The organism is Pseudomonas sp. CH235 (assembly GCF_004368175.1).
Classification (GTDB): Bacteria; Pseudomonadota; Gammaproteobacteria; order Pseudomonadales; family Pseudomonadaceae; genus Aquipseudomonas; species Aquipseudomonas paraglycinae.
The window spans coordinates 1-56,904 of the sequence record NZ_RRZJ01000014.1; the positions used below are offsets into that span (position 1 = coordinate 1).

Genomic DNA, 56,904 nt, shown 5'->3' on the forward strand with positions numbered 1-56,904 from the left:
CGGCGCGGCCAACCTGGTCCTGAGCGGGGCCAACAACTTCCTCGGCGGCGTCACCCTCAACGCCGGCACCCTGACCGCCGGCAGCAACGGCGCTCTCGGTCTGGGCAACCTGACCGTGGCGGGCGCCTCGGCGCTGGACAGCAACACCTCGGTGTCGCTGGGCAACAACGTGGTGCTCAACGCTAACCTGACCAACACCGGCACCAGCAACGTAGCGCTCGGCGGCGTGGTCAGCGGCACCGGCGGCCTGATCAAGGACGGCGCCTCCAACCTGACCCTCAACGGCATCAACACCTACAGCGGCGGCACCACGCTGAACGCAGGCACCGTGACCCTCGGCACCGCGGCGAGCCTGGGTTCCGGCGCGGTGACCGTGGCGGGCGCGTCGACCCTCGACACCACGGCGCCGCTGGTGCTGGCCAACAACGTCAACGTCAATGCCAACCTGAGCGTGGCCGGCAACAACAACCTGACGCTTGGCGGCGTGATCGCCGGGGCGGGTACCCTGACCAAGAACGGTCTGGCCGACCTGACGCTGTCCGGCAACAACACCTTCAGCGGCACCTTCGACGTGCAGTCCGGCAGCCTGACCACCCTGGGCAACTCGGCACTGGGCAGCAACGCCGGAGTCAATCTCGGCGCTGCGGCGACCCTCAATCTCGGCGGCTCCGGCAGCCTCGCCAGCCTGACCGGCAGCGGCACCGCACTGATCGGCGGCGGCAACACGCTGAGCATCGGCGGCAACAACGCCAGCAGCATTTTCGATGGCGTGCTCACCGGTACCGGCGAGTTGAGCAAACTCGGCACCGGCACGCTGACCCTGACCGGCCTCAACAGCCTGACCGGCAACACCACGGTCAACGCCGGCACCTTGAACGTCAGCGGCTCGCTGGACAGCGCCAGCGTGCTGGTCAACAGCGGCGGCACCCTGACCGGCGGCGGTTCGCTCGGCGGGGCCGTGACCGTGGCGGATGGCGGTCATCTGGCCGGCGCCACCGGCAGCACGCTGTCGGTGAATTCGCTGGTGTTCAACGCCAATTCCAACTTCGATGTCGGCCTCGGCACACCGGTCTCCGGTGGCGGCAACGCGCTGGTCAACGTCGGCGGCAACCTGACCCTGGACGGCACCCTCAACGTCAGCGACATCGGCGGTTTCGGCAGCGGCGTGTACCGGTTGATCAACTACACCGGTGGCCTGACCGACAACGGCATGCTGATCGGCACCGTGCCGGGCAGCGTCACTCCGGGCGACCTGACCCTGCAAACCGCACTGGCCAACCAGATCAACCTGCTGGTCACCGCACCGGGCGTCACCGTGCAGTTCTGGGACGGCAACCAACTGGTCGCCAACGGTTCGGTGGATGGCGGCAGCGGCACCTGGGGCACCGGCACCACCAACTGGACCGACGTCAACGGCACCACCAATCAGGCCTGGACCAACAGCTTCGCGGTGTTCCAGGGCACGGCGGGCACCGTGACCGTCAACGGCGCGCAAACCATCACCGGCATGCAGTTCGTCACCGATGGCTACAGCCTGCAGAACGGCACGGCCGGTTCGCTGAATCTGGTCAACGGGTCGCTGGGCAATGCCACCGTGCGGGTCGATCCGAACGTCACCGCCACCGTGGGCGTGGCGCTCAACGGCGCCGGCACACTGGGCAAATACGACACCGGCACCCTGGTGCTCAACGCCGCCAACGGCTACACCGGCGGCACCGCGCTCAATGGCGGCAAAATCGTGGTCGGCAACAACTCAGCCCTCGGCACCGGCGTGTTGACCGCCGCCAACGGCACGGCGCTGGACAGCAACGCAGCGGTCAGTCTGGCCAACGCCGTGGTGCTCAACGGCGGACTCACCGTCGCCGGCTCCAACGCATTGACCCTCGACGGTGTCGTCAGCGGCAGCGGCAGTCTGATCAAGACCGGCGCCTCAAGCCTGACTCTCAACGGCAGCAACACTTACAGCGGCGGTACCCAGCTCTCGGGTGGCTCGCTGATCCTGGGCAACAACAGCGCGATCAGCAGCGGCGTCCTCAGCGTGCTGGGCAACGGCACCCTCGACAGTACCTCTGCGCTGCAACTGGCCAATGCCATCAACCTCGGTGCGGAATTGACCCTGGCCGGCAACCAGAACACCACGCTGCTCGGTGCAATCACCGGCAGCGGCAGTCTGGTGAAAAACGGCAGTGGCGACCTCGTCCTTAGCGGTGCCAATACCTACAGCGGCGGTACGACGCTGAACGGCGGCAGCACCCGTGGCGACACCAGCAGCCTGCAAGGCGCCATCGCCAACAACGCGACGCTGACCTTCGAGCAGAACAGCGACGGCAGCTACACCGGCAATCTGACGGGCGCCGGCACTCTGAACAAAACCGGCACCGGCGCCTTGCTGCTGACCGGCAACAACACCTTCACCGGCAACACTGCGGTGCAGGCCGGTGCGCTGAACGTCAACGGTGTGCTCAACAGTGCCAACGTCAACGTGGCCAGCGGGGCGAAGGTCGGCGGCAGCGGCGTGTTCGCAGGCGCCGTGCAACTGGCCAGCGGTGCGACGCTGACGGGCGGCGGCGCTGCAACGCCGTTGTCGGTCGGTTCGCTGGCGTTGTCGTCGGGCACTAACCTGGACTTCACCCTCGGCTCGGCCGCCAGTTCCACAACCGTGGTCAACGTCGCCGGCAACCTGACCCTCGACGGCACGCTGAACATCAGCAATGCCGGCGGCTTCGGCACCGGGGTCTATCAACTGTTCAGCTACGGCGGCAGCCTGACCGACAACGGTCTGGTCTACGGCAGCCTGCCGGTGTCGGCGGCCAACCTGACCCTGCAGACCGCGCTGGCCAATCAGGTCAACCTGCTGGTGCAGAACACCCCGGGTGAAGTGCAGTTCTGGAACGGCGGCACCACCAACCCGGACGGCAGCATCGGTGGCGGCAGCGGCGTGTGGGGGCCGGGCACCAACTGGACCGATCCGAGCGGTACTCAGGCGTTGGCGTCGAACGGTCAGTTCGCCGTGTTCGGCGGGCAGAGCGGCACAGTCACGGTGCAAGGCAATCAGAACTTTACCGGGTTGCAGTTCCTCTCCAGCGGTTACAGCCTGGTTCCAGGTGCTGGCGGTACGCTGACACCGGTCAACGGCCCGGGCGGCAGCCTCGCGCCGGTGCGGGTGAATGCCGGTGGCAGTGCGGAAATCTCCGCACCGCTGGTGGGTAGTGGCGGTATCGAGAAACTGGATTCCGGCACTCTGGTCCTCAGCGGCGCCAACACCTACAGCGGCGGGACCACGGTCAGCGGCGGTACGCTGATCGGCAATACCACCAGCCTGCAAGGCAACATCCACAACAACGCCTCGCTGGTGTTCCAGCAGAACGCCAACGGCCAGTTCAACGGTCGCCTCAGCGGTATCGGCGCCTTGGCCAAACGCGGTGCCGCGCGCTTGCTGCTGACCGGTGATCAACCCTTCAGCGGCACCGTGGCGGTGGATCAGGGCGTACTGCAAGTCGGCAGCCGCGCGGCGCGGGCGTCCCTCGCCGGGCAGGTCACCGTGGCCAATGGCGCGGGCCTGAGCGGTAATGGCAGCGTCGGTTCGGTGGTCAACCATGGCGTGGTGGCTTCCGGTGGCGAGGACGGCACCTTGAGTGTCGCCGGCAACCTGACCAACGCCGCCGACGGTGTGCTGGCCCTGACTGTCAGCTCGCCGACCGCCACTCCGCTGGCCGTCGGTGGTACCGCGACTCTGAGCGGTGGTCTGCAGGTCAACAGCCTGGCACCGTTCACCGGCAATACCGTGTACTCGCTGATCACCGCCGGTGGCGGAGTGACCGGAACCTTCAGCGCCGCCGACCTGCCGCAATACGCGTTCCTCAATACTGCGCTGGTGTATGACCCGAACGCGGTGAACCTGGTGGTCAGCCGCAACGGCAACTCGTTCGTCGACGTCGCCGCCACCGGCAACCAGCGCAACACCGCTTCGGCGTTGATGCGCAACGGCGCGGCGGGTAGTGCGTTGCAGAACGAAATCGTCAACCTCAGCGTGGCCGGGGCACGTAACGCCTTCGACAGCCTGTCGGGGGAAATCCATGCCAGTACCGCCAGCGCAGTTCTCGAGGATTCGCGCTACGTGCGGGATGCGGTCAACGACCGTATGCGCCAGCCGTCGTGCAGCGCGCCGGACGATCCACGCCGCGCCCTGGCCCCGAGCGACAACCAGCTGAGCAGCAACGGCTGCCACGGCGAAATGGTCGGCTGGGCCCGCGCACTCGGCGCCTGGGGCGAGTCGGATGGCGACAGCAACAGTGCGAAGCTGGATCGCAACCTGAGCGGCTTCATGCTCGGCACCGACAAACAGATCGACGACCAATGGCGCGTCGGCATGGCCGCCGGTTACACCCGCAGCGATCTGGATGCTCATGATCGTCGCTCGAATGCCACGGTCGAGAGCTACCACCTGGCGGCGTACCTCAACTCGCAATTCGATGCCCTGGCGGTGCGCCTTGGCGCGGCGTACAGCTGGCACGATATCGAAACCAAGCGCGACGTCAGCGTCGGCGCCTACAATGATCGGTTGAAGGCCAATTACGACGCCCGCAGCGTCCAAGTGTTCGGTGAAGTCGGTTATGCCATCGAAGCGGCCGGGATTGCCCTGGAACCGTTCGCCGGCCTGGCGTACGTCAACTACGACAGCGACAAGGCCAAGGAGAAAGGAGGAGTAGGGCGCCTGCGCGCCGAGTCCGATCAGGACATCACCTTCTCGACCCTGGGCGTGCGCGCCGGCAAGGTCATCACCCTGGCCAACGGTGGGCAGTTTACCCCGCGCGCGGCCCTCGGCTGGCGGCATGCCTTCGGCGACACCAAACCTGACGCTGACCTGACCTTCATCGACGGCGGCGCCTCGTTCAACACCCAGGGCGTACCGATTGCCAAGGACAGCGCGGTGGTCGAAGCAGGCGTGGACTTCCAGATCAGCCCGACCGGCAAGCTCGGTATCGGCTATTCGGGGCAGCTGTCGAACGAGAGCAACGACCATGCGATGACCATCAGCTTCAGCCTCGGGTTCTGATTCAGGAGCGAAGCACTTCAGCCGCCCGCAAGGGCGGCTTTTTTTTGCCCGCCGACCCCTCTGCTAAAATCCCCCCCACTGCCTCCCGGAGACTGCCCCATGACCGAGCCCATCCGTCTGACCCAATACAGCCACGGCGCCGGCTGTGGCTGCAAGATTTCGCCCAAGGTGCTGGAGGTGATTCTGGCCGGCAGCGGGGCGCAGAACCTTGATCCGAAACTGTGGGTCGGCAACGCGTCGCGCGATGATGCGGCGGTGTATGAGATCGATGCCGAGCGCGGGGTGGTGTCGACCACGGATTTCTTCATGCCGATCGTCGACGACCCGTTCGACTTCGGCCGCATCGCCGCCACCAACGCCATCAGTGACATCTACGCCATGGGCGGCGATCCGTTGATGGCGATTGCGATCCTCGGCTGGCCGGTCAACGTGCTGGCGCCGGAAGTGGCGCGAGACGTGATTCGTGGCGGGCGCGCGGTGTGCGATGCGGCGGGGATTCCACTGGCCGGCGGGCATTCGATCGATGCGCCGGAGCCGATCTTCGGTCTGGCCGTCACGGGGCTGGTGGAGAAGCGCTTCATGAAACGCAACGACACCGCCACCGCCGGTTGCCTGCTGTACCTGACCAAACCGTTGGGCATCGGCATCCTCACCACCGCCGAAAAGAAGGGCAAGCTGCGCCCCGACGACATCGGCGTGGCCCGGGACTGGATGTGTACGCTGAACAAGCCCGGCAGCCGTTTCGGCAAGCTGGCCGGGGTCACCGCCATGACCGACGTCACCGGGTTCGGGCTGCTCGGGCATCTGGTGGAAATGGCCGACGGCAGTCACCTGACGGCGCGGGTTTTCTATGACCGGGTGCCGCGTCTTTCGAGCATCGAGTATTACCTCGAACAGGGCTGCGTGCCCGGTGGCACCTTGCGCAATTTCGACAGCTATTCGAGCCGCGTCGGGCGGGTGCAGGAATTGCACAAGCGAGTGCTGTGCGACCCGCAGACCAGCGGCGGATTGCTGGTGGCCGTGACCCCCGAAGGCAATGCCGAATTCCTCGCCGTCGCTGCCGAACTCGGCCTCGCGCTTGAGCCGATCGGTGAGTTGATCGGGCGACAGAGCCACGCGGTCGAGGTGAATTGATGTCCATCGACGTCACCGACTACCGCGACATCTTCCTCAACGATCGGCCGCTGATGGACGCCCGTGCGCCGGTCGAATTTCACAAGGGCGCGTTTCCCGGGGCGGTCAATCTGCCGCTGATGAACGACATCGAGCGGCAGCGGGTCGGCACTTGCTACAAGCATCACGGTCAGCAGGCCGCCATCGAACTGGGCCATCAACTGGTGTCCGGCGCGGTGAAGGCCGAGCGCCTCCAGGCCTGGGCGGCGTTTGCCAGGACGCATCCCGAGGGTTATCTGTATTGCTTTCGTGGCGGCTTGCGTTCGCAGATTGTCCAGCAGTGGCTCAAGACCGAAGCCGGCATCGACTACCCGCGTATCGGCGGTGGCTACAAGGCGCTGCGGGGTTTTCTGATCGACACGCTCGAATCGGCCCAGGCCGACTGTGATTTCGTGCTGCTGGGTGGCATGACCGGCACCGGCAAGACCGAAGTGCTGGTGCAACTGCGCAACAGCGTGGATCTGGAAGGCCATGCCAATCACCGGGGCTCCAGTTTCGGCAAACGCGCCACCGGTCAGCCGTCGAACATCGATTTCGAGAACCGGCTGGCCATCGACTTCCTGAAAAAACGTGCCGCCGGCATCGATCAGTTTGTGCTGGAGGATGAGAGTCGGGTGGTGGGGAGCTGCGCGCTGCCGCTGTCGCTGTATCAGGGCATGCAGCAATACCCGATGGTCTGGCTGGAAGATCGTTTCGAGCAGCGCGTCGAGCGGATCCTGCGCGATTACGTGGTGGATTTGTCCGCCGAATTTCAGGCAGTGCATGGGGACGAGGGTTTCGGGCGGTTTTCCGAGCGCTTGCTGGACAGCCTCGACAACGTGCACAAACGCCTGGGCGGCGAACGGCATCGACGGATGCGGGAGTTGATGGAGGAGGCGCTGGCGGAGCAGGGCCGCAGCGGGGCGGTGGATTTGCATCGCGCGTGGATCGAGGGCTTGCTGCGCGAGTATTACGACCCGATGTATGTGTTCCAGCGCGAGAAGAAGGGCGGGCGGATCGAGTTTGCCGGGGAGCGGCAGGCCGTTATCGAGTACTTGCGTCAACGCGATAAACCCAAGGCCTGACGGGGCCCGAGCGGGCCCCGGGCAAACTCAGGTCGGACAGCTTTCCTGGCCGTTATCCAGCCCCTGTTTGTAGCTGTGGCTCTGAAGGCTGGCCTTGCCGTTGTGCCAGGTCAGGGTCAGCACGTACAGCGAGTCGTAATCGCTGGATTCCCAATCTTCGGTGATCTTCTGCTTCTCGCCGACGGCCTTGCCCGCGACCTTGTTGATCAGCTCCGGCAGGTAGCCGTGGGACCACGCGGTGTAAATGGTCGAGTTGTGGTACTTGTCGTCGGTCAGTTCCCGGGCCAGGTCGCTGGTGTCGTTGGCCGAGAACTCGATGTTCACCGGCAGGCCGAGCTTGATCGCCGCCGGGCTGATGGTCATCAGCGGGCGGATGTAGCTGTAGGAGTTGTCCAGCTCGCCTTCCTCGACATTGCGCGTCGGGTTGGCGGCGAACACATAGTCGGCCTTGCCGAATTTTTCCGGTAGCAGGGTCGACAGGTCGATCGCCCGGTTCAGGCCCTGGCAGTTGAGCTGGCCGAGACCACCGGCGGGTTTCTCGGCATGGCGCAGGAACACCAGGGTCTGGGTGCCGTCCACCGGTTGCGCACGGCTTTCGCTGGATTCCAGCGACAGGAACAGCGCGCTGACTGCCAGCAGGGTGGGCAGGGCCACATACGCGCGATGTTTGAAGCGGTTGGCGACTTTCATCAAGTTCGTCATGGGATAAGGCGTCTTCAGTCTGTTCGGTTAAGGCTGACAAACCTCTGCACCGGTGCGTGGGCGCCGGGTGTTTTCCCTGTCATCACTGGCTTGCTTGGAGCCCCCTGAGGCCCGTTTGGTTCGATCCGCTTGAGTGCGCCGCACTTTACCGTTCAGCCTGTGCGGTTGGAGGGAAGGTTAACCACAGGATGTTGCGGATTTAAGTAAGCCTGCCAAGGGAGGCGTAAAGAACCCGAGCCAGAGCGCTGATCGTGGATTATGCTCAGGCCTTTCATTTTGTGACTGGATGCTACACATGACTGATCTGTCCGCGTTCCCGATCACCCAGAAATGGCCGGCGCAGTACCCTGACTGGATTCAGCTCTATTCCCTGCCGACCCCCAACGGCGTCAAGGTCTCGATCATGCTCGAAGAGATCGGCCTGCCGTACGAGCCGCACCGCGTGGGCTTCGACACCAACGACCAGATGTCTCCGGAATTTCTGTCGCTGAACCCGAACAACAAGATCCCGGCGATCATCGACCCCCACGGCCCCGAGGACAAACCGCTGCCGTTGTTCGAGTCCGGCGCGATCCTGATCTACCTCGCCGACAAGAGCGGCCAGTTGCTGGCCCAGGAAGGCGCGTTGCGCTACGAAACCATCCAGTGGCTGATGTTCCAGATGGGCGGCATCGGCCCGATGTTCGGCCAGCTCGGTTTCTTCAACAAATTCGCTGGCAAGGACTACGAAGACAAGCGTCCCCGTGACCGCTACGTCGAAGAAAGCCGCCGCCTGCTCAGCGTCCTGAACACCCGCCTGGAAGGGCGCGACTGGATCATGGGCGAGCGCTACACCATCGCCGACATCGCCACGTTTCCGTGGGTGCGCAACCTGATCGGCTTCTACGAAGCCGGCGATCTGGTCGGCATCAACAACTTCCCGAACGTCACCCGGGTACTGGAGCGCTTCCTGGCGCGGCCGGCCGTTGTGCGCGGGCTGACCATTCCTTCCTGACCCTGTTGCAGCCGGGTGCGCAGATTGTTGCGTGCCCGGTAATGCACTGTTGATTGATCCAGGTTTGTACCCCGTCCCTCGCAAGGCATAAGCTTCGCCCCCTACGACTTTCGTCTCATCCGCTGTTTTCAGGAAAGGCCCCATGTCCAGTCAGTTCCCCGAAGCACGTCCACGCCGTCTGCGCCGCAATGCGAGCCTGCGCAGCCTGTTCCAGGAAACCGAGTTTTCCCTCAACGATCTGGTGCTGCCGATCTTCGTCGAAGAAGAGATCGACGACTTCGTGCCGATCAAGAGCATGCCCGGCGTGATGCGTATTCCCGAGCGCAAACTGGCCGGCGAAATCGAGCGTTACGCCCGGGCCGGGATCAAGTCGGTGATGACGTTTGGCGTGTCTCATCACCTGGACGCCAACGGCAGCGACACCTGGCGTGAGAACGGTCTGGTGTCGCGCATGTCGCGGATCGCCAAGGACGCCGTGCCGGACATGATCGTGATGTCCGACACCTGCTTCTGCGAGTACACCGATCACGGCCATTGCGGCGTGATGCACAACCATGAAGTCGACAACGACCAGACCCTGATCAACCTCGGCAAGCAAGCGGTAGCGGCAGCCCGTGCCGGTGCCGACGTGATCGCGCCGTCGGCGGCGATGGATGGCCAGGTGCGGGCGATTCGCCGGGCACTGGACGACGCCGGCTTCACGCAGATTCCGATCATGGCCTACTCGACCAAATTCGCCTCGGCGCTCTACGGCCCGTTCCGCGAGGCCGGCGGCAGCGCGCTGAAGGGCGATCGCAAAAGCTATCAGATGAACCCGATGAACCGCCGCGAAGCCCTGCGCGAATCGTTGCTTGACGAGCAGGAAGGCGCCGACGCGCTGATGGTCAAACCGGCCGGCGCGTACCTGGACATCATCCGCGACATCCGCGAAGCCTCGAACCTGCCGCTGGCGGCGTATCAGGTCAGCGGCGAGTACGCGATGATCAAGTTCGGCGCCCAGGCCGGGGCCATCGACGAAGATCGCGTGGTGCGCGAAAGCCTCGGTGCGATCAAGCGCGCGGGCGCGGATCTGATCTTCACCTACTTTGCGATGGACCTGGCCCTGGCCGGGATCTGATCCTTCAGGGACAACTGAAAAACGGCCGGATCCCGTGATCACGGAAATACCGTTCGATCACCTTCGGATCCGCGCTGTTGTCGGCAATCGCCACGTAGGTATCCGGGCGCAGCAGGTAAAAGCCGTTGCGCCCCAAGCCCGCCGTTTCAAATGCCGGGCGCCAGTCGAACACGTGCAGCGGCAAGTGATGTTCATTGCACCAGGCGATCATCTCGTCGCTGGTGTCGCCGTACACATGCACCTGCCAGCACGGGTGGCGCAACGGCTCGTAATTGTCCCCCTCGCCATCATGGGCCCACGGCAAGCGGTCGCCGCCGTGGACGTGCCCGGCCACGCCTTCGCTCAACGTCATGCCCCGATAGTTGACGGTGATTTGCGACACCGTGCGAAACAGGAATTCGCGGCTGGTCTCGAACGCGGCCATTTTCGGAATCAGGAACGGTGCCAGTCGCGTGCGCAACAGATCGGCCATGCGGCCTTCGGCGGTGACGAAGCTGAAGACCTTGTCGGTGGTCGACACCAGTCGCCGGGCGAAGGCGATGCGTTCGGTTTCGTAGCTGTCGAGCAGTTTGGGCGTGGCCGCGCCGCCGAGCACTGCCGCGAGTTTCCACGCCAGATTGATCGCATCGCCGATGCCGGTGTTCATGCCCTGACCGCCGGCCGGGCTGTGTACGTGCGCCGCATCGCCGAGCAGAAACGCCCGGCCCTGGCGAAAGTGATCCGCCACCCGGTGATGCACGCGGTAGGTGGAGAACCAGTTGACGTCCTCGATGTGCACGTTCAGATGTTCGATGGCGCGATTGCTGACATCGGAAAACTCGAGGGTTTCGGCGCGATCCGCACGTTCGTCACGCACCGTGCCGATCAACCGCGCACGGCCTTCGCCGGCCAGCGGGAACACCGCCAGAAAATCCGCTTCATCCAGATCCAGATGCAACTCGCCATTGAGCGCCGGACCGCTGGCCCGCACATCCGCGACATAGAAAATCTGCTGATAGGTACCGCCGGGAAAACCGGTGTCGAGGGTTTTGCGCACGACCGAACGGGCGCCGTCACACCCGGCCAGATAGCAGGCCTGGCAGATTTCCTGCTCGCCATCCGGCAGGCGCAAATGCGCGGTAAGGCCGTCGCCGTTTTCGGTGAAACTCTCCAGCGTCGTGTTGCGCTCGACGGTCACGTCGTAGTCTTCGAGGCGGTCGATCAGCAGCCGCTCGTGTTCGTCCTGCGGGTACATCTCCAGAAAGGCATAGGGCGTCAGGCCTTCACCGATCCGGTTCAGCGGCAGCTGCGCCACGGGTTTGCCCTTGACCCAGAAATTCGCCGCCGCCACCCGGTGGCCATTGCGTACCACCGCATCGGCCAGATCCAGTTGCCGGTACAGCTCAAGGGTGCGCGCCTGCACCGCCAGCGCCCGCGACGTGGTGCCCGGAGCGGAAGCCTTGTCGATGATGCGCACGCGCACGCCCAGTTTGCTCAGCCACAGGGCCAGCACCAGTCCGGTGGGGCCTGCGCCGATGATCAGAACATCACTGCGGTTCATGGTCTGTCCTCCTCGCGTGTCCTGATCCAAGACTTGCCACTGAGTGTGCAGCAGCAAGTATGGATCAGACGGCGAGGGCGGCCAGTCGGCCTGCCAAACGGGGCGATGGAACAGCGCCGCCGGCCCGCAGTCCTATCCTGCACCCTGCGATTGAGCGTAGGGTTAACCCGGCTCAACGGACTGGATGAAGCGTTATGCACACCCCTCGATTAATCGTCAGCCTCGCCGCGCTGCTGGTACTGGCCGGTTGCGCCGGTCAACGCAGCGAAGAACCGGCGCCGCGCCCGCCCGCCGAGGTCAAGGCGCAGATCGTGCGCCTGCTGCCGGCAAAAACCGTCGACCGTCAGGGCTGGGCCACTGACATCTACGCGGCGTTCGCCGCCCAGGGCATCAGCCCGACCACACAGAATCTGTGTTCGGTGCTGGCCGTCGCCGAGCAGGAATCCACCTTTCAGGTCGATCCGCCGGTGCCCGGACTGGGCAAGATCGCCCGTGATGAAATCGACCGCCGCGCCGCCAAGGTGCATATCCCGAGCCTGTTGATCAGCGGCGCCTTGCAGGTGCGTTCGCCCAACGGCAAGACCTACAGCGAACGCCTGAGCGCCGCCCGCAGCGAAAAGGAATTGAGCGCGATTTTCGACGACTTCATCGGTTCGGTGCCGATGGGCCGTACGCTGTTCAGCGGTTTCAACCCGGTGCACACCGGCGGGCCGATGCAGGTCAGCATCGAATTCGCCGAGAAGCATGCCAAAGACTATCCGTACCCGGTGGACGGGACGATTCGCCGCGAGGTGTTCAGCCGTCGCGGCGGGATGTATTTCGGCATCGCCCATTTGCTCGGTTATCCGGTGAGTTACCGCGAACCTTTGTACCGCTTCGCCGATTTCAACGCCGGCTGGTACGCCAGTCGCAACGCGGCGTTTCAGAACGCGGTCAGCCGGGCGTCGGGGATTCCGCTGGCGCTGGATGGCGACCTGATCCGCCCGGGCGCGATCATGCCGGGCAGTACCGAACTGGCGGTGCGCGCCCTCGGCAAATCCCTGGGCATGCGCAATCCGGTGATCCGCGATCAACTGGAGAAGGGCGATAGCCTGGCTTTCGAGGAGACCAAACTGTATCAACGGGTCTTCGAGCTGGCGGAGCGTGCGGAAGGCAAGTCATTGCCCCGTGCGGTGCTGCCGGGCATCGTGCTGCAGAGCCCGAAGATCACCCGCAAACTGACCACGGCGTGGTTTGCCAAACGGGTCGACGAGCGTTATCGGCGCTGCATGGCCAAGGGCTGAGGACGATCAAAAGGGAATAAAAAAACCCGGCTGACGGGAGCCGGGTTTTTTCTGGGTTGTTGCGATCAAGCCATGCATTCAGGCAACGCGGCGTTCGATCAGACGATCCGAGCCACCTTCAGCAACGCGACGTTCAATCAGACGATCCGAACCACCTTCGGCAACGCGGCGTTCGATCAGACGGTCCGAACCACCTTCGGCAACACGGCGTTCGATCAGACGATCCGAACCACCTTCGGCAACGCGGCGTTCGATCAGACGATCCGAACCGCCTTCGGCGATCATGGTGTGGGCCGGTTTGGCGGCAAATGCGTTGAAGGCCAGAACCGAGAAGGCAATGCTGAGGATGACTTGGCGTTTCATGATGGTGTGCTCCGGGGGTGTTGTTTGTTTGGTATGGAGCCGATGTTACGCCCGGGATTTTTTAAGAGAACTTCATTGACGTGATGGTGAACATCGACGCCGATGATGGTTTGTCACAACACCTTCACCGCGCGGCCAATTGCCTGGATCGGCCCGGTGGGTTTGCCGATCGGCGAACCGGTGGCGCCTTCCAGCGTCAGCTCGAACAACTGGTTCGGTTGCAGCGGCGGCAGCTTGTCCAGCGGGATCGACAGCGCCTGGCCCGGCTTGACCAGCCCCAGCGACACCGGACCCTGCCAGCCGTCGGCCTTGGTCCAGAACTCCAGCGCCTTGTCGGCCGGCACCTCGACCACGCCAAGCGGAATCAACTGAATCTCCCGTGGATTGCTGGCCTGGATCACCCAGCCCGGCGCCTTGTCCTGCGGGGCGACCAGCACCACCAGAAAGCTCGGTTTCGGCGTGGTTTGGGTCAACAGGATCGAGCCTAGCAACAAGGTCGCGGCCAGCCCGGCAGCGCTCAAACCGCGCCACAGCGACAGGCGGTTCCACCATGAAATCTCGGGCGCCACCTTATGGGTGAGTTGCCCGACACTGCGTTCGATGCGTTGCCACAGCTGCGGCGAGGGCTGATGCGCCGGGGCGAGGTCGGTCAGCTCCAGCAGACGCCGCTCCCAGGCATCCACCGCCGTTTGCAGCTCGGGCTCGTTGGGCAAGCGCCGTTGCACCTCGGCGCGCGCTTCGGCCGAGAGGGTGCCAAGCACGTATTCGCTGGCTAGTTCATCGCGTTCCTGCGCCGATTCGGTGGTCATCCCATGCACTCCCGCAACGCATTGAGGCTGCGCTTGATCCAGGCTTTGACGGTGCCCAGCGGCGTGTCGAGGCGTTGGGCGATCTGTGCGTGGCTGTAACCGTCGACGTAGGCGTGAAGGATGCAGCGGCGGCGTTGCGGTTCCAGTTGATGCAGGCAGCGATGGATGCGGGTCGATTGCGCCAGCGCATCGAAGTCGTCATCAATCGCCGGAGATTCGTTGCTGTCGTTCAACGGCGTTTCCCGGTCGTGATTGCGCAACACATTCAACGCCAGATGCCGGGTCACGCTGAACATCCAGCCTCGGGCCGAACCGCGCGCCGGATCGAACCCCGCCGCGCCGGCCCAGATCTTGATGAATGCGTCGTGAACGATGTCTTCGGCCAGCGCCGTGTCACGCACCAGACGCCGGGCCACACCCAGCAGCCGCGGACTTTCCTGCACATACAATTCGCGCAGGGCCCCGCGCTCGCCGCGGGCACAGGCGGCGAGGCGGGCTTCGTAATCGAACGCGGTTTCGGGTAATGGCATGTCCTGCAATCTAGCAAGCATCGAGCAAACGTCCAGTCAGGCTCAGTTCGCGGCCCAGAAAATGTAGTCGGCTTGGTACTTCACCACTTCCTGTTTGCCCTTGTTCGCCGCCGTGCATTCGCTGCCCGGCGCCACGCCGCCCTTGAGCGCGACGCGCTGGATGTAGCTCACGCCGCTCATCGCGCCTTTGCCCTCGGCGGGGTTGGCCTTGACCAGTTGATAGGGCAGGTTGCCCGGGCTCGACGGCGCGACGGCCAATTGCGTGCCGGTGACTTTCGAGCCGTCCTTTGCCTGCCAGGTGGCGGGCGGGCCGAAGTAGGTGCCGACTTGTTTGCCGCTGCGATCGTTGAGCACCGCTTTGGGGCCGACGAACACCCACTCGGTCTGGCCGGCGGCATTGGCCTTGTCCCGGCATTCGTAGGTGATCTCGCCGACCCCGGTGGTTTCCATCGCGATCTTGTGACCGTCCGGCACCTTGATCGCATCGGGATAACTGCTTTGGGCAAAGCTTGTCGAGGCGACGGCGAGCAAACCGGTGAAGCCGATCAGTTGGGTGATGTTCATCAGTGTTTCTCCGAAAAAGGGTAAACCGCTGACAGCCGAAAGGGGGCTGTTACAGGGACTACCCGTGACGGAGGCGTTTGGATGCAGTGGCCGGAAAATAAATCTGAAAGCACTGAAGGTCAGATGGCTGGAACCCGCTCACCCCCGGTTTTTGCCAATGCCAGGCCGGAGGCTTTCAGCAGTTCCTGGGTATAGACATGCTGCGGCGCCGCAAAAATCTGGCGCGAGGCTCCCTGTTCCACCACCTTGCCGTCCTTGATCACCATCAAATCGTGCGCCAGTGCATGCACCACCGCCAGGTCATGGCTGATGAACAGGTACGTCAGCCCATGGCGGATCTGCAATTGCCTCAACAACTCCACCACCTGTTTCTGCACCGTGCGGTCCAGCGCCGAGGTCGGTTCGTCGAGCAGAATCAGCGCCGGTTCCAGCACCAGCGCCCGGGCGATGGAAATGCGCTGGCGCTGGCCACCGGAAAACTCGTGGGGATAGCGATGTCGGCTCTGCGGATCGAGGCCGACTTCCTCCAGCACGCGGATCACCGCTGCCTCACGTTCCTCAGCCGTGCCGATGCCGTGGGTCAGCAAGCCTTCGGCGATGATCTGCTGCACCGACATCCGTGGGCTGAGGCTGCCGAACGGGTCCTGGAACACCACCTGAATCTGCCGGCGCAACGGGCGCATCAAGCGCTGATTGAGCAGGCTCAAATGCTTGTTGCCGAAGCGAATATCGCCCTCGGATTCCACCAGCCGCAGAATCGCCTGGCCCAGCGTCGACTTGCCCGATCCGGACTCGCCGACAATCCCCAGGGTCTTGCCCCGTTGCAGCCGGAAACTCACGCCGTCCACGGCCTTGATGTATTCCTGGGTGCGGCTGAACAACGCCTTGGGCAGCGGGAACCAGACTTTCAGATCATCCACTTCCAGCAGATTGTGATCGTAGCGACTCGGCACCGGTGCGCCGGACGGTTCCGCCTCGATCAGCAGGCGGCTGTAAGGATGCTGCGGGGTGCGGAACAGCGTTGCGCAGTCGGCTTGTTCGACGATTTCCCCGTGGCGCATCACGCACACCCGTTGGGCGATGCGCCGCACCAGATTGAGGTCATGACTGATGAGCAGCAGCGACATGCCCAGGCGTTGCTGCAACTCGATCAGCAGCTCGAGAATTTTCTGCTGCACGGTCACGTCCAGCGCCGTGGTCGGTTCGTCGGCGATCAGCAATTCCGGCTCGTTAGCCAGCGCCATGGCGATCATCACCCGTTGCCGCTGGCCACCGGAGAGCTGGTGCGGATAGGCCTTCAAGCGCTGCAACGGCTGGCGAATGCCCACCAATTCCAGCAGCTCCAGCGTGCGCTGGCGTGCGGCGCGACCCTTGAGCCCCTTGTGGATCTCCAGCACTTCGCTGATCTGCTTTTCCACCGTGTGCAGCGGGTTCAGCGAGGTCATCGGCTCCTGGAAAATCATCGCGATGCGGTTGCCGCGCAAGCCGCGCATCTGCTGCTCGCTGGCATGCAGCAAGTCCACGCCGTTGTAGCGGATGCTGCCCGTGCTGCTGACCGTTTTGCCCGGCAGCAAACGCAGAATCGAGTGGGCCGTCACCGACTTGCCCGAGCCGGATTCGCCGACCAGTGCCAGGCACTCGCCACGGCGGATGTCGAGGTTCACGCCGTGCACCACTTCGTGCCCGGCGAAGGCGACGCGCAGGTCGCGGATTTCAATCAGGTTGTCGGTCATTTCAGCTCCGGGGATCAGGATCGCGGATCGAACGCGTCACGGCAGGCTTCGCCGATAAACACCAGCAGGGACAGAATCAGCGCCAGGGCAAAAAACGCCGTCAGCCCCAACCACGGCGCTTGCAGATTGCGCTTGGCCTGGCCGATCAGTTCGCCCAGCGATGCGGTGCCGGCGGGCATGCCGAAGCCGAGAAAATCCAGCGCGGTGAGGGTGGCGATGGCGCCGGTCAGAATGAACGGCAGGTAGGTCAGGGTGGAGGTCATGGCGTTGGGCAGAATGTGCCGGCGCATCAGCTCGCTGTCCGTCAGGCCCAGGGCCCGCGCGGCCTTGACGTATTCCAGGCTGCGCCCGCGCAGGAACTCGGCGCGCACCACGTCCACCAGTGCCAGCCAGGAAAACAGCGCCATGATCCCCAGCAGCCACCAGAAACTCGGCGATACGAACCCCGACAAAATGATCAGCAGGTACAGCACCGGCAGCCCCGACCAGATCTCCAGCACCCGTTGCCCGAGCAAGTCGACCCAGCCGCCGTAATAACCCTGCAACGCCCCGGCGACGATGCCGATCAGCGCACTGACGGCGGTGAGAATCAGCGCAAACAGGATCGAAATCCGCGTGCCGAAAATCACCCGCGCCAACACGTCCCGGGCCTGATCGTCGGTGCCCAGCCAGTTGCTGGAGGACGGCGGACTCGGCGCCGGTTCAGTTAGGTCGTAATTGACCGTGTCGTAGCTGAACGGGATCGGCGGGAACAGCATCCAGCCGCCCTGATCCTCGATCAGTTTGTGTACGTAATTGCTCGCGTAATCCGGCTGGAACGGCAGTTCCCCGCCGAAATCGGTTTCCAGATAATCGCTGAGGATCGGGAAGTAGAACGCATGGTGGTAGCGGATCACCAGCGGCTTGTCGTTGGCGATCAGTTCGCCGCCGAGGCAGATCAGGCACAGCCCGATGAACAGCCACAGCGACCAGCGCCCGCGACGGTTGGCCTTGAATTGGGCGATGCGCCGCCGGCCCAGAGGGGAGAGTGTGAACATCAGGCAGTCCTCGCCGAGAAGTCGATGCGCGGGTCGAGCAGGGTGTAGCAGAGGTCGCCGATCAGCTTGATCAACAGGCCGAACAGGGTGAACAGGAACAGCGTGCCGAACACCACCGGGTAGTCCCGCGACACCGCCGCTTCGTAGCTCATGCGCCCGAGGCCGTCGAGGTTGAAGATGGTTTCGATCAGCAGGGAGCCGGCGAAAAACACCTCGATCAACGCCGACGGCACACCGGCGACCACCAGCAGCATCGCGTTGCGAAACACATGGCCGTAGAGCACGCGTCTTTCGGTCAGGCCCTTGGCGCGCGCGGTGATCACATACTGGCGGCTGATCTCGTTGAGGAAGCTGTTCTTGGTCAGGATCGTCAGCGTCGCAAAACCGCCGATCACCAGCGCCGTCACCGGCAACACCAGGTGCCAGAGGTAGTCGCCGACCTTGCCCCACAGGCTCAGGCTGTCGAAATTGTCCGAAACCAGCCCCTGCACCGGAAACCAGTTGACGTAGCTGCCCCCGGCGAACACCACGATCAACAGGATCGCGAACAGAAACGCCGGCATCGCGTAACCGACGATGATCGCCGTGCTGCTCCAGACATCGAATGCGCTGCCGTTTTTGATCGCCTTGCGAATGCCCAGCGGGATCGAAATCAGGTAGGTGATCAAGGTCGCCCACAGGCCGAGGGACAGCGACACCGGCAGCTTCTGCACGATCAGATCCGTCACTTTCGCACCGCGAAAGAAACTGCTGCCCAGGTCCAGTTGCGCGTAGTTTTTCAGCATCAGCCACAGGCGTTCGTGCATCGGTTTGTCGAAGCCGTAGTGGTGCTTGATCTCTTCGATCAGCGCCGGGTCCAGGCCTCGGCTGCTGCGCCCGGCACCGCCGATGGCGGTTACCTCGCTGGCGCCGCCCATGCTGTGCCCGCCGAAGCCTTGCAGGCGGGCGATGGCCTGTTCCACCGGGCCGCCGGGCGCGGCCTGCACGATGACGAAGTTGACCACCAGAATGCACAGCAGCGTCGGAATGATCAGCAACAGACGTCGACTCAGATAACGCCACATGTCACTGGCCCCCCGCGAGCTGATGCAGGGCACTCATTTGCTGATTGGTCAGCGGCTTGGCCGAGACCTCCCACCAGGTGTCGAGGCCTTCGCTGTAAATCGGCTGCACCGGCGGCCTGCCAAAGCGGTTCTGATACACCGTCGGCGTGCCTTTTGAGTAGTAGTTGGGAATCATGTAGTCACCCCATTGCAGCACCCGGTCGAGGGCGCGGGCGTAACGCACCATGGCGTCGCGGGTATTGGCCTGGACCAGGCCGTCGATCAGCCGGTCCACCGCCGGGTCCGCCAGCACCATCGAATTGGAACTGCCGACCTGCGTGGCGCTCTGCGAGGCATACAGGCTGTACAACTCGCGGCCCGGCGAGACGATCGGATCGCCGCTACGCGGGAAACTGGTGACGATCATGTCGTAGTCCCGGGCGTTGAGCCGGTTGATGTACTGCGCTGAATCGATACGCCGCAGATTCAGGGTGATGCCGATCTGCGCCAGGGTGCGTTTGTACGGCAGCAGCATGCGGTCGAAACCGCCCTGGCCGTCGAGGAAGGTGAATTCGAAGGGCTCGCCGGCGGCGTTCACCAGCCGGTTGTTTTTCGGCGTCCATCCGGCCTCGGCCAACAGCTTCAGTGCCTGCAATTGCTTATCGCGGATGTAGCCGCTGCCATCGGTTTTCGGCGCCTGATAGACGCGGCTGAAAACCTCGTCCGGAATCTGTCCGCGCAACGGTTCGAGGATTGCCAGCTCGCCGGCGTCGGGCAGGGCGGTGGCGGCCATTTCACTCTTCGGCCAGTAGCTGTTCTGGCGCACGTAGAAGCCGCGCATCATCTGCTTGTTGGTCCACTCGAAATCCCACAACAGGCTCAGCGCCTGACGCACGCGGCGATCCTTGAACAACGGGTTCTGCAGGTTGAACACGAAACCCTGAGCGCTGGTCGGTTTGTCCGGGGCGAGAATCGCCTGTTGCAGGCGACCGTCACGCAGGGCCGGGCTGTCGTAGCCGACCACGTAACCGGACGAGGAAAACTCGCGGTTGTAGTCGAACGCCCCGGCCTGCAGCAGTTGTCGGGCGACGTCGGTGTCGCCATAGAAATTCACGGTCAGGCTGTCGAAGTTGTACATCCCGCGACTGACCGGCAGGTCTTTGCCCCACCACTGCGGGTCACGCTGGAAACTGATGCTGCGTCCCGCATCGACCTTGCTCACCCGATAAGGGCCGCTGCCCAATGGTGGTTCGAAACCGCCGCCGTTGGCGAAGTCGCGGGTTTTCCACCAGTGCTCGGGCACCGGTCGCAGCGACGCCAGATCCAGCGCCAGGGTGCGGTTGAGGTTGTTCTTGAAAGTGAAGCGAATCTGCCGCGGGCCTTCGATCAGCACGTTCTGCACGTCGGCGTATTGCTGGCGATAACTCAGGCTGCCCTTGGTCATCAACAGTTCGAAGGTGTAGCGCACGTCCTCGGCGGTGATCGGCGTGCCATCGGCGAAACGCGCCTCGGGATTCAGGTTGAAACGCACCCACACACCGCCGGGATCGCGCTCCATGGATTGCGCCACCAGACCGTAGACGGTGTAGGGCTCGTCCAGCGAACGGAACCCCAGCGGCGAATACACCCAGTCGTTGACCTGCACCACGGAAATGCCCTGATCGGCATACGGGGTGATGTAGTTGTACTGACCGATCTCCATCGAAGCGCGGCTGAGCGAGCCACCCTTGGGGGCATCGGGATTGACGAAATCGAAGTGCTGGAAACCGGCAGGGTATTTAGGCGCCTCGCCGTATACCGTCATCGCGTAGCTGCCGCCGGCCAGCGCAGATGACGCGTTGCACAGCAGCGCGCTGCCGAGCAGCAGGCCGGCCATGTTGCGCATGAATGTCATGAAGTCGTTCCTCTGAGCCGGAAAAACCCGAAGCGGCGGCAGGCCGCTGCGGGATGCGAATTCGCAAGGGGAAGGGGCCGGCCGGAGTCTTGCGCGGCCCCGACCGGGACTCAGAAGTGGTACGTCATGCGCGCAAACAGCGTGCGGCCCAGCGGATCGGTGTAGCGCGGGTCATAACCGCTCTGGAAGTTGTAGGCCTGGTTGGAGAACGGCGGATCGCGGTCGAACAGGTTCTTCACCCCGGCATCGACGTCCAGCACCTTGTCGAAGGTGTAGCCGGCCGACAGGTCCCACACCGAATACGACGCGACCCGCGCGTTGGTCTCGCGGTCGTAGTCGTTGTAGCCGGTGGTGAAGCGGTTGGTCAGCGCCGCGCGGGCTGCACCGAAGGTCCAGGAACCGGTCAGGTTGTGTTTCCAGCGGGCAATCACACCGTCGCCCTTGAAGTCGCCGACCTTGTCGGTGAACGGGCCCTTGATGGTGCTCTGGAAGTCGTACTCGTCGACATAAGTGCCTTGCAGGCCCAGGCCGAATTGACCGTACGGCGTGTTCGGGAAGCGATAGTCCAGCGACACATCGACGCCGTTGGTTTCGACGATGCCGAGGTTGGCGTTGCCGGTGACGATGTAGTTGAGCGTGCCGTCGGCGTTGCGCACGAAGCGGTCAGGGTAGCTGCCGGCCTGATCGAACACGGTGGATTCCGGGAACGGCTGGATCTGGTTGGAGATGTGAATCCACCAGAAATCCAGTCCCACGGACAGATTGCTGACCGGCTGATAGACGAAGCCCAGCGTCACGTTGCGCGCCTTCTCCGGGGCCAGGTCTTCGTTGCCGCCGATCTGGTTGAGGAACTGCTGACCGCAATCGCGCCCGCCGTTGCCGCCCGGTTGCACCACGCCGCCGGTACACAGCACCGGGTCGTTGTAGTAGCCCTGGGTGAAGGTGATGCTGCGCGGCGAATACAACTCATACAGCGACGGCGCGCGGAAGCCTTCGCTGTAGGCGCCGCGCACCACCAGCTCCTTGAGCGGCTGATAACGGAACGAATATTTCGGGTTGGTGGTGCTGCCGAAGTCGCTGTATTTGTCGTGACGCACAGCGGCGGACAGTTCCAGGCTGTCGAGCACCGGTACGTTGATTTCCGCGTAGGCGGCTTTCACGCTGCGGTCGCCCTCGACGCTGCCGGCCGGGTCGATGCCCAGGCTCTGGATGTCGCCGGCAAAGGCTTCGAAGTCCTGGTGGAATTTCTCTTTGCGGTACTCGCCGCCCAAGGCCAGGCCGGACGGACCGGCACCGAACCAGTCACCGATCTCGCGGCTGATCCGCCCGTCGAAACCGGCGACCCGACCGACCGCCGTGGAATAGGCGCCGTGGTACGCGGCCTGGTCGATGTATTGCTGACCGGCGCTGGTCTGCGGGCCGAACGGGTTGAGCAGGCCGCTGGCCAGACCGTCGATCATCGCCTGATCGCTGACGTAGCCGCTGGTAACGCTGGAGACGATCTTGTTCTGGTTGTACGAGGCGCCGACGTTGTAGTCCCAGCCGCCAACCAGACCGTCGAAGCTCAGCAAAAAGCGCTGGCTGGTGTTCTGGTCTTTCGATTCACGCGGGCCGGCGGCGGTTTCGCGCCAGTTCACGTCCACCGGTTGCGTCGGGTCGAGGGCGAAACCGGTGGGCGCCGGGGTGATGCCGTTGCCGGGGTAGTAGGGCGAGGATGAGTCGAGGCTGAGGCCGGTCAATGGCGCCGGGCCAATAGCAATGGCGTTGTTGTTGCGCGACCAGAAGTATTCGAGGTTGACGTTGTGGTCGTCGGCCAGTTTGCCGGTGGTCTTGCCGAAGAACGACGTTTTCTCGGTCTGCGGCACCAGGTCGATGTATTCGCGGGTGCTGAAGCGGCAGAGGCCGTCGCGGGCCACCAGGTTGGGGCCGTTGCAATTGCTGTTGGCCAGCGGGTTGGTGGCGTTGCCGTTCTGGCTGTAGTTGCCGGGGAACGCGGTGCCGGAGGTCTGGTCGAGACCTCGGCCGGGGACATAGTCGCGGGCGAAGGAGCGGTCGTTGGCGTCGAGGTTCTGCTGCTTGTTGTAGTTGAACACGCCGAGCACGTTGAAGCGGTCCTGCTCCAGATCGCCGTAGCCCCAACTGGCGCTCATGTCCTTGGTCGCACCGCCGCCACTGTGGGTCGGGGTTTCGCCGCCGAGGGTGAGTTGGCCGTCGGTCATGGATTTCTTGGTGATGAAGTTGATCACGCCGCCGATGGCGTCGGTACCGTACAGGGCCGAGGCGCCGTCGCGCAGCACTTCCACGCGCTCGATCGCGGCAAACGGGATCATGTTCAGATCCACCGCGCCGCCAGCCGAGTTGGTGCCTGACAGGGCGTTGTTGGCCAGTCGGCGACCGTTGAGCAGCACCAGCGTCTTGTTCGCACCGATGCCGCGCATGTCGGCGAACGACGCGCCGCCGGTGGCCGCGCCGACCGAGCCTGCGCTGTTGTTGATCGACTGGCTGCCGGTGATGCGCTGCACCAGTTCGGCGGTGGTGGTCACGCCCTGTTTGCGCAGTTCATCGGCCTTGAGCACGGTGATCGGCACCGCCGTTTCCGCATCGACCCGGCGAATCGCCGAGCCGGTCACTTCGACCCGTTGCAGTTGCGTGGTCGGCGCAACCACCGCAGCGGCGGCCGGGACGCCGTTGTCGTCCTCGGCAGCCTGAACCCCGGCGCCCATCCCCATGGCCACCAGGTACAACGGAACGAAACGGTGGCGGGAAATCGTCGCCACCAAGGGTTTGAGCGTGAAGCGTGGAGTGTTCATCAGCATGGTTGTTTCCGACTTTGTTAGACGTTTATCGAAATGGCCTTGTGAGCCCTCTTTGCACGGAGCACGGTGGTGCCGCGCCGCGAAAACCACTTTCTTCAAGCAAGCCGATCCCCTCCGAAGACGCGCTGCGTTTTTCGGTCGGCCGATTGCGACGGGATTCAACGAGCGGTGCCGGGCGCGTCCCTCACTGCGCACCCGGCACCGCCGTCAGCGGGTGGTCATCACCGATATCTTGGTGATGCCCGAGCGCTCGATGGACGCCATGGCTTTGGCCACCTGGCCGTAATTCACGGCGGAGTCGGCCTGCAGCTGCACGCGCACGTCAGCATCCTTGGCCTTGACCTCCTTGAGGCTGGCCTCCAGTGATTCCGGCGCCAGCTCGGTCTTGGCCAGGAAGAACTTGCCGTCCTGATCGACGCTGACCACCACCGGATCCTTCTTTTCGGCGGGAGCGACGGCGTCGGTTTTTGGCAGGTTGACCTTGATCGCGTTGGTCATCAGCGGTGCGGTGACGATGAACACCACCAGCAGCACGAGCATCACGTCCACCAGCGGCGTGACGTTCATTTCGCTGAGCACTTCATCGCTGTCTTGAGTGGAAAAGGACATCAGCTGGCCTCCCGCACGGCGGCCGTGGATTTGGCGATGGCCTGGCGGCTGATGGAGAAAGCGCTGCGCGAGGCGAGGGCGTCGAAGTCGTGGGCGAAGTCATCCATGTCCGCCGAGGCCAGTTTCAGGCGCCGCAGGAAGAAGTTGTAGATCAGCACTGCCGGCACCGCGACGGCAATCCCCACACCGGTGGCGATCAGCGCGTGGCCGATCGGCCCGGCCACGGTTTCCAGGCTGGCCGAACCGCTGGCGCCGATGCTTTGCAGGGCTTCCATGATTCCCCACACGGTGCCGAACAGACCGATGAACGGCGCGGTGCTGCCGATACTGGCGAGGATCGCCTGGCCGTTTTCCAGCGAGCGACGTTCCTTCTGGATCTGCTGGCGCAGGTTGCGCTCCAGTCGGTCGGAACGGTTGATGGTGTGTGCCAGTTGCTGGGTGGTGCGCGGGGACTCTTCCACCAGCAAGGCTTCAAAACCGCTGCTGGCGATCCGCGCCAGCGAGCCCGGATACTGGCTGGCGTGTTCGGCGGCGGTGAGCAGATCCGGCGCGCCCCAGAAGGCTTTGCTGAACTGCTTGTTCTGGGTTTTCTGGCGCAAGTATTGCGCCGACTTGACCAGCAGGATCGCCCAGCTGACCACGGAAAACAGCACCAGCCCCCAGAGCACGCCGGGGACAATCATCGAAGACAGAGAATCGTTCATGGCTACACCTCGCTTGCGTTAATCGGTTGTGAGTTCGGTTGTCGCGCCGTCATTGCGGCAATTTGAAATCGATGGTCTGGGTGGCGAAGCCGTCGATCGGTGTGTCGCCGCGCTTGGCCGGTATGAACTTCCAGGCCTTCACCGCCGCGACCGCCGCGTCATCCAGTTGCGGCTTGCCGCTGGATTTGGTCACCGTCACCGAACCGGCGCGACCGTTGGCCAGCACCTGAATCCGCAGCACCACGCTGCCTTCCCAGTTGCGCCGCAGGGCCAGCGACGGGTATTCCGGCGGCGGGTTGCCGAGGCTGGCGAGGCCGGAAATCGCCGCCGACTCTTTCACCGGGCCCGGTGCCGCCGCAGGTGCAGGAGGCGCACTCGGGGTGGCCGGAGCGGCAGGCGCTGCCGGTTGCGCAGGGGCGGGCGGCGCTTTCGGCGGCTCGGCCTTTTTCACCGGTTTGGGTTTCTCGACCGGTTTCGGTTTTTCGATCGGCTTGGGTTTCTCCACCGGTTTGGGCGGCGGCTTGACCGCGTCCTCGTCTTCCACCGGTTGTTCCGGTTCGGGAGGGGGCGGCGGGGGAGGAGGCGGCTCCGGTGTCGGCGGGGCCGGCGGTGTCGGGCTGGTGAGCTCGACGGTCATTTCCGGAATTTCCGGTGGCGTCGGCAGCGGTTCGGCCCGCGCCTGCTGGAAAAACCACCAGGCGCCGCCGTGTATCAACGCCGACACCGCCACCAGCAACAGCATCTGCTGTTTGTTCAGGCCGCCGGGCTGCGAAGTGTTGGCCTTGTAGACGGGCCGACCCGCCACCGACGCAAGCGCTGCGTTCGGTACTGGCCCCGGCGGCGTTCTGTGCTTTACCGCATCGTTCATTAAAGCTCCCTCGGGTGGATGAAGGGCAATAAGGTGCCGTTCGAACAACACAGCGTTGTTCGAGTGAGTGGTCGCAACTTTCATACGGGTGTGCAGAAGCCGATAGTTGAACTATCTATTGAACAGGGCTTGTGCAGCGTGTTGTTTCAGTAATGCCGACTTCGATGGTTCATTGATCCGGTCCGTGGCTGTTCTTTTATAAGTGAGTGTGCAATTGAGTGGCGAACATCGTTCTTGCCCTCATGGTTGATGCAATAGCAACCGCTGTGCCAAACAGTAAACAAATGTGTAGCGGTTATTTCACGGATGATACGTATGTCGCATTTATATAAGTTTCATCAGGCACGCCGGTTTTCATGAGCGCATAACCTCCCGACGGCCCTGTTTGCAGGGCTTTTTCAAAGGCGAGACAGGCCTGGCGCGGTATCGCGCTGTTCAGCGAGATAGAGCGGCTGTTCTCGTGTCGGCCAAGACGCGTGATGGTGCGTGGCGGACTGATTTGGTGCGGGTCAGTGTTTTAGCGGGTCACAGGCGATGTTCCTTGTTTTTGTCTAAATGAAGTCGGGCTCGGTGTAATGATTGAAAGTACAGTTTTGGTGCGCTTTGGACATTAACTTCGAACAGCAAAAGTTGTACGGATGTGCTGCCCGAAAGTTATTGTCGAACAATCTGTTCTGGTATTCATTAATTCGGCGCGCACGCAATGACTTCCTGCGTGCTATTTAAAAAATAAATAGTGCAGGCGTTCAGGTAATAAAAGGAATGCACGGACAGTTCGCAGGACGAACACGGCGCAGGTACAGGGGCACGGAGAGAAGAGGGTGGCGCAGCAGATGAAGATTCACGCGGTGAACTCCTTGTTGCCAGCTCGGATACGCGAACTTTTGGTTCGGTATCGCACCTTACAAGAACGCGGATAGCGTTCGCTGATTGCTCTTGGTGCGGGATGGGCACCGCCAGCGCTGTTTTGCGAGATCAGGGATTCGCAAGCTGGCGATGAATGCGCAATCCGTGCCAAATTCGATACAACAGCTATAAATAGAGCCAGGCAGGACGCCTTTCGCAGTGGAGGAGGGGTTATGTATCAGCTCTACGGACATCGCAACTCAGGGGCAGCGGCCATCGAGGCGGCGCTCGAGCTGTGTCAGGTGGCTTACCGCTTCATCGATATCGAGGCCAGCGCGGAAGCGGCGCAGGAGCTAGCGCGGCTCAATCCGCTCAAACAGATCCCGACCCTGCAACTGCCGAACGGCAGTGTCATCACCGAAAGTGCGGCGATCCTGATTCATCTGGGGCAAAGCTTTGCGCAATCCGGCCTGCTGCCGGCCAACGGCGCTGACCGCGATCAGGCGATTCGGGGCCTGGTGTACATCGTCAGCAATTGCTATGCGGCCATCGGGATTATTGATTACCCGGAACGCTGGCTGGTGATGCCGGACGAGGCCTCGCGGCAGAATTTGATGGCGGGGGCGCGGGAACGACTGCACTGGAGCTGGGAGGTGTTTGCCGATCAGTTCTCGGCCGAGCTGTACCTGGACGATGAAACACCGGGCGCACTGGATGTGCTGGCGGCGGTGGTCACGCGCTGGGCCGGTGCCCGCGAACACCTGCGCCAGGCCCGACCCGGTTTCCATGCGTGGCTGCAGCGCATCGACCGACACCCGGTGCTGGCGCCGGTCTTTGCGCGGCATTGGCCCGGCTGATCACTCCCCGCGAATGTACTGCTCCAGCTGTTTGATCAGCTCGGCCTGTTCGGCAATCGCTTCCTTGACCAGGTCGCCGATCGACAGCAGGCCGATCAGCTTGCCGTTCTCCACCACCGGCAAGTGACGCAAGCGTTTGTCGGACATGATGCCCAGGCAAGTGTCGACGGTCTGGTGGGTGTCCACCGTGATCACGTTCGCCACCATGATGTCGCGCACCGGCGTGCCCACCGAGGAGCGCCCGTGCAGCACCAGTTTGCGCGCGTAATCGCGCTCGCTGATGATGCCCACCACTTTGTCGTCTTCCACCACGAGCAAGGCGCCGACGTTCTTCTCGGCCATTTTCATCAGCGCTTCGAGCACCATGTGATCGGGTTTGATCTGGTGCACTTCCTGATTTTTCGGATCTTTGAGCTTGAGCAGCTGGGCGACGGTTTTCATGGCGGTTACTCAGGTGTTGTCGTTGTTCTCCAAGCATCGTAGACGCAGGCGCGCAGGGCAAGGCCGCAAAACGGCAGATAACACGCAAAAAACGTCATTTGACCGGGTTTTTCATGGCGAGGCCTTTGTCACGGGTTACGGCAATGCCGCGTAGAATGCCCGTCTGAATCAATTCCTGAGGTTGCAGTGGTGGATTTACAGCAGGGCTTCGTCCTGACCCGGCATTGGCGCGACATCCCGGCCGGCACCGAAGTCGAGTTCTGGCTGGCGACCGACGCCGGGCCGCGCCGTGTGCGCCTGCCGCATCAGCCGTCGGTGGCATTCATCCCTGCGGCGCAGCGCGAGCAGGCCGAGCGGGTGCTGGCGGACGAAAAGAACGTCGAACTGCGCCCCCTGGCCTTGCAGGATTTCGAGCATCGCCCGGTGCTCGGTCTGTATTGCCAGCAGCATGGTCAGTTGATGCGCCTGGAAACCGCGCTCAACCGCCACAGTGTCGACGTCTTCGAAGCCGATGTGCGACCACCCGAGCGCTACCTGATGGAGCGTTTCATCACCGCGCCGGTGTGGTTCAGCGGCACGCCCGATGCCGAGGGTGTGCTGCTCGACGCCCACCTCAAGCCAGCGCCCGACTATCGTCCGCAACTGCGGCTGGTCTCGCTGGACATCGAAACCACCGAGCAGGGCGATTTGTACTCCATCGCGCTGGAAGGCTGCGGCGAACGGCAGGTGTACATGCTCGGCGCACCGAACGGCGATCACAGCATCGTCGATTTCGATCTTGAGTACTGCGAATCGCGCACCTTGATCCTGAAGAAGCTCAACGACTGGTTCGCCCGTCACGACCCCGACGCGATCATCGGCTGGAACCTCGTGCAGTTCGATCTGCGCATCCTTCACGAACACGCCCGGCGTCTCGGCGTGCCGCTCAAGCTCGGGCGTGGCGGCGAGGAAATGCAGTGGCGCGAACACGGCAGCCGCAATCACTACTTCGCTGCAGCGGCGGGACGGTTGATCATCGACGGCATCGAATCCCTGCGTTCGGCGACCTGGAGCTTTCCGTCGTTCAGTCTGGAAAACGTTGCCCAGACCCTGCTCGGCGAGGGCAAGTCCATCGACAACCCGTACCAGCGCATGGACGAGATCAACCGCATGTTCGCCGAGGACAAACCGGCGCTCGCCAAGTACAACCTCAAGGACTGCGAGCTGGTCACGCGGATCTTCGCCAAGACCGAACTGCTGAAATTTTTGCTCGAGCGCGCCAGCGTCACCGGTCTGCCGGCGGATCGCAGCGGCGGCTCGGTGGCGGCATTCACGCATTTGTACATGCCGCTGATGCACCGTCAGGGTTTTGTGGCGCCGAACCTTGGTACCAATCCTCCGCAGGCCAGCCCCGGCGGGTTTGTCATGGACTCGCAGCCGGGGTTGTACGAATCGGTGCTGGTGCTCGACTACAAGAGTCTTTATCCGTCGATCATCCGCACCTTTCTGATCGACCCGGTGGGGTTGATCGAAGGCTTGCAGCATCCGGATGACAGCGACTCGGTGCCGGGTTTTCGCGGCGCTCGTTTCTCTCGCACCCGGCATTGCCTGCCGTCCATCGTCGCCCGGGTCGCCGAGGGCCGCGAGACCGCCAAGCGCGAACACAATGCGCCGTTGTCCCAGGCGCTGAAGATCATCATGAACGCCTTCTACGGCGTGCTCGGCTCCAGCGGTTGCCGGTTTTTCGATACGCGGCTGGCGTCATCGATCACCCTGCGCGGCCACGAAATCATGCTGCGCACCCGACAGCTGATCGAGGCTCAGGGGCATGCGGTGATTTATGGCGATACCGACTCGACCTTCGTCTGGCTGCGTCGCCCCCACGGTCAGGAAGAAGCGGCGACCATTGGCCGGGCGCTGGTTGCGCACGTCAACGACTGGTGGCGCGAGCATGTGCGTGAGCAATACGGACTGGAAAGCGCCCTCGAATTGCAGTTCGAAACCCACTACAAGCGCTTCCTGATGCCGACCATCCGTGGCGCGGAAGAGGGCAGCAAAAAGCGCTACGCCGGTCTGGTGACCCGCGCCGACGGCAGCGAAGAAATGGTCTACAAAGGCCTGGAAACCGTGCGCACTGACTGGTCGCTGCTGGCCCGGCAATTCCAGCAGGAGCTGTACGAGCGGATCTTCCAGCGCAAGCCGTATCAGGAATACGTGCGCGAGTACGTGCGCAAGACGTTGGCCGGTGAGTTCGACGAACGACTGGTTTACCGCAAGCGCCTGCGCCGCACCCTCGACGACTACGAACGCAACGTGCCGCCCCACGTGCGCGCCGCACGGCTGGCAGACGATTACAACGCGCAGCACGGTCGCCCGCGCCAGTATCAGAACGGCGGCTGGATCAGCTACGTCATCACCCTGGCCGGGCCCGAACCGCTGGAAGTGCGCCGCGCGGCCATCGACTACGACCACTACATCACCCGCCAGCTGCAACCGGTGGCGGATGCGATCCTGCCGTTTGTCGACGACGATTTCTCAACCCTGATCGGGGGACAACTGGGCCTGTTTTGAGTCCAGCAGTTGCAGGGTCCATTCGTCCTGAATGCCGTGGAAGTAACGCTCCAGCGCCTGATGCCAGAGGCTGTCGTCGTCGGCGAACTGGGCGAACAGGGTCATCGATGAGTGGAATTTCAGGTCGTCCGGATGGCCGAAGATCTCGGCAATCGAACGCTGCTGAACATTCAGCACAAGCTGCGTGCAAGTCCGCAGCCGGGCGCCGAGCAACGGGTGGTCGAGGTAGGCGCGGGTTTCCGGCGCCGAGCTGATCGCGAACCGCCGCGACATCTCGCTGCCCCCGAGCCCGGCGAACTGGGGGAACACAAACCACATCCAGTGGCTGCGCTTGTGGCCCTCGCCGAGCTCGCGCTGGACCCGTTCGAACACCGGATCCTGAGCGAGCACGAAGCGTTGCAGGTTGAATGGATCGTCCTGATCAGTGCTTCTCATGGCGAAGCCCTCTGTCAGTCGGCGGTGGCTCAGACCATGGCCAGCCGCTGCTTGCGTTGTGGCGCGTGAAACGCCTGGTCCAGCGCCGCCAGATCCCCGGCATCAAGTTGAAGCTGCGCCGCTTGTGCATTGAGCTGCACGTGTTCCGGGCGCACGGCCTTGGGAATCGCAATCACCCCATCCTGACGCAGAATCCACGCCAGCGAAACCTGTGCCGGGGTCACGCCGTGACGAGCGGCAATCTGTTTCAGCACCGGCTCGGCAAGCATGGCGCCGCCCTGGCCGATCGGGCAGTACGCCATCAGCGGCATGCGCTGTTGCTGGCACCACGGCAGCAGGTCGAATTCGATGCCGCGTTCTTCCAGGTTGTACAGCACCTGATTGGTCGCGCAGACCGAACTCGACAGTTCCTCAAGATCGTCGACATCAAAGTTCGACACGCCCCAGCGACCGATCTTGCCGTCCTCGCGCAGACGCTCGAAGGCTTCGACGGTTTCTTCCAGCGGATACTGGCCGCGCCAATGCAGCAAATAGAGGTCGATGTAATCGGTGTCGAGCCGGCGCAGACTGCGCTCGCAAGCCTGGGAAATGCCTTTGCGGCTGGCGTTGTGCGGGTAGACCTTGCTCACCAGAAACACTTGATCGCGCAGGCCGGCGATGGCTTCGCCGACCACGCTTTCGGCACCGCCCTCGGCGTACATTTCGGCGGTGTCGATCAGGGTCATGCCCAGCTCGATGCCGCTGCGCAGGGCCGCGACTTCACGCTTGTGCGCCGAGCGGTCTTCGCCCATGCGCCAGGTGCCCTGGCCAATCAACGGCACCTGCACGCCAGCCAATTCGAGGGTACGCATTCAAACCTCCTTTCTGAAACGGTCGATACCTTGGGTGGGCAGCAGGATAGCCCACGGGTTCCGTCCGGTTCCAGAAAGGAGGTCAGGTGCTTACTTGGCGGAGAACTTCAACACCACGCTCTGGGTGTAGGTCTGGCCGGGATCGAGGCGGGTACTCGGGAAGTTCGGCTGGTTCGGCGAGTCCGGGTAGTGCTGGGTTTCCAGGGTGAACGCGCCCCAATGCGGATAGACCTTGCCACCCTTGCCCTTGACCGTGCCGTCGAGGAAGTTGCTGGTGTAGAACTGCACGCCCGGTTCATTGGTGTACAGCTGCAAATGGCGACCGGACTGCGGGTCGCTGACTTCGGCGGCGAGTTTGCTGACGTCACCCTTGGTGTCCAGCGCCCAGTTGAAATCGAAACCGCCTTGTTTCTCTTCAGCGAATTTCAATTGCGGGTGATCGGCCTTGATGTGCTGGCCGATGGCGGTGGGTTTGGTGAAGTCCATCGGCGTGCCGGCCACGGGGGCCAGTTCGCCGGTCGGGATCAGCTTGGCGGTGACCGGGGTGTAGTGACTGGCGTGCAGGGTGGCGACTTGCTTGAGGATGTCGCCATTGCCGGCGCCGGCAAGGTTGAAGTAGCTGTGGTTGGTCAGGTTGAGCACAGTGGGTTTGTCGGTGCTGGCCTTGTAGTCGATGCGCAGCTCGTTGCTGTCGGTGAGGCTGTAGGTCACTTCAGTGGTGAGGTTGCCGGGAAAACCCATTTCGCCATCCGCCGACAGGTAGGTCAGGGTCACGCCGACCGAATCCTTGTCCTTGGTTTCCTTCGCCTTCCAGACCTTTTTGTCGAAGCCCTGAGTGCCGCCATGCAAGGCGTTGGTCTTGTCGTTCTGCGGCACTTGATAGCGCTTGCCGTCGAGTTCGAAGGCGCCGTCGGCCAGGCGATTGCCGAAGCGGCCGATGGTCGCGCCGAAGTACGCGGTGCCTTTCTGGTAACCCTGCACATCGTCGAAACCGAGGACGATGTCGTCGAGCTTGCCGTGTTTGTCCGGTACCTGCAGCGCCTGCAAGGTCGCGCCGTAGGTGATGACCGTGGCTTGCATGCCGTGGCTGTTGCGCAGGATGTATTGCTCGACGGGCGTGGCGTCATTGGTCTTGCCGAAGGCTTTGTGTTCGCTGGTCAGGCCGGCGGCCTGGGCGGTGAGGGTGGCGATCATCAGGGACAGTCCGAGGCCGCAGAGTGAGTGTCGGGATTGAAGCATGGTTGACCTTCCTTTTTGTTGTTGTTTTAAAAATCTCTCAATAGTCATGCTAATTGATGGTTGCGTGAAGATTTATAGCGGATGAAACGATTAATGCAAAAATAAAGTCGGACTTAATGCCTTGAGTAGTTAGCGCCGAAGGTCGGGAATCCACGCCGGCACTGCACTTTTGCGAAATCCCCGGCTCTATCCATGGCCAGGGTGCGGTGACTTCCGCCGCACAGGAACGTGTCCGTCAAAGAATTCATGCCGAGAGTTTTGCACCCCATCGCTGCATTCATTCATCGCCCGTGCCTGCTGCTGGCCTTTTTGTCGACGCTGTTGCTCAGCGGTTGCAGCCATCAGGACGGCAACAATTTCATCACTCAGATGCGCGAGGGCAGGCCTCAGGAATTTCTCCAGACCAGCGTCGATCGCATGGCCACACTGGCGATGCGCGACAACCTCGACAGCCTCTATCGCTTGATGGGCAAGTTGTACCTGCGCAACCCGGACGAGCTGCGCAAATCCGGGTTCCTCGACGTCAAGACCGCGGTCAAACAAGTGCGGCTGGCCATCGAGCAGCAACAGCCTTTGCCGACCCTCGGCGGCAAAAAAGACCTGGCGGCGCTGAGCTATGCCATGAGCCCGGAGTTCCTCGGCGACCGGGTCGGCGCATTCATCTATGCGATCGGCAGCATGCTGGTCACCGCTCACGGCAATCGCACCGAGTTTTACATGACCGATGCGATCAACCCGACCTTCGTCAACAACGCCGCGCGCAACATCGAGAAAGCCACGTGGATCCTCGCCCAGCGGCAGAACAAGGAAGGCCAGCCGCTGCTGTTTTCCAACGAAATTTCCGAGGAGGGCAGCAACCTGAGTTTCGCCACGGAGTTCGGTAAAGTCGTGGCGCGTCTGGATCTGCTGACCCAGATGCTCGACGAGCGCTACCGGCGCATTGGCCTGAATTACGCCCAGAGCCTGCTGTTTTTGAATTTTTTGCCAGTGCAGTGAGCCAAGTCGGTTAGAGTGGCGGACGATCGTGTTTGTATACAATCCGTCGTCCGATTTGACTCAAAGGGAGCTGCACCTGTCATGACCGACCCCGCAAGCGCCGATTACACGAGCCTGGAACGTGCCACCCGCACCGACAAAATGCCTTACGCCGCGTTGCTGGCGTTTGCCATGACCGGCTTCATCGCCATCCTCACCGAAACCCTGCCGGCCGGTTTGTTGCCGCAGATCGGTGCCGGCCTGAACGTCAGTGAAGTGCTGGCCGGGCAACTGGTGACGCTGTATGCGCTGGGCTCGATTGTCGCGGCGATTCCGCTGACGGTCGCCACCCGTGGCTGGGGGCGCAAGCGGGTGCTGCTGATGACGGTCGGCGGGTTTCTGCTGTTCAACACCATCACCACGTTTTCCAGCCATTACAGTTTGACCCTGGCCTCGCGGTTTCTGGCCGGGATGGCGGCGGGGCTGTCGTGGGGGATCATGGCCGGTTACGCGCGGGGGATCGTGCCGGTGCATCAGCAGGGGCGGGCGCTGGCGATTGCCATGCTTGGCACGCCGGTGGCGTTGTCGCTGGGCACGCCGGCCGGCACCTGGCTGGGCAATGTGATCGGCTGGCGCGCCTCGTTCGGGATCATGTCGGCATTGGCGCTGGTGCTGGCGGCGTGGATCGTCATCGCGGTGCCGGATCGTCCGGGTCAGGCCCGCGCCGAGCGTTTGCCGCTGATGCAGTCGCTGCGTTTGCCCGGCGTACGCCCGGTATTGTTTGTGGTGCTGACCTGGATGCTCGGCCACAACATTCTCTACACCTACATCGCGCCGTTTCTGACGCAGGCCGGTCTTGGCGAACGTGTCGATCTGGTGCTGCTGGTCTTCGGTCTGTGCTCGCTGCTGGGGATCTGGGTTATCGGCCTGCTGGTGGATCGCTGGCTGCGCGGGCTGGCGCTGATCAGCCTCGCGGTGTTTGCCGTGACCGCACTGGTGCTGGCACTGGTCGCGCCGTCGCCTTGGCTGATTTATGCGTGCATGGCGGTGTGGGGCCTGTCGTTCGGTGGCTCGGCGACGTTGCTGCTGACTGCCGCAGCGGACTCCGCCGGAGAACATGTGGATGTGGTGCAAGCGATGCTCACCACTTCGTGGAACGTGGCGATTGCCGGCGGCGGATTGTTCGGTGGTTTGCTGCTGGACCGGGCAGGGGCGATGTCGTTTCCGTGGGCGTTGCTGATCCTGTCGCTGATCGCACTGGCGACGGTCTGGCTGAACAGCACTCACAGTTTCAAACCGGGCCGACGACAGCACTGATACTGATGAAATGGCATAACGATAGATCCTATCGATATAGGGCGTTATAAGAAAACTGGTTATCCTGCGGGCCGGATTTTTCCTGTGGTTTGTCTGGACGTCTTAATGGAATTGGCAAATTTCGGCCTGGTGATTGCCGGGCTGGTCGTGGGGTTCATCGTCGGTATGACCGGTGTCGGCGGCGGTTCGTTGATGACGCCGATCCTGCTGTGGTTCGGTATCAATCCGGCCACGGCGGTGGGCACGGATCTGCTGTACGCAGCCATCACCAAATCCAGCGGCGTGCTGGTCCACAGGAAGAACAAGAACATCGACTGGGCCATCACCGGCTGGCTGACCCTGGGCAGTGTCCCGGCGGTGGCGATGACCTTGTGGTTCCTCAGCACCCTGCACACCGCACCGGACGCGATGAACGCCATCATCAAGCAAGCGCTCGGTTTTGTGCTGTTCGCCACGGCGCTGGCGATTCTGTTCAAGAAGCGCCTGCTGGAATTCGCCCACAAACGTGCCGGCGGCAACTACAACCCGAGCGGCGCGCGCCTGAATGTCATGACCGTGATCACCGGTCTGATCCTCGGCACCATGGTTGCCCTGACCTCCATCGGCGCCGGCGCCCTCGGCACCGTCGCGCTGTTCATCCTTTATCCGTTGCTGCCGACCCGCCGCCTGGTCGGCACCGAAATCGCCCACGCCGTACCGCTGACCCTGGTCGCCGGCCTCGGCCACGCGAGCATGGGCAACATGGACTGGGGCGTGCTGGGCTTTCTGCTGGTCGGCTCGCTGCCGGGCATCTGGCTCGGCAGCCACCTGACCGGCCGCGTCTCCGATGAACTGCTGCGCCCGTGCCTGGCGACGATGCTGGTGTTGATCGGTTACAAGCTGGCGTTTTGATCGAGCGCCCGCTTCATCACCGTCACTGGCAATCCGTCGTACTCCGTTTCTTCCAGCACTTCCCAACCCAGCCGCGCATACAGTGACTGCGCGGCATCGGTGTACAGGTACAACTGCGGCACGCCCAGTGCGGCAGCTTCCTCGACGATGCGGTTGACCAGCTGCGGAGCGATCCCGCGGCCACGCTGTTCGGCCTTCACGTAGACCCCGGCCAGCCACGGCGTCAGTTGCGGACGGGTGTCCATGTCACTGTCGATCAGCAGCGCACCGCCGAGCAGTTTTCCGTCTTCGATCGCCACCACCACGCTGGGAATCGCACCTTTGCCGCAGGCGGCGCGCATACGTTCGGTGCGGCTGGCGAGGGTGTCTTCAGGTTTGTACTGGCCCCATTCCTTGAAGTTGAGTTCGGCCAGTTCCTCGATCAGTTGCGGGTGATGGCAGAGGTAGTCGATGTGCATGCGCGTTGAACTCCATTTCACAGGTTGAACAGCCACCCTAATGCGGTCATAAAAGGTAATCAAATGCGCGACATGATCGCGCCCGACCGGTTGCGCAAAATCGGTGCTGACCTAAGCTTTGGGCAAGGCGAAACACTTTTGCCGGGCAGCCCCGGAACAATCGCCGCGATGCGCAATCATTAGAGCGTGGATATCAAAAGGAGATGCGCATGCTCATCAGGTCACTGACCCTGACACTCTTGCTGGCGATTGCCGGCCCCCTGTTCGCCGCCGACGGCGATTCCCCTCTGGACGTCGACAAGGGCATTAACCGCCCATTGATCGTGATCGCTTCCAGTACGGTCGATTCTTATTGGGTCAGCCTGAAAAAAGCGCTGGACGACCCGGCCAACAAACAAGGCATCGCCGACCGCAAGATCAAGGTTTACACCATCCTGAGCATGAGCGGTCAGGTCGATGGCAAAAGCCTCGAGCAGCAGCAAACCATGGCGCTGCTGCGCTCGCTGAAGCTGGGCGCCGGGGCGTATCCGAAAGTCTTCCTGGTGGGCAAGGATGGCGAGACCAAACTGACGGCTTCGGGGGAGGAAACCGCGGCGGTCGATTTGAAGAAGATTTTCGAAACCATCGATGCAATGCCAGCCGCCGAGAAAGAAGCTACTTCCACCGTGGTGACTGCCCCGGCTGCTGCAGAACCCGCACCGGCCAAAGGCGCAAAAGGGACCAAACCGGCGAAGCCAACCAAACCGGCTAAGCCGCCGGAAATGCCGGATGATTGATGTTTTGATTCAGGGCTGATCAGAAACGAAAAAACGGGCGACCTTCTCAGGTCGCCCGTTTTTTATGGAGTGATTACCGGGTCAATTCACCCAGAATCCTGTGCGCAATCTTCACCCGCTCTCCATTCGGGTAATTGCGGTTCGCCAGAATCACGATCCCGACTTTCTTCGATGGCACGAACGCGACATATGCGCCGTAGCCAGCGGTGGAGCCGGTCTTATTCAGCAGCACGTTCGCCGGTTCAGGCTGTGGCGGATTCAGCCATTTGACCTTGTGCGCTTCCATGGCCATCGGCGTCGAGTTGCCGTCCAGCAGGCGGTCGAGGGTGATCGGGTAGGCGTAGCGTTCCCAGCCCAGGCCCTGGGTCATGTCGCCGACGGTGTAGTAGCCGGTGTGGGTGAGGGCGATGGCTTTTTGCAGGGGTGTTTCGAGTTTTGTGGTGTCGAGGTTGGCTTCGACGAATTGCAGCAGGTCCGCGGCGCTGGTTTTTACGCCGTAGGCTTCGGAGTCGAGGGCGCCGGGGCTGACTCGAACGGGTTTGTCGTTCTTGTCATAGCCTTGGGCGTAGAGCTTTTGTTCAGACGCCGGTACCGACAGGAAGGTGTGTTTGAGTCCGAGCTTCGGCAGCAGGGTTTCGGTCATGACCTGATTGAACGGCTGGCCGAGGCTTTTTGCGGCCAGGTAGCCGAACAGGCCGATGCTCGGGTTGGAATACAGGCGATGGCTGCCGGCCGGATACGTCGGTTTCCACTGTTGGTAATAGCCGAGCATCTTGTCGGAAGAATCCGCAGCCTCCGGGAATTGCAGCGGCAGGCCGCCGGCGCTGTAGGTGCCCAGTTGCAGCAGGCTGATGTGGTCGAAGGCGCTGCCTTTCAGTTCGGGCCAGTGCTGGCTGGCCTTGTCGGAGAACTCCAGTTTGCCGCTGGCCTGGGCGTAGGCGGCGAGGGTTGCGGTGAAGGTTTTGCTCACCGAGCCGATTTCGAACAGGGTGTTTTCATTCACCGCTTGCCCGGTGCTTTTGTCAGCGACACCGTAGTTAAAGTAATGTGCCTTGCCATCGACGGTCACGGCCACGGCCAGCCCCGCAATGTCCTGTTGCTGCATGACCGGGGTCACGGTGGCCTTGACCAGCGCCTGCAGCTGATCGTCGGTTTGCGGGGCGGCCAGGCAGGTGGCAGCGCTGAAGAAAAGTCCAAAAGCGCTGTAGGACTTGAGTTTGTTCAGGTTGATCGAAGACATGCGTGAACCACTCTCCATGAGTGTTGATGGTGTTATCCCGCTACACTGCGAGCGTTTTCCGTCGGGCCGGCTGATCGGCGCCGCCAAATCTAGGCAGTCCGGCGTCTTTCGACAAACGATGAAAACTCGGATGAGCCATTAGAAAAATTTGGGATTTGGCATGATTCGACCTCAATTGCCCTTGAATGCATTACGCGCCTTTGAAGCCTCTGCGCGCCACCTGAGCTTCACTCGTGCGGCCGTGGAGTTGTGCGTAACCCAGGCGGCCGTCAGCCATCAGGTCAAAAGCCTGGAAGCGCAACTCGGCGTGATCCTGTTCAAACGCCTGCCCCGTGGGCTGATGCTGACCGGCGAGGGCGAAACCCTGCTGCCGGTGCTGACCACGTCGTTCGATCATATCGCGCAGATGCTCGAGCGTCTGGCGGGCGGGCAATATCGGGAAATGCTCACGGTCGGTGCGGTAGGCACCTTCGCGGTGGGATGGCTGTTGCCGAGGCTGGCAGACTTTCAGGCGAAACATCCGCTCATAGATTTGCGACTGTCGACCAACAACAACCGGGTGGACGTCGCCGCCGAAGGGCTGGATTACGCGATCCGGTTTGGCGCCGGGGCGTGGCACGGTATCGAGGCGACCCGTTTGCTGGAGGCGCCGTTGTCGGTGCTGTGCGTGCCGGAAATCGCCCGGCAACTGCACACGCCGGGGGATCTTCTGCAGCAGCGTTTGCTGCGCTCCTATCGCACCGATGAGTGGCCGGAATGGTTTCACGCGGCGGGTCTGGCGACCCATGCTGCGCCGCCCCAGAGCATCGTGTTCGACTCGTCGTTGGCGATGATGGAAGCGGCGTTGCAGGGCGGTGGGGTGGCACTGGCGCCGCCGTTGATGTTTGCCCGGCAACTGGCGGCGGACCTGATCCGCCAACCCTTTGCCATCGAAATCACCACCGGCAGCTATTGGCTGACGCGCTTGCAGTCACGGCCGGAGACGTCGGCAATGGCGGCGTTCAGGCACTGGCTGTTGGAGGCTGCGCAGGCTTAGCGCACCAGGCACGGCTTCTTGTTATCGAACGTCCAGCCCGGAATCAGAAACTGCATCGCCACGCTGTCATCCCGCGCGCCGAGCCCCATGTCTTTATAGAGTTCGTGGGCCTTGGCCACCTGATCCATGTCCAGCTCGACGCCTAGCCCCGGTTTCTTCGGCACTTGCACGCAGCCGTCGACGATTTGCAGCGGTGCCTTGGTCAGGCGCTGGCCGTCCTGCCAGATCCAGTGGGTATCGATGGCGGTGATGTCGCCCGGTGCGGCGGCCGCGACGTGGGTGAACATCGCCAGGGAAATGTCGAAGTGGTTGTTGGAGTGCGAGCCCCAGGTCAGGCCCCATTCGTGGCACATCTGCGCCACGCGCACCGAACCCTGCATGGTCCAGAAATGCGGGTCGGCCAGCGGAATGTCGACCGACTGCAACTGGATCGCATGGCCCATTTCACGCCAGTCGGTGGCGATCATGTTGGTGGCGGTTTTCAGCCCGGTGGCGCGGCGGAATTCAGCCATCACTTCACGGCCCGAATAGCCGTTTTCCGCACCGCACGGGTCTTCGGCGTAGGCCAGCACATGATGCTGGTCGCGGCACAGACGGATCGCTTCTTTCAATGACCACGCACCGTTCGGATCGAGGGTAATGCGGGCGTCGGGGAAGCGCTCGGCCAGTGCGGTCACCGCTTCGATTTCCGCATCACCGCTGAGTACGCCGCCCTTGAGCTTGAAGTCCTTGAAGCCATAACGCGCGTGGGCAGCCTCGGCCAGGCGCACCACGGCGTCGGCGGTCATGGCTTTCTCGTGACGCACGCGGAACCAGTCATTGTCGGCATCCGGTTCGCTGCGGTAGGCGAGGTCGGTTTCCCGACGATCGCCCACGTAGAACAGGTAACCGAGCATCTTCACTTCATCACGCTGCTGGCCTTCGCCGAGCAATGCCGCCACCGGCACGTCGAGATGCTGGCCGAGCAGGTCGAGCAGGGCGGCTTCCAGCCCGGTGACCGCGTGAATGGTGATGCGCAGGTCGAAGGTTTGCAGGCCACGGCCACCGGCATCGCGGTCGGCAAAGGTCTGGCGCACTTGGTTGAGGATCTTCTGATACGTGCCGATCGGGCTGCCGACCACCAGACTGCGCGCGTCTTCAAGAGTCTGGCGGATACGTTCGCCGCCGGGCACTTCACCGACCCCGGTGTGGCCGGCGTTGTCCTTGAGGATGACGATGTTGCGGGTGAAAAACGGCCCGTGGGCGCCGCTCAGGTTGAGCAGCATGCCGTCGTGGCCGGCTACCGGGATGACTTGCATCTCGGTGATGATCGGGGCTTTGGCGATGTCGTGTGCGGTCATTTGGGATTGTCCTTTCAAGCGTGTTTCGGCGCGGCATCGGCCACGGCGACTTCAGGTGCGGATTTGGGTGTCATGCGGGCGGCGAACACGATGATCGCGGCGATGATCGAGGTCGCGGCCAGACCATAGAGGCCGCCCTGGATTGAACCGGTGTGTTGTTCCAGCAAGCCGAACGTGGTCGGGGCGACGAAGCCGCCGAGGTTGCCCACCGAGTTGATCAGCGCGATCACGGCAGCGGCGATCCGCGCATCGAGATAGGCCTGCGGGATCGGCCAGAACAGCGACGACGCGGATTTGAAACCCAGTGCGGCAAAGCAGATCGCGACGAAGGCAAAGATCGGCCCGCCGGTGGTGGACATGAACATCCCCGCAGCGGCGATCAGCAATGCAGTGGCGACCCACGCCTGCTGGTGTTTCCACTTCGCCGAGAATGAGGCGAACGCATACATGCCGATGATCGACAGCAGCCACGGAATCGAGTTGAACAGGCCGACCTGGAAGTCGCTCATCTCGCCCATCTTCTTGATGATGCTCGGCAGCCAGAACGTCGCGGCGTAGATGGTCAATTGAATGAAGAAGTAGATCAGGCAGAACAGGATGATCTGGCGATCCTTGAGCAGTTTGCCCAGCGACGGCCGGATCGGGGTCGCGGCTTCGCGGGCTTTCTGTTCATCGTCGATCGCTTTGACCAGCGCATCCTGCTCGGCGCGGGTCAGCCATTTCGCATCGTGGGGTTTGGCGTCGAGCCAGAACCAGACGAATACGCACAGGCCAACCGAGAACATCCCTTCAATGAAATACATCCACTGCCAGCCGTGCATGCCCAGACCTTCGATCTGCAACAGCAGACCGGACAACGGGCCGGAAATCAGCGAGGCCACGGCCGAACCGCTGAGGAAGATCGCAATCGCCTTGCCGCGCTCGGCCCCCGGCAACCAGCGGGTGAAGTAGTAGATCACCCCGGGAAAGAATCCGGCCTCGGCCACGCCCAACAGAAATCGCAGGATGTAGAAGTGGGTTTCGTTCTGGATGAACGCCATGCCGGCGGCCACCAGGCCCCAGGTGAGCATGATGCGGGTCAGCCAGATTCGCGCGCCGACCTTTTGCAGCAGCATGTTGGAGGGGACCTCGAACAGCGCGTAACCGATGAAGAACAGTCCGGCACCGAAACCGTAGGCCGCGGCACCGATGCCGAGGTCGTGTTCCATGTGGGTGCGGACGAAGCCGATGTTCACCCGGTCAATGTAATTAACGATGAACATGATGACGAACAGCGGCAGGACGTGGCGTTTGACTTTGGCAATGGCGGAGGACAGCACGGAATCGGCCCCCTCGTTCATCCCGGCAATGGATGATTTCACTTGGTTTTCTCCCACTCGTTATTTTTATGCGGGGTGTGGCTGGGTGCTGCGTTGTTGATAGACATCATACAACTAGATTTTTTTGTCCTACAAGCGGGTGTGCTCAATCAAATTTGTCTACGGGAGGCGGTTTTTATGCTTTTTAAGATTTAAAGTGCCTTGTTTGTTGGCTTTGGTAAGGGTTGTATTAAATATGGCAGAGCATTCTATGCCAGTGATCGTGAGGCGATTGTTCGGCGCAGTGGAAAATTTTGTAGCTAAAATCGAGTGTTGTCATACAAGTTGAGCCCCGAAATTCATAGGAGCTCATACAAGTCATCGCCGCCAGTGCTACGATCGGTTTGCCTCGATCACCGGAACCGACCATGCAAGAAGACCTCGACGCTCCCGCTCGTAAACGCGCGCACAACCTGGCCCATGATCTGGTGGAAAAACTCACCCAGAGCATCCTGCTCGGCCGGATGTTGCCCGGTGACAAGTTGCCGTCGGAAAACTCGATCGTTCAGGAACACGGCGTCAGTCGCACCGTGGTGCGTGAGGCGATTTCAAAATTGCAGGCGTCGGGGCTGGTGGAGACGCGGCACGGCATCGGCACCTTCGTGATCGAGCGCGCGCCGGAGCAGGGATTGCGGCTGAATGTCGACACCGCGCTGGGCGTGCGCAGCATTCTCGAATTGCGCATGGGACTGGAGACGCAAGCGGCGGCACTGGCTGCGCAGCGCCGCACCGAGCAACAACTGGCGCAGATGCGTCAGGCGCTGGACGACTATCAGCGTCTATTGGCCAACAACGACAGTTGCGTCGAGGCCGACCGGCGCTTCCACCTGCTGATTGCCGAAGCCACCGGCAATGTCTGCTTCACCGAAATCATGCAGCACCTGGGCAGCGCAATGATCCCGCGCACCCGGGTCAACGCGGCCGAGCGCGGGGCGGTGGATTTGAGCAAGCTCGGGCAACTGGCGAATCTTGAGCATGAAGCGATCCTCAATGCGATCAAGCGTCAGGACCCGGACGCGGCGCGTGCGGCGATGTGGCTGCACCTGACCAATAGTCGTGACCGGTTTTCGGCGGGCGGCGCCTAACGCCGCCGCGACTCAAGTCTCTATGGCCCGCACCACCGTCGGCCGCTCCAGATTCAACGCCAGGACACTGATCAGCACTACCGCCGAGCCCACCAGCACCAATAGCGTCGGGCGCTCACCTAAACCCACCGAGGCAATCCCCATCGCGGTCGGCGGAATCAGGTACAGCGTCATCGTCGCCCGACTCAGATCCACATGCTTGAGCACGAATGCCCACGCCAGATAGGCGAGGGCGCTGGGAAACACGCCCAGACCCAGCACCGCCCATTGCACCCGCAGTGGCGCACTGGCCACGCTGTCGGCCAGCCCCGGCAAGTAGATCAACAGCAACAGTGTGCCGGACCACACCGTGTAACAAACCAGCGTCAGCCCGTCGTAGCGTCCGGCGTGGTGTTTTTGCAGAGCGAAGTAAACGCTCCATGACACGGCGGCCAGCAGGATCAATAAACCGTGCGCGTCGAGGCTGCCGAGGCCGCGATCGCCGCTGACCACGATCACCACGCCGACGAATCCCAGCAACACACAACCCCAGCGCCAGACGCTGACCCGATCCTTGAACAGGAACCGCGCCAGCAGCGTGCTGAACAGTGGCGTCGATTGCGCCAGCACACTCGACGCGCCAGCGCTGACGCTTTGCTGACCAATGTTCAGCACCACGTGATGCAGGCTGACGGCAAAGAAGCCCAGGGCAAACAACAGCGGCAAATCCTGCAGGCGCGGCAGATGAATGCCCTTGAAACCTGCAATCACCGCCATGAAAAGCGACGCCAGCAGAAACCGCAGCAAGGCCAGATGACCGGGGTCGTAGGCTTGCAGGCCGATGTGGATGCCGGTCGGCGAATAGGCCCAGCAACCGACCACGAAAGCCATGGCCAACAGAATTTTCAAAGGCGAAGTGGAAGGCATGAGCGAGGCACCAAGAGGGTTGATGCGCCAAGTATCCGGGCGGTCAATCATTCGTCACAACTGACTTATACTGCGCCAACCATTCACTGTGAGTGACGAATTATGGAGCTGGCGCAGATCCGCATGTTCAAGACCGTGGCCGAGGTCGGCAGCATCGCCAAAGCGGCTGAAAAGCTGTTTTGCGTCCCGTCGAATATCACGGCACGGATCAAATCCCTGGAAGCGGAACTGGGTGTGGCGTTGTTTCTGCGCGAAGGGCGCGGGCTGCGGATCAGTCCGGCGGGGCAGACCTTTCTCGCTTATGCAGAGAAGATTCTGGCACTGACGGCTGAAGCCAAGCGCGCAGTCGATCCTGCCGCCGAACCTTCCGGGCCGCTACGCATCGGCGCCATCGAATCTTCGGCGACCGGGCGTTTGCCGCGCCTGCTGGCAAAATTTCACAAGCGCTACCCGAACGTGGCGCTGGAACTGACCACCGGCACCTGGGGGCAACTGCTCGACGATACCGTCAGCCATCGACTCGACGGCGCGATCGTTGCGGTGGACGTCGAGCGCTCGCAGCTCAAGCGCACGCCGATGTATCGCGAAGAATTGCTGCTGATCGCATCGACCTCGTTCGGGCCGGTGCGCGACCTCGACGATTTGCAGGACAAAACCGTGTTCATGTGGCCGCAAGGCTGTCCGTATCGCGCCGCGTTGGAGCACTGGCTGTTGCGTAAGGGCCTGGCGTTGCCGATTGTCAGTCTGGCCAGTTACGGGGCGATTGTCGGTTGCGTGAGTGCCGGCGCCGGCGTGGCCCTGGTGCCTAAAGGCGTGTTCGAGCAATACGCCAAAGGCGCGGGGTGTGCGGGTTACGAATTCCCGGAACTGGCGGCCATCGACAACTTGTTCTACTGGCATGAAAACGCCGGGGTGCACCCGGCGCGTGAGGCATTTGTGGCGATGTTGCGCGAGGAGTTCGCTGGATAAAGCAATCACCTTCACCCATGACCCCTCATGAGGGATACGGGGCGACTTGACGGTCTTGCATCAACCATCGGCGCTATGGTTTACCGGCGCGAATTCTGCTTTTACGAAATATGTTTTTTCTTCAGCTTCCAGATTCGAATTGCCTGCCTGTGCGCCGACTTCAACTAGTTTTGCCTTAACTGACAGTTCCAGGTTTTTGTCCGTGGAGAATGACGTGGTCTCTTTTATTTCCAGTGAGGCTGTCAGGCACCCGCCGACTTCGCGGGCGAATACGACAGCCTTCCAGGATGGCTCGTAGGAAAGCCAAAAGAAGTTGTCTCGATCGGCTTTGCTGTCTGCTTTCCAGGATCTGCCAGTTAGCGAGAATTCACGAGTGTCGAGTGTGTCAGTGTCGCGCTCAGTTTTACCCATGTAACTGGCATCTCCACCTCCCAGGGAGCCGGCTTGCACCGACACTCCTCCGGTAATGGTATTGCGGGTTTTGTCCGAGGCTTTTTTGGTAATGCTGATTTTCGTAGCCCCGAGATGGACTAGCAGCTTGATCAGTTCTGACTCGCGCTCTTCCAGAAGGATTGCATCGTAGCTGTCGCTTGGGATGTACAGTTTCCCATTTTCCGGATTTGGGTAGTCATTCAGTGGGTGTTTACGGTACGCCTTGCCAACAACGGGGTGCCCAGGCTGGAAGCGATATCCAGCGTCTTTTGCTTGGCTGCGGGACAACGAATGGTGTCGTATGTACGCTGCGAGCGAACGTGATTCCTCTGTTATGACTGGGAGCGGTTGCTCGGGTGTGGCACTGCGATCTTTTGTGAAAAGCGATCCGCCAATGCTTGCTGCACCCGCTGCAGCGGCGCCAGCTATCAGAGAAATTGGCAGCATAGGAGTCAGGAATGACGACGCGGACAGGGCCGCTAGCGCAGCCGCAGTTGGCCCTGAATAGTTGGGTTTTGCACTCAGGAGCGCAGGGTCTTGACCTGAGAGTGTGAAGTTTGGGGTGTAGCGTGAGTCATCTATTTCAGAGGGGGCGGATGCAGGCTGGTCTTCGACGATGTATATGAGGTCTAGCATTGGATAACGCTCCTTGTAGGCCAAGCACTTGGTTGCCCCGCCGTCATTTTGTGATCGATTCCTGGCAAGGGAAGTGTTTTTTGATCTCTCTGTTTATCGGCGTTACTCGACAAGTCTTGATGGCCGCCATCCATGTCGCCTTGCCCGATTGGAGGTTTCTACTCTGAGTAGGGCGGATTGGATAATTAGGCGGCGCCGATATCCCGCATCAATAACCCGAAGCGCAAATCCACCGCATCCGGAATCGGCAGGTACACCGTGTGCCCGTCCCCCGGCGCCACGTCGATGGCTTCACCTTTCAGGTTCTGCAGTTCATGCAGATCAAAATGGAAGTTGCCCTTGGGCGTCATCAGTTCCAGATGATCGCCCAGTGCGAAGCGGTTTTTCACCTTGACCTCGGCCAGTCGATCCCGGCGCTCGCCGGTCAGTTCACCCACAAACTGCTGACGCTCCGACACTGAGCTGCCGTTCTGATAGTTCTGGTATTCGTCATGCACATGGCGGCGCAGGAAACCTTCGGTGTAGCCGCGCTGGGCGAGGGATTCCAGATCGGTCATCAGGCTGCGGTTGAATTCGCGGCCGGCCACCGCATCGTCGATGGCCCGGCGATAGACCTGGGTGGTGCGTGCGCAATAGAAGTGCGATTTGGTCCGGCCTTCGATCTTCAGTGAGTGCACGCCCATGCGGGTCAGGCGTTCGACGTGCTGTACCGCGCGCAGGTCCTTGGCGTTCATGATGTAGGTGCCGTGTTCGTCTTCGAAGGCCGGCATCAGTTCGCCGGGACGGTTGGCTTCCTGCAACAGGAACACCTGATCGGTGGGGGCGCCGAGGCCGAGGGTCGGTTGCGGTTCGAAGGTCTGCACGATCTCGCCGAGCTGGTTTTCAGTGGCCTCCTGCGCCGAGTATTTCCAGCGGCAGGCGTTGGTGCAGGTGCCCTGATTGGCGTCGCGCTTGTTCATGTAACCCGAGAGCAGGCAGCGGCCGGAGTAGGCCATGCACAGTGCGCCGTGGACGAACACTTCCAGCTCCATGCCCGGCACTTGTTCGCGGATTTCGCCGATCTCTTCGAGCGACAGTTCACGGGACAGGATGATTCGGCTCAGCCCTTGTTGCTGCCAGAACTCGACACTCGCCCAGTTCACCGTGTTGGCCTGCACCGACAGGTGGATTGGCATGTGCGGAAAGTGTCGGCGTACCAGCATGATCAGTCCGGGGTCGGACATGATCAGCGCATCCGGCGCCATCTCGATCACTGGTGCAAGATCCTTGAGGAAGGTCTTCAGCTTGGCGTTGTGCGGCGCGATGTTGACCACCACGTAGAAGCGCTTGCCCTGGGCCTGGGCTTCACGGATGCCGAGCGCGAGATTGGCGTGATCGAACTCGTTGTTGCGCACCCGCAGGCTGTAGCGCGGCTGGCCGGCATACACTGCATCGGCCCCGTAGGCGAAGGCGTAGCGCATGTTTTTCAGGGTGCCGGCGGGGGCGAGCAGTTCGGGGGTGAAGGAGGTCGTCATGGCGGCGTCGGTCGCAAAAGCGCGGCAGGGTAGAGCAGTTGCGCCGAGGGTTTATTGATCTGGATCTATGCTCCATGAAGAAACAGGGCACTCGCGCTGACGCTGGCTGACTAAACGGGACGGGCGCGGGTGGCGCCTGACTGACCTGGACCGGACATGAACCAAAAGAGTCTGCAATTCAAATCCCTCACCGTGCTGCTGTTTCTGGTGACGGTCGCTTTTATCTGGATCCTGCTGCCGTTCTACGGCGCGGTGTTCTGGGCGGTGATCCTCGGCATCCTGTTCGCACCGATGCAGCGCCAGTTGCAACTGAAATTCGGCTGGCAACGCAATCTCACATCGCTGTGTACTTTGAGCATCTGCCTGGTGATCGCGATCCTGCCGGTGATCGTCATCAGCGTGCTGCTGGTGCAGGAAGGGGCGACGCTTTACGACAATATCGAGAGCGGCAAGCTCGATATCGGCGCCTATCTGGCGCAGTTCAAGCACAGCCTGCCGCCGTACTTTCAACACTTGCTCGACCGCTTCGGCATGGGTGAACTCAATGCCTTGCGCGAGAAGATCGTCAAGGCTTCCATGCAGGGCAGTCAGGTGCTGGCAAGCCAGGCGTTCAGTTTCGGCCAGGGCACGTTCGAATTCGTGGTGAGTTTTTTCATCATGTTGTACCTGTTGTTTTTCTTCCTGCGCGACGGCGCCGAACTGGCGCGCAAGGTGCGCACGGCGATACCGCTCGAGGAGCATCACAAACGTCGTTTGCAGCTGAAATTCAATCGGGTGGTGCGCGCGACGGTGAAGGGCAATCTGCTGGTGGCGATCACGCAGGGTGCGCTGGGCGGGGCGATTTTCTGGTTTCTCGACATTCCCAGCTCATTGCTCTGGGCGGTGCTGATGGCGTTTCTGTCGTTGCTGCCGGCGGTGGGGGCGGGAATTGTCTGGGTACCGGTCGCGGCGTACTTTCTGCTCAGCGGGATGATCTGGCAGGGGGTGGTGCTGGGGTTGTTCGGGGTATTCGTGATCGGTCTGGTGGATAACCTGTTGCGCCCGATCCTGGTGGGCAAGGACACCCGGATGCCGGACTACATGATCCTGATCTCGACCCTGGGCGGATTGGCCGTCTTCGGGCTCAACGGCTTTGTGATCGGGCCGCTGATCGCGGCCCTGTTCATGTCGAGCTGGGCGCTGTTCATCGAGAGCAAACCGAAAGTGCAGCTGCCTTAGGCCTTGAACGGATCGTTGACCAGTTGCTGTGACAGTGCCTGGGCGGCCGGCAAGGACGTGAGCGGGCCGCTGACCGGCTCGCCGTCGCGAACCAGATACCAGCAGGCGAGCAAGCCCAGCTCTCTGAGCGATGCGGGAACGGCGCTGCCGATAACGGACATGATTTGAACCTGAGCCATGAGAAGTACCTCCATCAATCTATGGAGCTACCTTAGGGAATTGGCCTTTTCAGGAACAATCAACGCTTTCGATAGTGGTCATTGATGCCAGTGAGGACTGGCTCAATCCACCACTTGATCGAGCATGTGCACAATCTCGTGTTCGTTGAGAAAACCCTTGCGCACCAGGTTTTCCGCCAGTAGCGAGAGAAACTTCGCCGTGCGGTGGCCTTCCAGGTGCTTGAGTTCGGTCAGGGCGTTGTAGACCTTGCTCGAGGTGCATAAACCGACGATGCGGTGTGGATTCTGTGTAGGCATTCAAGTCGTCCTTGTTGTTATCAACCTGTTGTATGCGGACGGATTCAGAGTGCGGTTCCGTCATGACAAATAGATGACCGTTTGTATTTTGCCCCCGACGGTCGAGTCCATCATGCCGACTTTAACGGTTCAAACTGTCCCCACAGCGACTTTGGCGAGATTTTTTCAGACCTTGGCCGACGGACGGTTGGCTTTTCCGTGGGCAATAATCTGCGAGCAATAAAAAGCCCCGCTCTCAAGCGGGGCTTCGTGTGCCGGTTACCAGCGCGGGCCACCGTAATAGTGTGGCCGGCCGTAATAACCGCGCGGCGGGCCGTAATAGACCGGGGCCGGTTGGACGTAGACCGGTTGCTGCACATAAACCGGGGCCGGCTGGTAGTAGACCGGTGGCGGCGGTTGCTGCACGTAGACCGGTGCCGGTTGAGCGTAAACAGGCTGTTGGACGTACACCGGCCGATCCTGGTTGATGAGCGCCGAGCCGATGATGGCCGAGCCGACGATCGCACCAAATACCGCCGGGCCCTGCCAGCCACCGCCGTGGGCTTCTGCCTGACCCGTGATCGCGAATGCACCAATCAACAAGGCCACGATGGGGAGTTTACGAATCATGATAATTCCTCGGTTCTTCGACCCGGCGTCCGAACCTGCAACAGGCTCGGGATGGCGCGGGGATACTTCTAAGACAGCAACATTTTGAAAAACAGCACGGCCGCTAGGTAAATTTTGTGTAAGGTCTGTACCGGTTTGTTTACCGGATTTCCGGCATCGGCTGTGATGCCCGGAACAGACCGCCTTATGATCGTTCAGAACCCGATGGCCTGGCTAATCCCGTCCATCCGAAAGTGCATTCGAAGGAGCCTCCCATGCAGATGAACCCCAACAAAGACACCCAATTGTGCATGTCCCTGTCTGGGCGTCCCGGGAATTTCGGTCTGCGTTTTCATAACCATTTGTATGAACAACTGGGTCTGAATTTCTACTACAAGGCGTTCAGCAGCCAGGACCTTCCCGGTGCGGTCGGCGGGATCCGCGCGCTGGGGATTCGCGGTTGCGGCGTGTCGATGCCGTTCAAGGAAGCCTGCATTGCGCTGGTCGATGAACTGGATGCTTCGGCGGCGGCGATCCAGTCGATCAACACCATCGTCAACACCAACGGCCATCTCAAGGCCTACAACACCGATTACATCGCCATTGCTCAGTTGCTGGAAACCCACGCGGTGCCGAAGGACACGACTTTCGCCCTGCGCGGCAGCGGCGGCATGGCCAAGGCTGTGGCCAGTGCCTTGCGCGATGGCGGTTACAAAAATGGTTTGATCGTGGCCCGCAACGAGCGCGCCGGCCGCGCGCTGGCGGATTCCCTGAGCTATCGCTGGCAGGCGGAACTGGGTGACGAGCGCCCGCAGATGTTGATCAACGTAACTCCGGTCGGGATGGATGGCGGTCCGGAAGCGGGTCAGCTTTCTTTTGAGGTGGATGTGATCAAGTCTGCCGACACCGTGTTCGATGTGGTGGCGATCCCCTCGGAAACCCCGCTGATCGTGCGCGGTCGTGCCGAAGGCAAAAAAGTGATCACCGGGCTGGAAGTGATAGCGATCCAGGCGCTGGAGCAGTTCGTGCTGTACACCGGCGTGCGGCCGACTGTCGAGCAGTTCGATGCGGCGGTGGCGTTTGCCCGTAGCTGATGGAGCCTGAGCAACGGCATATTCGCCCGGATTTGTCGTTGCCTATACTGCCGGATCAGCAAGCACAGACTTGCCCATCACAAAAGCCGAGGTTTGCATGCATCCGCCCATTCTCAACCTGAATGACGTCGAACTCGAACCGCTTCCCGAAGCCCTGTCCCCCGAGGGCGAAACCGCCGGGCGTTATCAGCAACGGTTCGCCCGGGTCGGCCAGCAATTGGGCGCGCAGAAGCTCGGATATCGTCTGTATGCGCTGCCGCCGGGCATGCGCGGCAGTCCGTTTCACAGTCATCGGGTCAATGAGGAAATGTTTTACGTGGTGGCCGGGGAAGGGGAGGTGCGCCTCGGCGCCGAACGTTTCCCGATCCGCGCCGGTGACGTGATCGCCTGTCCGCCGGGCGGCCCGGAAGCCGCGCATCAGATCATCAATACCAGTGCTGCGGAGCTGCGCTATCTGGCGGTCAGCACCCAGCAGCAACCGGAAATCTGCGAGTACCCGGATTCGAACAAATACGCGGTGATGGACAACTTCAGCGTCGATGCCGAAGGCAATGCCTCGGGATTCGTCGCGGTGGCGCGGCAGGCGGACGGGGTGGATTACTGGGACGGCGAATAACGCCGCCCCGGTGCGCTTATTCTTCGAGGCGGGCCAGACGCTCTTCCAGTGCTGCAATCCGCGCTTCCAGCTCTTCGATGCGCTCCACTGACACGCCGCTGGCAGCCCCGCGATCACTCGGACTCTGCCGCGCCGCGATAATCGCCTCGATGTCCGCCGGATCGCCCAGTGCGTGGGTGTAGCGATCTTCGCGCTGGCCGGCCTGACGTGGAATCAATACCGCCAGCTCCCGGGCGATCAGGCGTTCCAGCTGATGCACCACTTGTTCTGAATCTTCAAACTCATGCATGCGACCGCTGCGGGTCAGCAGTTCGTTGACGGTCTGCGGGCCGCGCAGGAACATCAATCCGGTCAGAATCAATTGCGCCGGCACCAGCTCCAGCGCCTTGTCGACCTTGTGCTCCCAGCGGTCGGCGCGACTGCCCATCACCAGTTTGGCGAAACCGCGGCTTTCGAGAGCGCGCAGGCTCTGGCCGACCTGGCCCTGGGTCAGGTTCATCACCGGTTCCCGGCTGGTTTTCTGGTTGCAGGCCAGCACCAGCGCGTTGAGGGTCAACGGGTAGGTTTCCGGGCTGGTGGCCTGTTTCTCGATCAACGAGCCCAGAATGCGGATTTCCGTGGCGTTGAGCCGAGGTTCGTCGGAGCGGGTTTCAAATTCGGTGGTCATCGCGCGTTCCCTCTGCAGTCGAAGGCGCCTAGCCTAATCCTTGCTGGATAAAAGACAAGCCGCGCCGCCCTGCGAGCATGGCTATAATCGCCCCCACGATTCAACCAGCCACCACGTGAGACTGCCATGACCATTTCCCTGTACGCCGCATCCGTCCCGGTTTTTCAACAAATGCTCAACGCCCTGAGCGATGTGCTGAAAAAGGCTGAAGCCCACGCCACCGAGAAAAACATCGACCCGAACGCCTTCCTGCAAGCGCGTCTGTACCCGGACATGTTCCCGCTGGTGCGTCAGGTGCAGATCGCCGTGGACTTCGCCAAGGGCGTGTCCTCGCGTCTGGCCGAAATCGAAATCCCGAAATATGACGACACCGAAACCACCTTCGCCGAACTGCAAGCGCTGATCGCCAAGGTTCTGGCCTTCATCGGCGAGATCAAGCCAGAGCAGATCAATGGCAAGGAAGGCATCGAGATCGTGACTCGCCCGGGCACCCCGAAAGAGAAGCGCTTCAGTGGCCAGGCTTACCTGCTGAGCTACGGCCTGCCGCAGTTCTTCTTCCACGTCACCACCACCTACGCATTGCTGCGTCACAACGGTGTGGAAGTAGGCAAGCGCGATTACATGGGCGCGTTCTAAAACGTTCTTCAACAAAAAGCCCGCCAAGGTTTACGCCTTGGCGGGCTTTTTGTTGCGCCGGGTTTTTACGCCGGACGCTGGGCTTTCTGCTCTTCGCCCAGGCACGCGGCGGCGGTGAACAGCACGTCGGTGGAGGAGTTCAGCGCCGTCTCGGCCGAATCCTGCAGCACGCCGATGATGAAACCGACGGCCACCACCTGCATGGCGATTTCGCTCGGGATGCCGAACAGGCTGCACGCCAGCGGGATCAGCAGCAGCGAACCACCGGCCACGCCCGAGGCACCGCAGGCGCAGATCGCAGCGACGACGCTGAGCAGGATCGCGGTCGGGATGTCCACGGCGATACCCAAGGTGTGCACGGCGGCGAGGGTCAGCACGGTGATGGTGATCGCCGCACCCGCCATGTTGATGGTGGCGCCGAGCGGGATCGACACCGAGTAGGTGTCTTCATGCAGGCCCAGGCGCTTGCTCAATTCCAGGTTGACCGGAATGTTCGCCGCCGAGCTGCGGGTGAAAAACGCAGTGATGCCGCTTTCACGCAGGCACTGGAGCGTCAGCGGGTACGGATTGCGACGCAGCTTCCAGAACACGATCAACGGGTTCATCACCAGCGCCACGAACAGCATGCAGCCGAGCAGCACCGCCAGCAGGTGCGCGTAACCGATCAATGCACCAAATCCGGAGGTGGCCAGGGTCGATGCCACCAGGCCGAAAATACCCAGCGGCGCAAAACGGATCACGACCCGGACAATCACTGTCACGCCGTTGGACAGATCACCCAGCACTTCGCGTGTAGTGTCACCGGCGTGCCGGATCGCCACGCCCATGCCGATGGCCCAGGCCAGAATGCCGATGAAGTTGGCGTTCATCAGTGCGCTCACCGGATTGTCGACCACGCTCAGCAACAGGCTTTGCAGCACTTCACTGATGCCGCCCGGCGCACTTACCGCGATGTTGTCGGTGGACAGCACCAGATGCGACGGGAACATCATGCTGGCAATCACCGCGACCACGGCGGCGGCGAAGGTGCCCAGCAGATACAGGAACAGAATCGGCCGGATGTGGGTTTCCTGGCCGTGCTTGTGGTTGGCGATCGAGGCCATGACCAGCACGAACACCAGGATCGGCGCCACGGCTTTCAGGGCCGAGACGAACACCTTGCCGATGAAGGCCGTGCCTTTGGCCGCTTCCGGCGCGAACAGCGCAAGGGCGATGCCGGCAATCAGGCCGATCAGGATCTGGGTGACCAGGCTGAGGCTTTTAAGACGTTGCAATAGAGAAGGGGATGAAGCGGTCATAACGGCATCTCTGTTTTTATAGGGTGCAAGGTTACGTGATCCGGGCGATTGATCGGGGGCAGGCCACGGACACAAACCGAAAGGACTGACGCGCCAGCCACACCGTTAAACGGGTGGTTGAACAGGGTGTACGTTTTGCAGGGCGCGGACTTTATCACAGCGTCGTCCGGATCCTTCAGACCTGTGACGATCTGCCACCCGATCCCTCTGCAACTTAGACAGGTTTGTGCAAGTCACTCGGGAAACACTCTGTTAAGATTGCGCATCCTTATTTTCAAGTTCTGCCAGCGGGCCCTCGGGTCAACGCTGGTGTCTTCGTTTTGCTGGAGTTCCTCATGCTGTTGCCCATCCTTCTGTTGTCTGCCGCCGGGTTCACGGTGCTGACCACGGAGTTCGTCATCGTCGGCCTGCTGCCGGCGATTGCCCGCGACCTCGCCGTCACCATCCCGCAGGCCGGGTTGCTGGTGACTCTATTCGCTTTCACCGTGGCGATGTTCGGTCCTTTCTTGACCGCATATTTCGCCCGCTTCGAGCGCCGCAAACTGTTCATCACCATCCTGATCATGTTCGGTCTGGCCAATACCGTCGCGGCATTGGCGCCGAACATCTGGGTCATGGCGATTGCCCGACTGATCCCGGCGCTGGGGCTGCCGGTGTTCTGGGCGCTGGCCAGTGAAACGGCGGTGGACATCGTCGGCCCGGACTTCGCCGGTCGCGCGATCGCCAAGATCGGCTTCGGCATCGTCTGCGCCACCGTGTTCGGCATTCCGGTCGGCACGCTGATTTCCGATGCGTTCGGCTGGCGCAGTGCGTTCGCCATTCTGGCGGTGATCGCGTTCGCCAAGGCGCTGCTGCTGTTTGTCTATCTGCCGAAAACCAGCCTGCACCAGCATCAGGTCAGTTTCGCCTCGCAGTTCAAGATCCTGCGCAGCCCGCTGATGCTGGGCCATGTACTGCTGTCGATCCTGGTGTTCAGCGGCATGTTCACCGCCTACACCTATCTGGCGGACATCCTCGAGCGTCTGGCCGGCTTCAATGGCACCGTGGTCGGCTGGTGCCTGATGGGCTTTGGCGCGGTCGGTCTGATCGGCAACTCGCTGGGCGGTCGTGCGGTGGATCGTCATCCGCTGATGGCGTCGGTGATGTTCTGCGCATTCATGATTCCCGGGATGGTGGCGCTGGTGCCGAACATCAATTCGTCGCTGGGTCTGGCGGCGGCGATGGGCATCTGGGGCGTGACTCAGGCGGCGCTGTTTCTGGTCAGCCACGTGCGCTTGATGAAAGCTGCACCTGAGGCGCCGGCCTTCGCCGCGTCGCTGAACATTGCCGGGGCCAACCTCGGGATTGGTCTGGGCGCGATCATTGGCGGTCGAGTGATCGACAGCGCCGGCCTCGGCTTTGTGGGCTTCGCCGCCGCCGGGTTCATCCTGCTGTCGATTTTCCTCGCCATGGTGCTGATGGTGCTCAAGCCGCGCGACGTCTGCGCGCCGGCTTAAAAGGCTGTAAACAGCTCGCGTCGGGCACCTTCGGTAATCGCTTTGATGCCGGGGTGCTTGACCTTGCGTTCCACCGAGATCGCGTAGAACGACTCGCTCACCGCATCGGTCTGGCCGATCAACTCGACGCCGTACTGACGCTTCACCTCATCGGCAATCACGCTCGGGCCAATGAAAATCCCGCTGCCGGACTGGCCGAACGCCTGCATCAAGGCGCTGTCATCGAATTCCCCGACAATCCTTGGCTGAATCTGCTGCTCGGCGAACCAGCGCTGCAAACGGCTGCGCACAACGGTTTCCGCGCCGGGGATCAATAGTGGCGCACCGTGCAGGCTGCGCGGGAAATCCTGACCGTATTGCGCTGCCAGTTCGGCGGTGGCGAAAAAACTGATCCCGCATTCCCCAAGCTTCTGGCTGTAGCCCTTGATGTCCAGGTGCGAGGGCATCGGGCTGTCGGAGATCACCAGGTCCAGGCGCTGGATCGCCAGGTCCGCCAGCAGGCGTTCGAGTTTGTCTTCACGGCAGGTGATGCGCAGCGGTTCGCTCAACTCCATGGTCGGCGCGATAAGGCGATAGACGATGGATTTGGGCACCACGTCTGCCACGCCGACCCGGAACAGGATCTGCTGTTCATTGGGCTGGGCGCGCAGCATCAGCTCCAGTTCACCGCCGAGCTGGAACATTTGCTCGGCGTAGGGCAGGGCCTGACGCCCGGCTTCGGTGAGCTCCAGTTGCCGGCCGACCCGTTGAAACAACTCGATACC

General features: G+C 62.1%; 50 protein-coding genes and 1 pseudogene (1 of these 51 only partly in view). 20 read left to right on the forward strand and 31 right to left on the reverse strand.

Going from position 1 to position 56,904, the window contains the following annotated elements:
- The 3 genes from EIY71_RS16145 to mnmH form a co-directional block, all read left to right on the forward strand.
- On the forward strand, positions 1-5,056 hold a 5,056-nt coding region (locus EIY71_RS16145; RefSeq protein ID WP_134022283.1), incomplete at its 5' end, for an autotransporter domain-containing protein.
- Between the two features lie 99 nt (positions 5,057-5,155).
- Positions 5,156-6,190 carry a selenide, water dikinase SelD gene (gene selD / locus EIY71_RS16150; protein WP_011335088.1) on the forward strand — a complete coding sequence of 345 codons (1,035 nt, stop codon included), beginning with the start codon at positions 5,156-5,158 and terminating at the stop codon, positions 6,188-6,190.
- On the forward strand, positions 6,190-7,293 hold the full coding sequence (gene mnmH / locus EIY71_RS16155; protein WP_134022285.1) for a tRNA 2-selenouridine(34) synthase MnmH: 1,104 nt from the start codon (positions 6,190-6,192) through the stop codon (positions 7,291-7,293). The genes selD and mnmH overlap by 1 nt, the downstream gene beginning before the upstream one ends.
- Positions 7,294-7,320: 27 nt before the next feature.
- Here mnmH and EIY71_RS16160 read toward each other — a convergent pair whose 3' ends face one another.
- A complete protein-coding gene (locus EIY71_RS16160; protein WP_085745881.1) occupies positions 7,321-7,995 on the reverse strand; it encodes a histidine phosphatase family protein in 675 nt (224 codons plus the stop codon).
- A 295-nt stretch (positions 7,996-8,290) separates the two neighbouring features.
- Here EIY71_RS16160 and EIY71_RS16165 point away from each other — a divergent pair, with 295 nt between their 5' ends.
- Both EIY71_RS16165 and hemB read left to right on the forward strand, forming a co-directional pair.
- Positions 8,291-8,989, forward strand: coding sequence for a glutathione S-transferase family protein (locus tag EIY71_RS16165; RefSeq protein WP_134022287.1), 699 nt, complete (start codon positions 8,291-8,293; stop codon positions 8,987-8,989).
- Positions 8,990-9,131: 142 nt separating this feature from the next.
- A complete protein-coding gene (gene hemB, locus EIY71_RS16170) occupies positions 9,132-10,106 on the forward strand; it encodes a porphobilinogen synthase (protein WP_064380881.1) in 975 nt (324 codons plus the stop codon).
- Positions 10,107-10,110: 4 nt separating this feature from the next.
- Here the strand turns inward: hemB and EIY71_RS16175 are convergent, their stop codons facing one another.
- The gene (locus EIY71_RS16175) at positions 10,111-11,646 is read right to left on the reverse strand and encodes an FAD-dependent oxidoreductase (protein WP_134022289.1); all 1,536 of its coding nucleotides are present in this window, start codon (positions 11,644-11,646) and stop codon (positions 10,111-10,113) included.
- 194 nt (positions 11,647-11,840) lie between these two features.
- On the opposite strand from EIY71_RS16175, the gene EIY71_RS16180 reads away from it, so the two are divergent.
- Positions 11,841-12,929: a DUF1615 domain-containing protein gene (locus EIY71_RS16180; protein WP_134022291.1), complete on the forward strand. Its 1,089-nt coding sequence runs from the start codon at positions 11,841-11,843 to the stop codon at positions 12,927-12,929.
- Between the two features lie 81 nt (positions 12,930-13,010).
- Here EIY71_RS16180 and EIY71_RS16185 read toward each other — a convergent pair.
- From EIY71_RS16185 to EIY71_RS16240, 12 genes and pseudogenes are all read right to left on the reverse strand, one after another.
- A pseudogene (locus EIY71_RS16185) lies at positions 13,011-13,292 on the reverse strand (phage infection protein); the annotation flags it as partial.
- Between the two features lie 113 nt (positions 13,293-13,405).
- Positions 13,406-14,101, reverse strand: coding sequence for an anti-sigma factor domain-containing protein (locus EIY71_RS16190; protein WP_134022295.1), 696 nt, complete (start codon positions 14,099-14,101; stop codon positions 13,406-13,408).
- Entirely contained in the window at positions 14,098-14,631 is a 534-nt protein-coding gene (locus EIY71_RS16195) for a sigma-70 family RNA polymerase sigma factor (protein ID WP_170928941.1), read from the reverse strand. Before EIY71_RS16195 ends, EIY71_RS16190 begins: the two co-directional genes overlap by 4 nt.
- Positions 14,632-14,673: 42 nt before the next feature.
- Positions 14,674-15,195, reverse strand: a complete 522-nt coding sequence (locus EIY71_RS16200; protein ID WP_064597927.1) for a DUF3455 domain-containing protein — start codon at positions 15,193-15,195, stop codon at positions 14,674-14,676.
- 119 nt (positions 15,196-15,314) lie between these two features.
- Entirely contained in the window at positions 15,315-16,928 is a 1,614-nt protein-coding gene (locus EIY71_RS16205) for an ABC transporter ATP-binding protein (protein ID WP_134022297.1), read from the reverse strand.
- Positions 16,929-16,942: 14 nt separating this feature from the next.
- Positions 16,943-17,965 (reverse strand): ABC transporter permease, encoded by a 1,023-nt coding sequence (locus tag EIY71_RS16210; RefSeq protein ID WP_085648212.1) that lies wholly within the window; start codon positions 17,963-17,965, stop codon positions 16,943-16,945.
- Positions 17,965-19,029 (reverse strand): microcin C ABC transporter permease YejB, encoded by a 1,065-nt coding sequence (locus EIY71_RS16215; protein WP_011335075.1) that lies wholly within the window; start codon positions 19,027-19,029, stop codon positions 17,965-17,967. Before EIY71_RS16215 ends, EIY71_RS16210 begins: the two co-directional genes overlap by 1 nt.
- Position 19,030: 1 nt before the next feature.
- A complete protein-coding gene (locus tag EIY71_RS16220) occupies positions 19,031-20,902 on the reverse strand; it encodes an extracellular solute-binding protein (protein WP_134022299.1) in 1,872 nt (623 codons plus the stop codon).
- A 110-nt stretch (positions 20,903-21,012) separates the two neighbouring features.
- Positions 21,013-23,718 carry a TonB-dependent receptor gene (locus EIY71_RS16225; RefSeq protein ID WP_166673429.1) on the reverse strand — a complete coding sequence of 902 codons (2,706 nt, stop codon included), beginning with the start codon at positions 23,716-23,718 and terminating at the stop codon, positions 21,013-21,015.
- Between the two features lie 207 nt (positions 23,719-23,925).
- Positions 23,926-24,327 carry a biopolymer transporter ExbD gene (locus EIY71_RS16230; RefSeq protein ID WP_011335072.1) on the reverse strand — a complete coding sequence of 134 codons (402 nt, stop codon included), beginning with the start codon at positions 24,325-24,327 and terminating at the stop codon, positions 23,926-23,928.
- The gene (locus EIY71_RS16235) at positions 24,327-25,031 is read right to left on the reverse strand and encodes a MotA/TolQ/ExbB proton channel family protein (RefSeq protein ID WP_085608298.1); all 705 of its coding nucleotides are present in this window, start codon (positions 25,029-25,031) and stop codon (positions 24,327-24,329) included. The genes EIY71_RS16230 and EIY71_RS16235 overlap by 1 nt, the downstream gene beginning before the upstream one ends.
- Positions 25,032-25,080: 49 nt before the next feature.
- Positions 25,081-25,899 (reverse strand): TonB family protein, encoded by an 819-nt coding sequence (locus tag EIY71_RS16240; RefSeq protein WP_085686619.1) that lies wholly within the window; start codon positions 25,897-25,899, stop codon positions 25,081-25,083.
- A 1,079-nt stretch (positions 25,900-26,978) separates the two neighbouring features.
- Between EIY71_RS16240 and EIY71_RS16245 the strand changes: the two genes are divergently transcribed.
- The gene (locus EIY71_RS16245; RefSeq protein ID WP_102717061.1) at positions 26,979-27,602 is read left to right on the forward strand and encodes a glutathione S-transferase N-terminal domain-containing protein; all 624 of its coding nucleotides are present in this window, start codon (positions 26,979-26,981) and stop codon (positions 27,600-27,602) included.
- On the opposite strand, the gene EIY71_RS16250 is transcribed toward EIY71_RS16245, so the two are convergent.
- Complete coding sequence (locus tag EIY71_RS16250) at positions 27,603-28,043, reverse strand: CBS domain-containing protein (protein WP_064380861.1); 441 nt, start codon at positions 28,041-28,043, stop codon at positions 27,603-27,605.
- Between the two features lie 189 nt (positions 28,044-28,232).
- Between EIY71_RS16250 and EIY71_RS16255 the strand changes: the two genes are divergently transcribed.
- Positions 28,233-30,593, forward strand: a complete 2,361-nt coding sequence (locus EIY71_RS16255) for a DNA polymerase II (protein WP_166673430.1) — start codon at positions 28,233-28,235, stop codon at positions 30,591-30,593.
- On the opposite strand, the gene EIY71_RS16260 is transcribed toward EIY71_RS16255, so the two are convergent.
- From EIY71_RS16260 to EIY71_RS16270, 3 genes are all read right to left on the reverse strand, one after another.
- Positions 30,558-31,028, reverse strand: coding sequence for a DUF1810 domain-containing protein (locus EIY71_RS16260; RefSeq protein ID WP_134022301.1), 471 nt, complete (start codon positions 31,026-31,028; stop codon positions 30,558-30,560). The two genes, EIY71_RS16255 and EIY71_RS16260, sit on opposite strands and share 36 nt — an antisense overlap.
- A 29-nt stretch (positions 31,029-31,057) precedes the next feature.
- Positions 31,058-31,879 (reverse strand): aldo/keto reductase, encoded by an 822-nt coding sequence (locus EIY71_RS16265; RefSeq protein ID WP_134022303.1) that lies wholly within the window; start codon positions 31,877-31,879, stop codon positions 31,058-31,060.
- Between the two features lie 90 nt (positions 31,880-31,969).
- Positions 31,970-33,118: an aldose epimerase family protein gene (locus EIY71_RS16270; RefSeq protein WP_134022305.1), complete on the reverse strand. Its 1,149-nt coding sequence runs from the start codon at positions 33,116-33,118 to the stop codon at positions 31,970-31,972.
- A 246-nt stretch (positions 33,119-33,364) separates the two neighbouring features.
- Here EIY71_RS16270 and EIY71_RS16275 point away from each other — a divergent pair, with 246 nt between their 5' ends.
- The 3 genes from EIY71_RS16275 to EIY71_RS16285 all read left to right on the forward strand — a co-directional run bounded on the left by EIY71_RS16275 (position 33,365) and on the right by EIY71_RS16285 (position 36,301).
- Entirely contained in the window at positions 33,365-34,114 is a 750-nt protein-coding gene (locus EIY71_RS16275; RefSeq protein WP_134022307.1) for a hypothetical protein, read from the forward strand.
- 81 nt (positions 34,115-34,195) lie between these two features.
- A complete protein-coding gene (locus tag EIY71_RS16280; protein WP_085745893.1) occupies positions 34,196-35,410 on the forward strand; it encodes an MFS transporter in 1,215 nt (404 codons plus the stop codon).
- Positions 35,411-35,515: 105 nt separating this feature from the next.
- Complete coding sequence (locus EIY71_RS16285) at positions 35,516-36,301, forward strand: sulfite exporter TauE/SafE family protein (protein ID WP_011335062.1); 786 nt, start codon at positions 35,516-35,518, stop codon at positions 36,299-36,301.
- On the opposite strand, the gene EIY71_RS16290 is transcribed toward EIY71_RS16285, so the two are convergent.
- Positions 36,283-36,759 (reverse strand): GNAT family N-acetyltransferase, encoded by a 477-nt coding sequence (locus EIY71_RS16290; RefSeq protein ID WP_134022309.1) that lies wholly within the window; start codon positions 36,757-36,759, stop codon positions 36,283-36,285. The two genes, EIY71_RS16285 and EIY71_RS16290, sit on opposite strands and share 19 nt — an antisense overlap.
- A 209-nt stretch (positions 36,760-36,968) precedes the next feature.
- On the opposite strand from EIY71_RS16290, the gene EIY71_RS16295 reads away from it, so the two are divergent.
- Entirely contained in the window at positions 36,969-37,535 is a 567-nt protein-coding gene (locus tag EIY71_RS16295; protein ID WP_039767647.1) for a DUF4174 domain-containing protein, read from the forward strand.
- Between the two features lie 73 nt (positions 37,536-37,608).
- Here EIY71_RS16295 and ampC read toward each other — a convergent pair whose 3' ends face one another.
- Positions 37,609-38,775, reverse strand: a complete 1,167-nt coding sequence (gene ampC / locus EIY71_RS16300) for a class C beta-lactamase (protein WP_134022311.1) — start codon at positions 38,773-38,775, stop codon at positions 37,609-37,611.
- Positions 38,776-38,935: 160 nt separating this feature from the next.
- Here ampC and EIY71_RS16305 point away from each other — a divergent pair, with 160 nt between their 5' ends.
- Positions 38,936-39,811 carry a LysR family transcriptional regulator gene (locus tag EIY71_RS16305; RefSeq protein WP_039767644.1) on the forward strand — a complete coding sequence of 292 codons (876 nt, stop codon included), beginning with the start codon at positions 38,936-38,938 and terminating at the stop codon, positions 39,809-39,811.
- Here EIY71_RS16305 and gudD read toward each other — a convergent pair.
- On the reverse strand, positions 39,808-41,151 hold the full coding sequence (gene gudD, locus EIY71_RS16310) for a glucarate dehydratase (RefSeq protein WP_134022313.1): 1,344 nt from the start codon (positions 41,149-41,151) through the stop codon (positions 39,808-39,810). The two genes, EIY71_RS16305 and gudD, sit on opposite strands and share 4 nt — an antisense overlap.
- A 14-nt stretch (positions 41,152-41,165) precedes the next feature.
- Positions 41,166-42,512 (reverse strand): MFS transporter, encoded by a 1,347-nt coding sequence (locus tag EIY71_RS16315; RefSeq protein ID WP_102687128.1) that lies wholly within the window; start codon positions 42,510-42,512, stop codon positions 41,166-41,168.
- A gap of 365 nt (positions 42,513-42,877) precedes the next feature.
- On the opposite strand from EIY71_RS16315, the gene EIY71_RS16320 reads away from it, so the two are divergent.
- On the forward strand, positions 42,878-43,594 hold the full coding sequence (locus tag EIY71_RS16320) for a FadR/GntR family transcriptional regulator (protein WP_134022315.1): 717 nt from the start codon (positions 42,878-42,880) through the stop codon (positions 43,592-43,594).
- A gap of 12 nt (positions 43,595-43,606) precedes the next feature.
- Here the strand turns inward: EIY71_RS16320 and EIY71_RS16325 are convergent, their stop codons facing one another.
- Positions 43,607-44,500 (reverse strand): DMT family transporter, encoded by an 894-nt coding sequence (locus tag EIY71_RS16325; RefSeq protein ID WP_102717054.1) that lies wholly within the window; start codon positions 44,498-44,500, stop codon positions 43,607-43,609.
- 102 nt (positions 44,501-44,602) lie between these two features.
- Here EIY71_RS16325 and EIY71_RS16330 point away from each other — a divergent pair, with 102 nt between their 5' ends.
- Positions 44,603-45,469, forward strand: coding sequence for a LysR family transcriptional regulator (locus EIY71_RS16330; protein WP_102717053.1), 867 nt, complete (start codon positions 44,603-44,605; stop codon positions 45,467-45,469).
- 60 nt (positions 45,470-45,529) lie between these two features.
- On the opposite strand, the gene EIY71_RS16335 is transcribed toward EIY71_RS16330, so the two are convergent.
- Together EIY71_RS16335 and yegQ are read right to left on the reverse strand one after the other, a co-directional pair.
- Positions 45,530-46,537, reverse strand: coding sequence for a hypothetical protein (locus tag EIY71_RS16335; protein ID WP_102717052.1), 1,008 nt, complete (start codon positions 46,535-46,537; stop codon positions 45,530-45,532).
- 185 nt (positions 46,538-46,722) lie between these two features.
- Complete coding sequence (gene yegQ, locus EIY71_RS16340; RefSeq protein ID WP_134022317.1) at positions 46,723-48,051, reverse strand: tRNA 5-hydroxyuridine modification protein YegQ; 1,329 nt, start codon at positions 48,049-48,051, stop codon at positions 46,723-46,725.
- Positions 48,052-48,207: 156 nt separating this feature from the next.
- Between yegQ and EIY71_RS16345 the strand changes: the two genes are divergently transcribed.
- Positions 48,208-49,269 carry an AI-2E family transporter gene (locus EIY71_RS16345; protein WP_085745902.1) on the forward strand — a complete coding sequence of 354 codons (1,062 nt, stop codon included), beginning with the start codon at positions 48,208-48,210 and terminating at the stop codon, positions 49,267-49,269.
- On the opposite strand, the gene EIY71_RS16350 is transcribed toward EIY71_RS16345, so the two are convergent.
- The 3 genes from EIY71_RS16350 to EIY71_RS16360 all read right to left on the reverse strand — a co-directional run bounded on the left by EIY71_RS16350 (position 49,266) and on the right by EIY71_RS16360 (position 50,354).
- Positions 49,266-49,448 (reverse strand): hypothetical protein, encoded by a 183-nt coding sequence (locus EIY71_RS16350; protein ID WP_085745903.1) that lies wholly within the window; start codon positions 49,446-49,448, stop codon positions 49,266-49,268. The two genes, EIY71_RS16345 and EIY71_RS16350, sit on opposite strands and share 4 nt — an antisense overlap.
- A gap of 102 nt (positions 49,449-49,550) precedes the next feature.
- Complete coding sequence (locus tag EIY71_RS16355; RefSeq protein WP_007951579.1) at positions 49,551-49,745, reverse strand: hypothetical protein; 195 nt, start codon at positions 49,743-49,745, stop codon at positions 49,551-49,553.
- A 258-nt stretch (positions 49,746-50,003) separates the two neighbouring features.
- Positions 50,004-50,354, reverse strand: coding sequence for a hypothetical protein (locus EIY71_RS16360; RefSeq protein WP_007951578.1), 351 nt, complete (start codon positions 50,352-50,354; stop codon positions 50,004-50,006).
- A 254-nt stretch (positions 50,355-50,608) separates the two neighbouring features.
- Between EIY71_RS16360 and EIY71_RS16365 the strand changes: the two genes are divergently transcribed.
- Both EIY71_RS16365 and EIY71_RS16370 read left to right on the forward strand, forming a co-directional pair.
- On the forward strand, positions 50,609-51,427 hold the full coding sequence (locus EIY71_RS16365; protein ID WP_102717050.1) for a shikimate 5-dehydrogenase: 819 nt from the start codon (positions 50,609-50,611) through the stop codon (positions 51,425-51,427).
- Positions 51,428-51,524: 97 nt separating this feature from the next.
- Complete coding sequence (locus tag EIY71_RS16370; RefSeq protein WP_102717049.1) at positions 51,525-52,043, forward strand: cupin domain-containing protein; 519 nt, start codon at positions 51,525-51,527, stop codon at positions 52,041-52,043.
- 16 nt (positions 52,044-52,059) lie between these two features.
- On the opposite strand, the gene EIY71_RS16375 is transcribed toward EIY71_RS16370, so the two are convergent.
- Positions 52,060-52,710, reverse strand: coding sequence for a YceH family protein (locus EIY71_RS16375; RefSeq protein WP_134022319.1), 651 nt, complete (start codon positions 52,708-52,710; stop codon positions 52,060-52,062).
- A 126-nt stretch (positions 52,711-52,836) separates the two neighbouring features.
- Here EIY71_RS16375 and EIY71_RS16380 point away from each other — a divergent pair, with 126 nt between their 5' ends.
- Positions 52,837-53,346, forward strand: coding sequence for a DUF1993 family protein (locus EIY71_RS16380; RefSeq protein WP_011335046.1), 510 nt, complete (start codon positions 52,837-52,839; stop codon positions 53,344-53,346).
- 65 nt (positions 53,347-53,411) lie between these two features.
- On the opposite strand, the gene sstT is transcribed toward EIY71_RS16380, so the two are convergent.
- Positions 53,412-54,644: a serine/threonine transporter SstT gene (gene sstT / locus EIY71_RS16385; RefSeq protein ID WP_064384078.1), complete on the reverse strand. Its 1,233-nt coding sequence runs from the start codon at positions 54,642-54,644 to the stop codon at positions 53,412-53,414.
- Between the two features lie 335 nt (positions 54,645-54,979).
- Here sstT and EIY71_RS16390 point away from each other — a divergent pair, with 335 nt between their 5' ends.
- Positions 54,980-56,140, forward strand: a complete 1,161-nt coding sequence (locus EIY71_RS16390) for an MFS transporter (protein WP_007951570.1) — start codon at positions 54,980-54,982, stop codon at positions 56,138-56,140.
- Here EIY71_RS16390 and nhaR read toward each other — a convergent pair.
- Positions 56,137-56,904: the 3' portion of a transcriptional activator NhaR gene (gene nhaR / locus EIY71_RS16395; RefSeq protein WP_007951569.1), read on the reverse strand. 132 nt of this gene lie beyond the right edge of the window; only the last 768 of its 900 coding nucleotides appear in the window; its start codon lies off the right edge, out of view — the gene reads right to left on this strand; its stop codon occupies positions 56,137-56,139. The two genes, EIY71_RS16390 and nhaR, sit on opposite strands and share 4 nt — an antisense overlap.

Coding starts and splice junctions, on each gene's coding strand:
- selD (WP_011335088.1), top strand. CDS start 5,156: ATGACCGAGCCCATCCGTCTGACCCAATACAGCCACGGCGCCGGCTGT.
- mnmH (WP_134022285.1), top strand. CDS start 6,190: ATGTCCATCGACGTCACCGACTACCGCGACATCTTCCTCAACGATCGG.
- EIY71_RS16160 (WP_085745881.1), bottom strand. CDS start 7,995: ATGACGAACTTGATGAAAGTCGCCAACCGCTTCAAACATCGCGCGTAT.
- EIY71_RS16165 (WP_134022287.1), top strand. CDS start 8,291: ATGACTGATCTGTCCGCGTTCCCGATCACCCAGAAATGGCCGGCGCAG.
- hemB (WP_064380881.1), top strand. CDS start 9,132: ATGTCCAGTCAGTTCCCCGAAGCACGTCCACGCCGTCTGCGCCGCAAT.
- EIY71_RS16175 (WP_134022289.1), bottom strand. CDS start 11,646: ATGAACCGCAGTGATGTTCTGATCATCGGCGCAGGCCCCACCGGACTG.
- EIY71_RS16180 (WP_134022291.1), top strand. CDS start 11,841: ATGCACACCCCTCGATTAATCGTCAGCCTCGCCGCGCTGCTGGTACTG.
- EIY71_RS16190 (WP_134022295.1), bottom strand. CDS start 14,101: ATGACCACCGAATCGGCGCAGGAACGCGATGAACTAGCCAGCGAATAC.
- EIY71_RS16195 (WP_170928941.1), bottom strand. CDS start 14,631: ATGCCATTACCCGAAACCGCGTTCGATTACGAAGCCCGCCTCGCCGCC.
- EIY71_RS16200 (WP_064597927.1), bottom strand. CDS start 15,195: ATGAACATCACCCAACTGATCGGCTTCACCGGTTTGCTCGCCGTCGCC.
- EIY71_RS16205 (WP_134022297.1), bottom strand. CDS start 16,928: ATGACCGACAACCTGATTGAAATCCGCGACCTGCGCGTCGCCTTCGCC.
- EIY71_RS16210 (WP_085648212.1), bottom strand. CDS start 17,965: ATGTTCACACTCTCCCCTCTGGGCCGGCGGCGCATCGCCCAATTCAAG.
- EIY71_RS16215 (WP_011335075.1), bottom strand. CDS start 19,029: ATGTGGCGTTATCTGAGTCGACGTCTGTTGCTGATCATTCCGACGCTG.
- EIY71_RS16220 (WP_134022299.1), bottom strand. CDS start 20,902: ATGACATTCATGCGCAACATGGCCGGCCTGCTGCTCGGCAGCGCGCTG.
- EIY71_RS16225 (WP_166673429.1), bottom strand. CDS start 23,718: ATGCTGATGAACACTCCACGCTTCACGCTCAAACCCTTGGTGGCGACG.
- EIY71_RS16230 (WP_011335072.1), bottom strand. CDS start 24,327: ATGTCCTTTTCCACTCAAGACAGCGATGAAGTGCTCAGCGAAATGAAC.
- EIY71_RS16235 (WP_085608298.1), bottom strand. CDS start 25,031: ATGAACGATTCTCTGTCTTCGATGATTGTCCCCGGCGTGCTCTGGGGG.
- EIY71_RS16240 (WP_085686619.1), bottom strand. CDS start 25,899: ATGAACGATGCGGTAAAGCACAGAACGCCGCCGGGGCCAGTACCGAAC.
- EIY71_RS16245 (WP_102717061.1), top strand. CDS start 26,979: ATGTATCAGCTCTACGGACATCGCAACTCAGGGGCAGCGGCCATCGAG.
- EIY71_RS16250 (WP_064380861.1), bottom strand. CDS start 28,043: ATGAAAACCGTCGCCCAGCTGCTCAAGCTCAAAGATCCGAAAAATCAG.
- EIY71_RS16260 (WP_134022301.1), bottom strand. CDS start 31,028: ATGAGAAGCACTGATCAGGACGATCCATTCAACCTGCAACGCTTCGTG.
- EIY71_RS16265 (WP_134022303.1), bottom strand. CDS start 31,879: ATGCGTACCCTCGAATTGGCTGGCGTGCAGGTGCCGTTGATTGGCCAG.
- EIY71_RS16270 (WP_134022305.1), bottom strand. CDS start 33,118: ATGCTTCAATCCCGACACTCACTCTGCGGCCTCGGACTGTCCCTGATG.
- EIY71_RS16275 (WP_134022307.1), top strand. CDS start 33,365: ATGCCGAGAGTTTTGCACCCCATCGCTGCATTCATTCATCGCCCGTGC.
- EIY71_RS16280 (WP_085745893.1), top strand. CDS start 34,196: ATGACCGACCCCGCAAGCGCCGATTACACGAGCCTGGAACGTGCCACC.
- EIY71_RS16285 (WP_011335062.1), top strand. CDS start 35,516: ATGGAATTGGCAAATTTCGGCCTGGTGATTGCCGGGCTGGTCGTGGGG.
- EIY71_RS16290 (WP_134022309.1), bottom strand. CDS start 36,759: ATGCACATCGACTACCTCTGCCATCACCCGCAACTGATCGAGGAACTG.
- EIY71_RS16295 (WP_039767647.1), top strand. CDS start 36,969: ATGCTCATCAGGTCACTGACCCTGACACTCTTGCTGGCGATTGCCGGC.
- ampC (WP_134022311.1), bottom strand. CDS start 38,775: ATGTCTTCGATCAACCTGAACAAACTCAAGTCCTACAGCGCTTTTGGA.
- EIY71_RS16305 (WP_039767644.1), top strand. CDS start 38,936: ATGATTCGACCTCAATTGCCCTTGAATGCATTACGCGCCTTTGAAGCC.
- gudD (WP_134022313.1), bottom strand. CDS start 41,151: ATGACCGCACACGACATCGCCAAAGCCCCGATCATCACCGAGATGCAA.
- EIY71_RS16320 (WP_134022315.1), top strand. CDS start 42,878: ATGCAAGAAGACCTCGACGCTCCCGCTCGTAAACGCGCGCACAACCTG.
- EIY71_RS16325 (WP_102717054.1), bottom strand. CDS start 44,500: ATGCCTTCCACTTCGCCTTTGAAAATTCTGTTGGCCATGGCTTTCGTG.
- EIY71_RS16330 (WP_102717053.1), top strand. CDS start 44,603: ATGGAGCTGGCGCAGATCCGCATGTTCAAGACCGTGGCCGAGGTCGGC.
- EIY71_RS16335 (WP_102717052.1), bottom strand. CDS start 46,537: ATGCTAGACCTCATATACATCGTCGAAGACCAGCCTGCATCCGCCCCC.
- yegQ (WP_134022317.1), bottom strand. CDS start 48,051: ATGACGACCTCCTTCACCCCCGAACTGCTCGCCCCCGCCGGCACCCTG.
- EIY71_RS16345 (WP_085745902.1), top strand. CDS start 48,208: ATGAACCAAAAGAGTCTGCAATTCAAATCCCTCACCGTGCTGCTGTTT.
- EIY71_RS16350 (WP_085745903.1), bottom strand. CDS start 49,448: ATGGCTCAGGTTCAAATCATGTCCGTTATCGGCAGCGCCGTTCCCGCA.
- EIY71_RS16355 (WP_007951579.1), bottom strand. CDS start 49,745: ATGCCTACACAGAATCCACACCGCATCGTCGGTTTATGCACCTCGAGC.
- EIY71_RS16360 (WP_007951578.1), bottom strand. CDS start 50,354: ATGATTCGTAAACTCCCCATCGTGGCCTTGTTGATTGGTGCATTCGCG.
- EIY71_RS16365 (WP_102717050.1), top strand. CDS start 50,609: ATGCAGATGAACCCCAACAAAGACACCCAATTGTGCATGTCCCTGTCT.
- EIY71_RS16370 (WP_102717049.1), top strand. CDS start 51,525: ATGCATCCGCCCATTCTCAACCTGAATGACGTCGAACTCGAACCGCTT.
- EIY71_RS16375 (WP_134022319.1), bottom strand. CDS start 52,710: ATGACCACCGAATTTGAAACCCGCTCCGACGAACCTCGGCTCAACGCC.
- EIY71_RS16380 (WP_011335046.1), top strand. CDS start 52,837: ATGACCATTTCCCTGTACGCCGCATCCGTCCCGGTTTTTCAACAAATG.
- sstT (WP_064384078.1), bottom strand. CDS start 54,644: ATGACCGCTTCATCCCCTTCTCTATTGCAACGTCTTAAAAGCCTCAGC.
- EIY71_RS16390 (WP_007951570.1), top strand. CDS start 54,980: ATGCTGTTGCCCATCCTTCTGTTGTCTGCCGCCGGGTTCACGGTGCTG.